The organism is Streptomyces sp. NPDC059477, assembly GCF_042749375.1.
Lineage (GTDB): Bacteria > Actinomycetota > Actinomycetes > Streptomycetales > Streptomycetaceae > Streptomyces.
This window is the reverse complement of sequence record NZ_JBHYUG010000047.1, coordinates 1-44,770: the sequence shown is the minus strand read 5'-3', so window position 1 is coordinate 44,770 and position 44,770 is coordinate 1. Positions and strand designations below refer to the sequence as shown.

The window sequence follows — 44,770 nt, the reverse complement described above, 5'->3', positions numbered from 1 at the left end:
ACCACCACAACAAACGCAAGAAACCCAACAAACACAACAACCGCACACCGGCTGGCGGGCCCGGAAAATCCCCGGGCCCGCCTGTCCGGGCTGGGGCGCCCTCGGCAGGATTCGAACCTGCGCTCACGGCTCCGGTAGATAAACTCTGGCCGCGAAGGAACTCGTGCCAAAGTAGCATTCTCCTGAATGAGGCACGGTGCGCCGGTAGGTGGCTCGGGGGAGTGGATGGCATTGGCACGACCATGGCAGGCCGAGTTTCCGTCTGGGACACGGTCGCCGCGGCTCGCGATTCTGCGGCCTGACGATGACTTGCTACGTCTGTTCGATGCCGACCCCGCCAAGGAACGGTCCTACTCCCAACCGTGTCGTGACTGGCCCGAGACCAAGTCCCACCTCGCGATTCTGGTTGCGCCCCCAGCCCAACAAAGTGACGGCGGCCGGGAGCAAGCGGAGCGGATCTGGGGGCTGGGCATCGTGCGTCCTGCTCACGAGACCGACCGGGACCGGAAGGTCATCGTCACCCGTGTACGAAGGATTCGAGAAGAAGTCCCGTTCTCGTTGCTCCGGCGCACCGGCGGTGGGCGAAACGGCCAACTCGCCGGAGCGCTGCCGGAAAGCGGTCCGGTCACAGTCGGCGCGGATAGCGTGCTCGCCAATCTCAGAGGCGTCTCCCCTGGGGTCGAGAGTGAAGTTCAGAAGCTATTGCCGTTGCTCGACGACGGCGAAGGCTGGACCGACCGTGAACTCCGCTGGCGCGATGAGCGTGACGCACTGCTGCTTTTCGCCAAGATGGCTGGATTGACCCCGAATGACTTCGCGCCGGTGCACGACTGGGACAGGACAATCGCCCGGACAAGTTTCCTGAGCGGGCTCACCGGGACTCCGGTTCAGCCGGGGTTCGGCGACATCCACGGGCAAGTGGCGGAGAGGTTCAACGGCGTCGGTGAGACCGTCCTCCGGATGTTCGCGAGTGACAGAGGCCGTCAAAGCTATGACGTCGAGGCCACGTCGATCATCGATCAGTGGGTGGTCGATGGCGGGGAGGGGTCCCTCGACGCCTACTACTACCACGTCCACACGCAGACGCTCGTCGCACTGCGCTACCTGAGTCCGGGCCCGAACGGGGTCTTGTCGTCCGACGCCCGACACGGCCTGGCCGAGTTCCTCGTCCGTGTTCGCTGTCTGCCGAACCCCACCCGAAGCGGCGCCGACGACTACGGCCTGCTGAACGACCCCCTCTTTCTCCGCATTCACGAGCCGGTGCCCTTCACTCCCGCTCTGCACCGGACGAGCTCCGGCGCGATCTACCCCTACGACCAGATCGCGGCAGCGGTCCCGGCCACCGGGGCGCACGGTCTTCGACGTCTTTCCACCGACATGCTCACCCGCCATCTCGTGCCGACCGACTTCGCCCGTCTGGTGCGCGACGGTTGGCTCGGCGCGCGCGATGTGTCCTTCGAGGTGGCCATGAACTGGGTGGAGGCCAGCGTCGAAACGGCCGGTGTCGCTCTGGTGGTCGTCGACTTCAGCACGAGGCCGCGTGGCAACGGTTCAGGGATCGGGACGCGGGATCAGGGCATCGCATGACACCACCAGTGGGAAGGCAATCATCCATGGTCACCTCGGGGGCAGACACGCCTCGCCAGGTAACGCAGGTCCGCGCGCAACTGCATGAGACGTTCGACGGGGTGATAGATGACAGCGACATCGCCCACTTCGGAGGGGGCAACTACGAGCAGCGCTTTCTCTCCCGCGCCCTCGCGGCGCTCGCGGTACGCATTATGGCCAAGTGCGGTGTGGCCGAGGCAGCGCGGTTCGTGACGGACGGCATCGCGGATCAGGGGCTGGACGCCATCGCCCCCCTGCCGGAGAGCGGCCAGGCCCTTCTTGTCCAGGCGAAGTGGAGCGACAGGGGCACGGCGACGTTCGACGTGGACGCCGCCAAGGCGATGGTGGACGGCCTGAACCGGATCGAGAACGAGCTGTACGACCAGTTCAACCAGCGAGCCTCCACCCTCGCCGAAGAGGCCAGGCCCTTCCTCGTCAATGGACGAGCCATTCTGGTCATTGCGCTGATGGGTACCGTAGAGCCCTCACCACCCGCGCTTGAGGTCCTCAACAACGCTCTCCGCGAGTTCAACAGCCATGGTGCCCGCCTGAGTATCAAGCTGCTGCGCGCCGCCGATTTCCATGGTCAGATCCATGCGGATCTCCGGCCGGAGCCGATCGACCTCGACGTACGCCTTGACGACTGGTACCAGCAGGCGGGACCGCTTGAGGCATACCAGGGCACGGTCTCCGCCGAGAGTGTCGCCGAGTGGTACGAGACGCACGGTACCGGCCTGTTCGAGCAGAATCTCCGGGCACCGCTGGGGCCTACCGTCACCAATGCGGAGATCGGTCAGACTCTGACGTCGGATCCCACCAGGTTCTGGCACCTGAACAACGGGATCACCATGATCTGCGACGCGCTCAAAGCTGAGCACGAGAGCGCCAGGGCCCCGAGGAGCAGGCCGACCACTCTCAAGGTGACCGGGGCGAGCATCGTGAACGGCGCTCAGACGGTACGGGCTGTGGCCAGGGCCATGCACGACGACGGTGAGACCGCGGCCCATGCCACCCTGAGCATCAAGGTCATCAACACACATGAGGACCGGAAGTTCGGAGTCCAGGTCTCGCAGGCGGCGAACCGGCAGAACGCCATCGAGCAGCGCGATCACATCGCGCTGGAACCCGTGCACCAGGCGATCAAGGCCAACCTCCGTGCCGAACTGCACAAGCAGTATGTGATCAAGCGCGGTGAGCCGGTCCCCGCACCGGAGACCGGCTGTTCACTGGACGAACTCGCGCTCGCTCTCGCCTGCCTCCACCCGGACGCGGAACAGACCGCCCGCGCCGCCAGTTCCATGGAGAACCTCTGGGAGCAGGGCTCCCAGGGCAGCCACACCCTGCTCTTCAAACGCGAGCCCTCCCCGCAGAAGGTGTGGCGTTCTGTGCTGACGCTGCGCGCGGCACGGAGCGCGGTCTACGAACTGGGCAGTGGGCAGAACAGCCGCGAGGCCGCGACCGCAGAGCACGGTGGGTTTCTCGTCACTCACCTGATCTTTCAGCACCTTGGCGCCACGAGTATCGATGATCCCGACTTCGACTGGGACAGCGAGGTTCTGGAGCAGATCCCCGCCCTCGTTCCGGAGCTGGTCCGTCGGCTGACTCATCAGATTGTGACGCGCTACGGACCGCGTTCCCAGATCAGGGCTGCCTTCCAGAGCGCGAAGAACTGCCGGGAGCTGGCGGAGCAGGTCCTCGGGGACCTGGCCGATGGCGTCGCGGTTCCCGCGCCTCAGGCGAAGGAGCGCAAGCAGCGTCGCCCGAACACCGCGCCGCTCCTGGTCGACCGCCGTGTCATCAAGGACGGAGCCCCCCTCCGGTACGTCGGTCAGAACGAGCCCGAACGGGACGCCCTCGAAGCGTGGCTTGCCGAAGACGAGAGGCGACGCCAGGCGACCTGGGTCAATCACCGGACCAAGCCGATCCTGTGGGCGTACGACCAGCAGCAGTACTCGCCGTCCGGACTGGTGTCGAAGATGTGGGCGGACGCCGGCTGGGACGATCGCCCCGTGGCCAACCAGGGAACGGTTCGCTGGTTCCAGCTAGATGGCCTGAGCCTGTGGGATCTGGCCAAGCGTATTTACAGCGAAGAGGACGAGGCTGAAGACGACGCCTGACGGCCTGCGTACCGCGCCAGCGGGCCGTCACTGTGGGCGCGGCCCCTCCGGATCGCGCAGTCGGGCGAGGAGATCGGCAATCTCGCGGGTCTCCTCGTGCTCCTCTCCGAGGAGAACGCACATGTCCTCGTGGAGGGCGTCGAGGACACCCTCGGCCTCGACGCGGCGTCCTTCGGAGAAGAGCAGGACACCGATACTGCGGCGCAGGTCGAGGGCGGTCTCGGAGGCGTCCCCATCCACGTCGGAAACGACCTCCAGGACCTCCTGGAACTCCCGCAGGGCGGCGGTGGCCTGGCCGAGGTTGGCCCGGCAGTGGGCGGCGTGCCGACGGCACTCCAGCGTGTTCTCGTCCGCCGGTCCCGCCGTACGGGCGTAAACGGCGGCCAAGGCGTCGAACTCCGGCAGGGCACGCCGGAAATCTTCGCCGGCCATGAGGACCGCCGCACGCTGCCGCCGCAGACCGAGTACACGGGGGTTGTGCGCGCCGAGGGCGGTGGCCGCCGTGGCGATCACCGCCTTGAGGACGTCCGCGGCCTGGGCGAACCGCCCGTTCTCGGCGAGATCCGCGGACCGGGCGTACGCGTCCCGGATCGCGTCCCGCAATACGGTGTCGGCACGCCCCGGGACCGGTGCCGGGACCGGCGGCTCCGGAGAGGACGCGGGAGCGGCGGTCCGTCGCAGGGGTGCGTTCGGCTGCCGGTAGACCAGCGTCGGGTCGGGCACCCCGGAGGCCGCGTCGCCGCCGACGAGCGCCAAGGGGTCGGCCGCCGAACCCGGTGGCGGCAGATGCGGTGACAGACGCTCGTACACCGCGTATGCGTCGGCCGGACGTTGCTCGGGCGCCTTGGACAGCAGGTCAAGGGTCAGCGCCTCCAGGTCCGACGGCACCTCGGGCCGCAGGGTGCGCAGGGGCGTCGGAGGCACATCCATGTGCTGGTACAGGAGCTGGTAGTCGTTGTCGCCGCTGAAGACCGGCTGCCCGGCGAGGAGTTCGTGCAGCACGCAGCCGAGTGCGTAGAGATCGCTGAGCGGCGTGATCTGTGCGTTCTCGATCTGCTCGGGTGGCATGTACCGGCTGGTGCCGATCCGGTCGCCGGCGGCGGTGAGCCGTGTGACGTCCGTTCCCAGCAGTTTCGCGATGCCGAAATCCAGCACTTTCACCGTGCCGTTCGTGGCGATCAGAATGTTGTCCGGCTTCAGGTCGCGGTGCACCACCGGGATTGCGTGGGCGTACGACAGGACCGTGCAGATCTGCGCGACGATCGACGCGGCCCAGCTCACGGGGAGTCCCACCGCCGCGCCGTCCTCCGTGGCCGTGAGCACCGTGCGCAGGGAGATCCCGCGCACGTACTCCATCACCAGGTACAGCCGGTCGTACGACGCTTCGTCCAGCACCGCGTCGAACACCTGCGGCACCCCGTGGTGGCCGATCCGCGCGGTGACACGGGCCTCGCGCTCGAAGCGGCGGGTGAACTCCTTCGCCTGCGCGGGAGTCGCGACGACGTCGGGCCGGATGAGCTTGACCGCGATCTCCCGGTCGAGGACGGCGTCGTAGCCGCGCCAGACCGTGCCCATCCCGCCGGACTCGATCTTCTCGATCAGCTCGTAGCGGCCCTGCTCGCCGATTCTCCTTGCCTGCGTCATGTGCCGCACGGTACCGACTGGCGGCGCCGGGTGTTGGCGTCCTAGAGCAGATGGTCTGCCTTACCGGCCTTGATGTCGGTGATGAGGGTGCGCAGGGCTTCGAGGGAGTCGGTGAGGTAGTGGTCTTCTTGGCCGGCGACGGTTATGTAGCCGTTGCCGTGGGCGTCGGTGCCGAGGCGGAAGCAGGAGCTGCCCTCGCCGCAGAGCGGGGCTTCCCAAATGATGTCGGCCATGTGACTTCTCCTCATAGCTGTTGGGCGATCTGGCGGATGAAATCCCGGGACGCCTCCCGGGACAGTGCCAAGTCTTCCAACAGGTCGAGTTGTGCCCGGTATTTCGCGAGCTGGCCGTCAGCGTGCAGGAAGAGAGGACCATGGGAGTTGTCCAACTGCACGGTATCGAGCTGCTGCACAGGGCCCTCGGTGTAGACGACCGTGTGCCCTGCTCCGGGGAAGGCGCCGTGACTGAAGGGGAGCACCAGCACGGTGACGTTGTCCCATTCGGAGACCTCCAGCAGGTACTCCAACTGTGCCTGGGCGACGTCCCGTCCGCCGAACTGCATGCGAAGCGCCGCCTCGTGAATCACGGCCACGTACGGGGTCGGGTTGTCGCCGATGATCACCTTCTGGCGCTCCGACCGGTGTGCCAGTCGGAGAGCGACCTCATGCTCGGGAAGCTGTGGGACGACGGAACGGAAAATGGCCATGGCGTGCGCTGATGTCTGGAGCAGCCCTGGAACATGCACGGTGTTCGCGCCTCGCAGACGCACGGCGCCAGCCTCTGTTTCGGAGATGTCCAGCATGCCTTGAGGCAAGCTCCCCCGGTAACGCTCCCACCATCCTGCTTCGTTCGGCTCCGCCATCTCGGCCAGGGCGTTGATGTACTTCTCGTCGGTGCAGTCACAGTTGCAGGCCAGGGTGCGCAGCCGCTCGGCGCTGATCCCGCGTAGTCCGGACTCCATGTTGGAGATCCTGCTCCGATCGACGCCGAGGAGCCCTGCGGCGTACTCCGCCGACCTGCCAGCCGTGGTGCGCATCCTGCGAAGCTCACTTCCCAGGCGTTTCTGGCGTTGAGTGAGGATCGTCCTTGGTGGCATGCCGTACCTTTCCGTGCCACGAACTCGATGGGCACTAGTTCACCGCATCGAGGCCATTATTGCGAATCAGATGGCAAATATGGCCCCTCGTGCTCTACTGTCGGTATCGCGCACGCTACACACCGCAACGCCGGAAGCGCACCGCGACCTCAAACCCCCCACTCAGTCAAGGAGTTCGCCATGCCCGAGATCCCCCTCGTCCCTGTCCACTGGCGCTTCCCCGCTCACCCCACCTCCGTACGGAGGGCCCGGCACGCCGTCGCCAAGTCACTGCCGGATCCCGTTCGATCCCATCTCGGCGACGACCTGGGCCTGTTGACCTCGGAGCTGGTCACCAACGCCATCCGGCACGGCGCGTGCTGGGAGGACGAGGACCTCATCGAACTCGTCCTCTGGCCCGCCGACGGACACTACTGGCTCGCCGTCTCCGATCCAGGTACCGGCAAACTCGAACTGGCTCGCCCGGATACGGACTCCGAGTGCGGTCGGGGTCTGTTCCTCGTCGACAGCCTCGCCACCGCCTGGACCGTCCGGCCCCGCCCCACGCGTGGGACATCCGTGGTCGCGGGCCTTTCACTTCCTCAAGGTGACTGACACTGCGCAGCGGTCGGCCGGGAGGGTCAAGCCGCCTCGTCGTCGATGTTCTCCTCCCTGCGGATCATCCGCCAAGCCGCCCGGCGCGCACTCTGGTTGAGTGACTGCTTGAAGCTGTCGTCGTGGCTGAAGTACTGCCGCCCCATGTCGGCGATGGTGTCGATGTGTTCGGCCATCTTGTCCTCGAAGACCTCGTCGAAGACAAGACCGAAATTCTCCTCGTCGTTGACGGCGGCGGCGCGGACCTTCGGGTCAGCTGTCGCCTCCGACCACGGCGTGATCACGTCCTGATCGGTGAAGGCGGTGCCGTACTTGTCGTTGAACTTGTCGATCAGCTCCGACAGCAACGACTTCTCCTGCTCCTTGGCGCCGCCCGCACCCTCGCCGAAGCCGCGCAGTTCCGCCGCACCCTCGGAGGCCAATGCCAGGTCGTGCTGGCCGGTCTTCTGGATGCGCAGGTGACTGAGGTCGAGGTCCCCTACGTCCACGCCGCCGTCTCCGCGCCGGGGCAGGCGGTTGAGCAGGTGGCGGCCGTAGAGGTAGAGGCATTCGAGGTCGGCGTCACGGTAGGGCACGATCTGGGAGAGGAAGCCGTACTTCCGTACGTAGTCGTTGAGATCCGCACGGAACTGCTCGGCGGCCTCGGCGGCGTCCTCGTCGGGGTCGCCCGCCTCGTCCTTGCGGTCCAGCAGCTCGGTGAACCGGTCGACGGCGGGGCCGAGGAGCCGGTACAGCTCGGCGTGCAGCTTCTCCCAGCGGGCCACCGAGCCGGCCGCCTTCTCCTCGGCCGCCATATAGGCATCGGCGAACTCCCGCATCTCCTCTTCTACGAGAAGGTCCGGTTGCATGACCTTGCTCTGCGCGGTGTAGAGGAGGTTGGGATCGGAGGGGAGAGTGTTCGCCTCCTCGAAGTACGGGCGGAAGGACTCCTTGATGTCCTCGGCGTCGTTGACGAAGTCCAGTACGGCGAGGTCCGCCTGAGACTTGCGGTCGGCGGTGCGGTTCAGCCGGGAGAGCGTCTGGACGGCGCTGATGCCCGCGAGCTTCTTGTTGACATACATGGTGGTGAGAAGCGGCTGGTCGAAGCCGGTCTGATACTTCTCGGCGACGACGAGGATGCGGTACTCGCGCTGCGTGGCCTTCCCGCCGGTGCGTACGGCCTTGTCGTCCTTGCGTGTGTACGCGAACGCCTTGGGCAGCGCCGACTCGGCCAGCCCGCCGTTCTCCTTCGGCTCGGTCGTCTCCACGCCGTCATACGTCAGGGTGCCGGAGAACGCGACGAGGACACCGGGGTCGGCGTACTCAAGGTCACCGATGTACTTCCTGATCGCACGGGCCATCTGCACAGCGCTGTACCGGGAGCCCGTCACGACCATGGCCTTGGCCCGCCCGCCGAGCCGACCGGTGGTGTGGGTGCGGAAGTGCTCGACGATCACCTGTGCCTGCTGGGCCACAGTCGAGTCGTGCGTGAGCGCGTACCGGGCGAGCAGCGGATTCGCCTTGGACGGGTCCACCTCGCGTTCGTCCGGGTTCTTGTTCACCAGCTTCCAGTACGTGTCGTAGGTGACGTACGTGCGAAGGGGATCGAGGATGAAGCCTTCCTCGATGGCCTGGCGCATTGAGTACGTGTGGAAGGGGACGTATGCCGCCTTGCCGTCGACGGTGTCCAGGGTGCCGAAGAGTTCGAGGGTCTTGGCCTTGGGCGTGGCCGTGAAGGCGAAGTAGGAGAGGTTGGACGCCTTGCTGCGTTGGGTGGCCTTGCGGATGAGCTTGGCGTCGGTGGCGGCTTCCGCCTCCAGCTCGATCGCCCCGGCGTCGTCGGAGTCCGAGTCCAGGCCCAGGTCACGCAGAGCCGCGCGGACGGCCGTGGCGGCGTCTCCGGACTGGGAGGAGTGGGCCTCGTCCACGATGATCGCGAAGTTGTGGCCCTGTATCTCGGTGGGGTTGCGGCGCAGGTAGTCGATGAGGGCGGGGAAGGTGTGCAGCGTGACCGTGATGATCTTCCCGGTCTCGCGGGACAGCGCCTTGGCGAGCTGGTCGGACTTCGCGCCGTGCTTCTCGTCGATCTTCACGACCAGACCGGCGGTCTTCTCGAAGCTGCCGACGGTTTCGCGGAGCTGGGCGTCGAGATTGCGGCGGTCGGTGATGATCACGACCTTGTCGAAGACGGGCGCACCGGGCTTGAGCCCGGCGGCCAGGGCGTCGGGGTCGATCTGGGCGGGGTCGGTGGGTGTGTGCAGGGACGACAGGCGGTGGGCCAGCCACCCGATGGTGTTCGACTTGCCGGAGCCGGCGGAGGCCATGCCGAGGTAGTTGTGACCGGCGCCGTGACGGGCCGCGTGGTTGGCAAGCTTCTTGACGATGTCCCACTGGTGGTAGCGGGGGAAGATCAGCTTCCTACGGGTCCGCCCGTCCGGGCCCTTCTCCTTGCTGAGGTGCACGAACCGCTCGATCAGGTCCAGCCAGGTGTCCCGCTCCCAGATCTGTTCCCAGAGGTAGGAGGTCGCGTAGGTCCCGGGGACGGTGGGCGCCGGATTCCCCGCGCCGCCGGGCTTCCCTGGGCCCTCTGACCCCATGTTGAACGGCAGGAACCGGGTTAGTTTGCCGCGCAGTTCGGGCGCGACGTAGACGACGTCGGTGTCGACGGCGAAGTTCGCGATGACGCGGCGGGCGAAGATCAGCTCGGTGGGATCGCGGTCCGTGCGGTACTGCTCCTTGGCGTGTTCAGCCCCCTGACGGGTCAGGCCGTTCTTCAACTCGACGGTGGCGAGCGGGATTCCGTTGAGGAACAGCGTGAGGTCCAGCTCGTTGCCCTTGTCCGCCTGCTTCGTCGCGTACTGCAACTCCTTGAGGAAGGTCAGGCGGTTCGCCCGGTAGTCGTCCAGGACCGCGTCCGACACGACGAGCGACGGCTTGAAGTAGGCGAGCCTGATCAGGACGCCGTGGTCTTTCACGCCCTTGCGGAGCACGTCCAGCACGCCGTCCGTTGCGATCGCCTGGTCAACGCGCTTGGCGAACCCGGCCTGGGCGGTATTGACGTCCCCGCCGTAGAGGGCGATCAGCTCGTCCCAGTCGTCGGCCTGGGTCTTGCCGATGAACTCGAAGAGCTGGGCGGTGTCGAGGCCGAGGTGGGGTTGGTAGTGCTGATTGCTTCCTTCATTCCAACCGCGCTCCAGCAGGGCGGCGACTATAGCGTTTCCGAAGGCTGCTTCGTCGTGGACGGACATGGGCGGCTATTCCTCGATTCCTCGTCCGCTGGCGGTGGATACGTCGATCTGGCCGGTGACGGCGGCGGTGATCAGGGCTTGGCGACGCTCAGCGAGAACTTCTTTTTGGCGTTCGAGTTTTTCGCTCAGACTCCTCGTCAAACTCTGGGTCCTGGCAATTTCTCGAACCAAGTTTTTCCGCTCCTGTGAATCAGACGGCCAAGTCAGGGAAAAATTGCCCAGGTCTTCCATGCCGAGCGTTGGCTGGGCCGTGTCTGTGCTCGTCGCGAGTCGAGCCTGCTCGTGAAAGGAACTCGTACCTAGCCAGGCTTTGACGAGTTGGACTTCTACATCTGGCATAAAACGCATCGAACACACGGCTCGCGCGATGTTCGCTCCAGTCAAACTGGAGGGGGCAATCGCTGCACGTCCGAGCGTTCCCACGACGCTCATCAGCAGATCACCGGGCTGGATGACGCTCCTGGCGTATTGCGCTGACAATTCGCTCGAAATGTTACGCAAACCCTCGGCCCGCCCCTCCAAGTCAAGGAGGTCGTTTACTCGGATGAACGGGACGCCTTCGTCCGTGAATACCGGAACTAGGACGCCGTAGCGGGGGCGCACAGAAAATAGATACTTGAGTCGCGTCGGAGCGCCGGACCGGGCCTCTCGGAATGTAAGGTCCAGCATTGCTCGATCGCGATCCGAGAGTAGCTTCAGCTGCACAGACCGGTATGCGTCCAGACTGTCGATGCGGGAGGCCTCGACGTCGAGGAAGTCGGCGATGCGGCGCTGCTCCTCCAGTGGCGGTGCTACAGGTAGTAGTACCTGGTAGGCGGACTCCCTGGATAGCCCAGGAACGCCAACGTCTTGCGATACTCCACGTAGATCCACTGCTTGGAGCGCGTAATAGAGCCAGCGGAGATCTGCGGATGTGCATGTCTCGTCGATATAATAAGCAGTGTCGATGGCAAATCCGCCTCCGGGAATCCAATGAATGGAGCCGTAGCTCCCCTTTCGGCCGATGACGATTCCCGGAGCCCGGAAATTACGGGAGCTGTGAGTTCCAGAAGCGCCCCCTGACCCCACGACCGCGTACTCGCCCTCGACTCGAATGTCCGCAGCGAGCGCGTCCCCATACGCCAGGCGAGTAATACGCTTCAATGGGAGACGGCCAGTCATTCCGTCACCTTACTCAGTAGTGCCTGAATCTCGGCCTCCAGTGCCTTCAACTCCCCGTCGATCTCCGCCAATGGCCTCGGCGGCTTATACACATAGAAATGCCGCGTAAACGGAATCTCGTACCCGATCTTCGTCTTCCCATGGTCGATCCACGCATCCGGCACATGCGGCAGCACCTCCCGCCCCAAGTACTCCTCAACGTCCTCCTCCAGCGGCACGTTCTCGTAATCCCGCAAATCCGGATCCGGCTCAGGTTCCCCCTTGACGCGCTGGACCTCACCCTCCGGGTCCCGGACGCCGACCACCTCCCGCAGTGCCTTGCCGAACGGCGCTCCCGTCGGCCACAACAGCCCGGCCGCCACGATCGCGTCCTTGAGGTCGATCCACGCGTCGGACTTTGTCGTCCAGGACTTGCCGACCAGCGGGCGCAGCGCCGCTGCGAACGCCTCGGCATCCGTGGCCCGTGTGATCGGCTTGGACGCGATCAGCGTCGCCAGCGTTTCCTCCGTCACCTCGAAGCGGAGCTTCAACGGTCGCTCCACGGTGATCCGGCGATACCCGAAGTCCTCGTTGCGGAAGACCTTGATCTTCCCGGCTCGGTCGGCCAGGTCGTGGCCGCCGCCCTTCTTCGCCGCCTCGGCGACCGCCAGTGCTTCCGTATAGAGCCGCGTGATCTCGGAGATGTGCTGCTCGCCCAGTTCCTTGCGCTTGTCGCCGAGGGACTTCCGCATCTTGCGCCAGTAGTCGCGCGCGTCCAGCAGGACGACCTTCCCGCGCCGGTCCCGGGCCTTGCGGTTGCTGAGTACCCAGAAGTACGTGGAGATGCCGGTGTTGTAGAAGAGCTGGTCGGGCAGGGCCACGATGCCCTCCAGCCAGTCGTTTTCCAGAATCCACTGCCTGATCCTGGACTCACCGGACTCAGCTGCACCCGAGAAGAGAGGGGAGCCGTTGAAGACGATCGCGATGCGGCTGCCGCCCGCCCCCGACGCGTCCACCGGCTTCATCTTGGAGATCATGTGCTGGAGGAAGAGCAACGAGCCGTCGTTGATACGCGGCAGACCGGCCCCGAATCGCCCACTCTCACCGAGGCGGTCGTGTTCTTCCTCGACCGCGTCCTTGACCTTCTTCCACTCCACGCCGAACGGCGGGTTGGCCAGCAGATAGTCGAAGGTGGCGCCGGTGTGGCCGTCGTCGCTGAACGAGTTGCCGAACTTGATGTTCTCCGGGTCCTGGCCCTTGATCATCATGTCCGACCGGCAGATGGCCCAGGACTCGGGGTTGAGTTCCTGGCCGAAGACCTTGACCGTGGCGTCCTCATTGTGAGCTGTGATGTGCTCCTCGGCCGCGCTCAGCATGCCGCCGGTCCCGCAGGCCGGGTCCATGACCGTACGCACCGTGCCCGGCAGGGCCAGCGCGTCGCTGTCCGGTGCGACAAGCAGGTTGACCATCAGCCGGATGACTTCCCGGGGCGTGAAGTGCTCACCGGCTGTCTCGTTGGACTGTTCGGCGAAGCGCCGGATCAGCTCCTCGAAGGTGTAGCCCATCTGGTGGTTGGAGACGATCTCGACCGGATTGCCGTCCTCGTCGAATACGACATCGCCGTCGGTGTCCCTCTCCACCGGCCGAAGGTCGAGATCAGCGAACCGTCCGACCACCTGGTACAGCAGATCCGCCGCGTCCAGCCGCTTGATCTGCTGGGCGAACTCGTACCGCTCCAGGACCTCCCTGGCGTTGGGGGAGAAGGCGCCGTAGTACTCGTTGAGGTACTTCGCCGCGTGCGACGCGTCTCCCGCGATGGCCTTCAGCGTGTAGCTGCTGGTGTTGTAGAAGCTGTGACCGGACGCCTTGCGCAAGAAGCGGTCGGGGTTGATGTCCTGGTTCTCGTAGCGGGCGGCGACCTCCAGGACCTTGTCCTTGGTCGGGGCGAGGACACACTCCAGGCGCCGCAGCACCGTGAACGGAAGGATCACCTTGCCGTAGTCGGACTGCTTGTAGTCACCTCGCAGGAGGTCGGCGACCGACCACGCGTGGTTCGCCAGTTCCGTGTGCTTACTGCTGTTCAACGGAGTCCTTCCGGTGTTCGCCGTCCCAGCGGGACGAAGACGTCAAGTCTGGCCGTTCGTGGTGCCGGGCCGCGCGTTTCACGCCGATCCGTGACCGTCGGGCAACAGCGCGCCGCCGGTCAGGCCGGTGCCGAGGAGACGGGTGACGTCCTCGGCGGCCTCGTCGGCGCGGCGGGCGGCGGTACGCAGCTCGTGCAGGCGGCTGAACGCGGCGCCGTAGCGCTGCTGCTCGGCGAGGGGGAGCAGGGGGACACGGAGTCGTCGTGGGTCCACCCGGACGATGGAGGTGCCGGTGGCCGCGGCGTTGACGTTCTGCTCCGCCGCGAGGAACCCGGCCAGGAACCAGGGGTCCAGTCGGCGCCGGTCCGGGCGGAAGAGCAGGAGATGGGGCCCGAGGAAGGTGCCCGCCTCGCTCGGCTCGGCGACCCGGGCCACGGGGGCCCGCCCCGTATGGAGGAGCTCGGTGAGAAGCACATCATCTGCCTGGATCAGCGGAAGGGCGATGCCCGTGGGGAGGTCCGCTTCCGTTCCGGAGGCGGGTCGGTTCTCCAGGACGTCGGTGGCCGTGAGCGTCGGTCGTCCGCCGGATTCGGGCTCGGGCTGGGGTAGCGGTGGGCCGCTGCGGGTCCGGCGGGCCGCGGGCGCGGTGCGCAGCACATTGAGCGCGCCGCCCCGTAGAAGGTCCGCGACCGTTGCCGTACGCCAGTCGCGGGGACGGTCGTCGGCCGGTGGCCAGTCGCCTTTGGCGCTGAGGCTGGTGAGATCTTTTGCGGACTGGTGGAGTTGGCCGTACAGCTCCGCTGCCTCCCGGGCCAGCAGGGCGGGGCGCAGAGCTTGCCGGGGAGCTGTTCGGATGTGGCGGGCCGGGGTCAGGTCCACGGCTTCGTTGAGGAGGTCGGTTACCGGCACGGCGCCGGCGATGCCCGGTGCTCCGGTGAAGCCATCCTGGTCGGCGAGGTACGGCCGCCACGCCGAGAGCACGGTGTCGTCGAGGGAGGGCCAGTCGAGATCCCGGGACTCGGAAGCGGCGGCATCGACGAGCAAGACCGTACCCGGCGCTTCAGCCTGCGGATCGGGCCGTTCGAGTATCCACAGATGCAGGCCGATGTGGAGCGGGGTGGCCGAGCCCTGGGGAAGCGAGACGACGGCGCGAAGCGCTCCGTCGCGTACGAGCTGCGCCCGGATACGGCGGCCGGCGGTGCGCTCCGCGACGGCGGGCGGCATGAGAAGAACGGCACGGCCCTTGGGCGGGAGGTGGGCCAGACAGTGCTGGACCCAGGCGAGTTCGGGCTCGCCCTTGGGCGGTACGCCGTAGGCCCAGCGCTGGTCGTACGCCAGATCCTCGTGCCCCCAGTCACGGACTCCGTACGGCGGGTTGCACAGGACGCCGTCCGCGGTGCGGCCCTTGAAGGCGTCGGCGCGCAAACTGTCTCCGGCCCGTACGGTGATCGCCGCTTCGGAGGTGCTCAGCCGGAGCCGCACGGCGGCCTGGGCGGCCTGGGCGACCAGGATGTCCTGGCCGAGCAGTTCGCTCGCCCCCGCGGAGGCCGCCGCGGCGAGCAGTGATCCGGTGCCGCACGCGGGGTCGAGAACGCTTGCGGGGAAGGCACCCGCGCCATCGGCGAGGAGCCGGGCCATGAGGTCGGCCAAGGGGCGCGGCGTGCGGTAGGTGCCGGTACTCCCGGTGTCCTCCAGCAGGCGTTCGGCCAGCACATCTGTTGCTGCCTCGGCGCCATCCATGACGACGTACCGCAGCAAGGTCCGTAGCGGCACGGTCGTGTCGGCGCTGTACGCGGCGGGGGCCTCCACTCCGGGGATGTCGTCGGCTCCGTCGTCCGCGGCCGAGCTGATCCATCGCAGCAGCGCGTCGTCACGCAGCTCGGGAAGGGCCTCGCGCTCGCTCCGGCCCAGCCGAACGGCCGCGAGCACCGCGGGGAGCAGGCGCAGGGCCAATGTGCCGTCGCCGGGGTGGCTGCGCAAGGCGGTGCGGAGTTCGTCCGCCGGGGTGTCCTCGGGAAGTTGGCCACGGGTGGCGAGCCAGGCGCGTACGGCGTTGAGGTCGTAGGTCGGGCTGGTGTCCGTGCCTCCCGACGGGGCGGGGAAGTCCGGATGCCGACGACGCCAGTTGCTCACCGTGGCGCGGGTGACCCCCGCCAGCCGGGAGATGTCGGCGGCGGTCACGAGGGCACTGGCCTGCTGCTTCATGGGCTCCTGCCGGTGGCGTAGGGCGGGCGGGCTGGGACGACCCCACTCTATACCGGCACCCCATCCCTGTGAAGTGTTTGACAGTGCTTTCAGTTGCCGCTGTACTGGAGATGCTTTCACTGGCTCCCGGCCTCCCCGGGACTCCCGGGCTCTTCCCTGCCCTCAACACCTCGGAATGGAGCGGCGCCATGGCACCCAGTACCTCCAAGCGCACCCTGTATCGGCTCACAGGTGTCGCTCCCACGGTCGATGCGATGTTCGACGTCCTCGACCCGGCTCGGCTCGAAGCCGTCGGTGCGGAACTGCACCTCCCGGAGGAGCGACTGGGGGTTCCGGCGCTGCTGGTCACCGGCAGCTTCGAGCAGCCGGTCGCCAGCTGGTGCGACGAGATCAACCGTACGACCGGGTGCGAGGTGTCGAGGCCGGTGAACCGGTCGGCCGGGCTGCTGATGCTCGCGGTCGACGGCGAGGTGTACGCCATCGGCTACGACCAGGGGTTCCGCCTGGTGCCCGACCGTGCCAAGGATCGGCGGTTCGGACTGAGTTTCGTGATCCGCAGGGTGGACCCCGCCCAGATCCGTGACCTGGTCTCGCATACGCCGGGTGGTGGACGGACCGACATCACCCTGGTGCCCGGCGGTGCCCCCGTCTGGAGCCTGGGTGTTCAGGAACACGCACAGATCGTGCGTCGGCTGGGCGGTCGGCTGGACGGGATGCAGCTCACCATCGGTCAGGACAGCCGCACGAAGGTCTCCAGCGTCGAGGGTGGCACCGGACTGCGGATGCGGCTCGGCGTCGATGCCGAGGACCTGGTCGCGGACATCCGGGCCATCGCCCACGTCCTCCGGGAACAGGTCCCGAGCCCGGAGCTGGAGTTCGTCGAGCACATTGTGCCCATCGCGGACGGCGACATCATCACTCGGCTGGAGGAGCGGCTCGACCACCTGCTGGGTGCGGAGCCCGACGGACGTATTGCGGTCGCCGTCCCCTCCGACCACTGGGACGAGTACGCCGCGGCCCAGACGTTCGCCACCAGGGTCAACCGCTCGGAGGCCACCTTCACCGACGACTTCAGCCTGGAGTACGTCCTCAACCGAGCACGCGTGCACAGGCCGGGCCGGCGTCTCGCCGCGCTCCGGGACGGCACTGTCACTCTCTACGCGCACACCCGGGCGGGCAGGGACGACGTCATCTGGACGTCGAACGTACTGCGGTGGATCGAAGCGGAGGTGGCGCTCGGCGCCCGCCGGTTCTTCCTGCTGGACGGGCAGTGGTACGAGATCGGCGAGGCATACCTGGAGGCGATCCGTTCGCAGGTGGGGCGGCTCATCACCCGCACGCCCTCGGTCGACCTTCCGGCCTGGGTGCTCGGTGACACGGAGCGGAGGTACAACGAGTCGGTGCCTGATGTACGGCCCGGGTACGTCTGCTTCGACCGCGACAATGTCCGGACCGCCTTGCACCGGGGAAACGGTGTGGAGATCTGTGACCTGTTGAGTCCGGAGAATGTTCTGGTCATGGTGAAGCGGGCCAAGGGATCCGACGCGCTGAGCCATCTGTTCGGTCAGGCCGTGGTCGCCGTTCAGACTCTGCTGCACTCGCCGGAGGCCATGGACGGGTTCGCCCGGAAGGTGGCCGCAGCAAGGCCCGGCCGGGCCTTGCCGGACGGCTTCCGGCCGTCGAAGGTCGTCTTCGCGATCATGCTGAAGAGCGGAACCGGCCTCACCGCCGACACTCTTTTCCCGTTCTCCCAGGTCACCCTCGTACAGACTGCAAAGATCCTTGAAGCCTGGGGCGTCGAAGTCGAGGTCGTCGGGATCCGGGCCACGATGGCGCCTCCGAGCCGGACGGGAATCCGCCACCTGGCCGCGTAGGGGTGGGGCTCGGGCCACGGGGGAGACAGAGCACGCAGAGGCCGTCAGGGTCCCGGCACTGCGTCTGCTGCCGACGGGCCGGGTGGAGTTGGTCGCGCGGGCCGGGACATTCGTTGCCCTTGCGGTCGGACGGTCGCCGTGTAGGCCGCCCGTCCCTGATCGGGGGCCCGGAGTTGCTCCAGCGATCGAGACCGGTGCGAAAGGAAAGCACTGGCCAGATGCAGCCGAAGGGTGACAGCATTCTCTTAACTGGCCCACAGCGGGCCCCAGTTGGGGGAAGATCTTGAGAAACGGGAAACAGAGGCGCGTTGCCTTACTGGCGCTGAGCGCGACGGCGCTGGCCATGTTGCCGTCCACCGCGATGGCGCAGACCAAGGGCAGCACCACGGACACACGCAGTGAGGGCGCGGCGGTCCGCACCGTTGACGCCGAGACCACCGAGGATTTCGCCGCCCTGGCGGATACCGTTCTGACCAGACGGACATCCGCTCTCGTCGAGGGCTCCCAGGCAACCCTCCTTGGCGCACAGGCGCTGCCACTGAAGGGTGAGGTGCACGTCGCCAGCGCCCTGGCGGGCGCGGAGAGTGAGGCGGCGGACATTCTGGGCGACCGCAAGGCACGGCTCGCCGACCTCGGGGAGGCGTACACGGCCGCCGACACGGAGGTCGAGGTCGACGAGGTCTCGGTGACCGGAGACCGTGCGACCGCGCAGGTCACCGAGACGACGATGCTCACGTACAAGCAGATCACCGGCGATGAGCCGCCGACCACAGGCTTCCAGGCGCGGCACGAACTGACGTTCGTCGCAGCCCTGGACGGCACGTGGGAGCTGACCGGCGTCACGCCCCTCGACGAAGGGGGACCGGCCGCGGTGAACTCCGCGGTGGACACCGCGGCGGACGGGGGCTCGCCCTCCACCGTCGCGCTGGAAGATCCGGTTGACGAGGGCGGCGAGCCCGAAGTCGACGGGCCCGCCCCCGAGGAAACGCCGGCCGGCCCGAATCAGCCCAGCATTCCCGCGGTGACCAAGGTCACCCCTCAGGCGGGCTACAACTACGGCGAGATGGCGAAGTACGCCGAGAAGTACTGGAAGAACTACAACCCCAGTTACCGCAAATTCAGTGATGTCGGCGGCGACTGCACCAACTTCATCAGCCAGGCCCTGCGCGCGGGCGGCTGGAAGAACGACAGCGGTTGGTACAAGAGCTACAAGAACTGGTGGTACAACTCCTCGAACCAGACGACATCCTGGGTCAACGTCAATTACTGGGCGTCCTTCGCCCTGCACAGCGACCGTGCCTACAACCTGGACAACGTCTACAAGCTGGGCATCGGGGACATCCTCCAGATGGACTTCACCGGTAACCGGTCCAAAGACCACTCCATGATCACCACGTACAAGAGTGGTGGGGTTCCATACCTCACTTACCATTCGACGAACACTTACCGGAAGTCGGTGAGGAGCATTGTGGCGCAGTATCCGAATGCGACGTATTACGCCTTCCGGACCTGATACGCGTTTTCGTCACCTGCGGCGGCGTCGTACAGGGTTGCTCATCGCGGTTCTCTGCACTGTGCTGGTCGGTGCGTGCAGTGGCGGGGGCGGCACCGAGGCGAAGTCTCCCGACCTGGCCGACCAGGACCGGTTCCTGCGCGAGTACGTGGACTTCCTCAACGAGTCCGACGAGAGCGGACTGGCGGGGCTGCTCGATGCCCACCCTGAGGGGGACGAGGACGCCCGCGCGCGGATCGCGGCCTACGGGGGACAGGAATGGGATGTCCACTGGAGCCGTGCCTCGGAGTTCGAGGGAGTGTGGACGGTTGACCTGACCGGCACCGCGCACACCGAGAACCGGCCCGTCCGCGTCACCGAGACGGTCGCCTGGGAGGACGGGAACTGGGTCATGGCCCCGATGCCCGGCGTCGCACCGACCCCGTCGAACGCCGCTGGGACCCAACCACCGGGGTGAGTTCACTGACGGCGGGCCGATGCCCGTCGGAAGACGGGAGGTCCACGCGGTCCTGAGAGGGGCCGTGTGGACCTTCGTCGTTCATGGCGCCCAGGACTTGGTGTCCGACGGCTGCCACGTCGCCCGGACCAGCGCCCGTTCCGTGCCCGCGAGGTAGACCGCCGCTGCCAGCCAGGCGCGTGCGTACGCGTCCGGGTCGGGTTCCTCGGTGCGGCCGAAGACGTCACGGCCGCGCCGGTCCGCCTCCGTGGTCAGCTCTGTCAGCAGGTCCGCTGCCGTGCGGAAGCCGACCTGGCGCAGGGCCGCGGCGGTCCCGGCGCGGTCGCCGTCGCGGGCCGGCTGGGCGACGGCTCGGCGGCCACCCGACACGGCGACCTCGATCAGTCGGCGCAGCCGCCACAGCGGGGCCTCCGCCACCGGGTCCGGGGGGAGGTGAGGGAGTCCGGCCGTTTCCGGCAGGGCTTCGGTGGGTGGCAGATGGGCGCCTTCGAGGCGGTCGTAGCCCAGGTCGGCATGGCCCAGCCACTCCTCCGGTAGGCGCAGGGTCGTTGAGCTGTCCTCGTCCGGCAGCGGGCCGACGGCCAAGGGGCGGAGCGTGGCGGCGCGGTCCGGATCCGGGCGGCCGACGACCCGCAGCCGTAGCCCGGGACGGGACGCCAGACGGCGAAGGTTCGCGGTGTGCGCCAGGTCGGGGTGGCCGTGGGCCGGGAGCAGCCGGATCAGCAGGCCGTCCCGGTCCGCCCTGCCGTCCCGGTCCACCCCGCCGTCCCGGTCCGCTCCGCCAGGCCGCAGCTCCCGTGCGAGTACGTGGTCGTTGAACCCTCCCACGATGACCAGATCGCAGCCGACCAGGTCACCGGTCTGCTGTCGCGCCTGGTCGGGGTCGCTCACCGGCGCGGTCCCGGGCCCGTCGCCCACGGCCTCGGACAGAGGTCGCGCGAACAGGGCTGCCAAGGCGCCCGAGGTCCAGGACCGGCCCGCGACCGGCGTCGCCCGGACTCCCTTGCCCGCTCCGAGACGGCCGTCCGACGACAGGGTCGCCCCCGAGATCAGCAGCCCACCGCGTGAGAGCCGGGCGTGATCGAGACTGCCCGAGCCGAGCGCGACCGTGGCCGTCGCGGCACCGCGCGCCCGAGCGGAACCGCCCGGTTTGACGTCCGAGACCGTGAACCAGCGTCCGTCGTCGGAGATGACATGCGTGACCACCCCGCCGTACCCGGTGGCCGAGATCACCGGCTCCCGGCACACCCCGTGGACCCGCAACGCGCCTTCCGGGCGGTAGGCGCGGCGGACCGACCCGATCCACGCCGGGTCCGGGTTCGGCTCCGTCGCGGTCAACCGGGCGGTGGTCAGGAGGAGTTCACGCAGGTTGTCGACCAGGTCGGCCAGCCGGTGGCCGTCATGGCGGGAGCGGACGCCCCGCAGTCCCCGCACCACACGCAGAGCCGCAGCCTCCGCGCGGTGCAGCCCGGCGAGTCGCGCCGAGTGCGAGGCCCGCAGCAACTCCGCCTGCGCGACCGCACCCGCCGCGGGCACCCCGGCGGCCAGCGCCGCCACCGCGGCGGCCCACAGGTCGCGTGCGGCGGCCAGTTGCGTTTTCGTCAGCTCCGTACGGGGTTCCGTACGGGGTTCCGTACGGGGTTCTGTCTGGGGTTCTGTCCGCGATGAAGTGGCGGTGGCACCCGGCCCCGGCACGGCGGCGACCAAGGCGTCTGTCGTCCCGGTCTCGGTCCCAGTCCCAGTCCCGGTCCCGGCCCTAGTCCCGGTCGCCGGGTCCGACGGGTCCGACACGGCCTCCCCGTCGGGCACCGTGTCCGCGCCGAGGTCGGCCACCGCATCCACGTCCGCCACCGGACACGCGCTCAGCACCGCCGCACGATGCAAGCACCTCGGCGCCAGCAAGCAACTGCACACCGCCTGCCCGGCGTCCGTGACCGCTCCGGAGGGGCCGGGGGTGAGGACCACCTCCGCGTCCGCACCGCACCGCACCCGCCGCTCGGCGCCCTCCACGACGACAGGGACGGCCGCGTACGTCTCCACGGTGGCGTCCAGCTTCTTGCGCAGCCGCGAGGTCAGGTCCGCCACCGCGGCAGCGGTCACCTCGGGTGCGGCCGGGGGCAGTTCGGGGCTCGACGGGGGGTTCATCACGTCGCTCGTCGGGTCACTCATCGGGACTCTCCGCGGAGGCGATCGCCCACCCAGCGGGCAAGGGCGAGAGGACTGAGGGCGGCGACGGGCATACCGGCCGCCACCAACTGCTGGGCGACGGGCACGGAGTAGCGTGGGCTGCCGCTGTCGTCCAGCGCGGCGCAGCCCATCAGGTGCACCCCCGAACCCGCGAGGGCCCGTACCTCGCCGAGCAGCCCGCCGAGCGGGTAGCCCTCCTCGAAGTCGCTCACCACCACCACGAGGGTCCGGCTCGGCACCGTCACCAGGGAGCGGGCATGCGCCAGACCGGCCGCGATATGGGTGCCGCCGCCCACGCGCACCTCCAGCAACAGGGACAACGGGTCGTCGACCCGGTCCGTCAGATCGATCACGTCCGTCGAGAACGCCAGGAAATGCGTGCTGAGCGTGGGCACGCCGCCCAGCACGGCCGCGGTCAGCGCCGACCAGATCACGGAAGCCTCCATGGACCCGGACACGTCCACCACCAGGATCAGCCGCCAGTCCGCCTCCTTGCGCGAACGCGTGCTGAACACCGGCCGTTCCGGAACCACCAGGGTGCTGCCGTCGGCCCTTCTGCGCGCGTGGGCGAGGTTGGCCCGCAGGGTGCGCGGGAGGTCGATCCGGCCTCCCGGGCGGCGGGTCGGGCGAGGGGTGGCGAGACCGGTCAGCGCCGGACGCATCCTGGTGGCCAGCTCCTTGGCCAGTTCGTCCACCAGCCGACGTACCAGCGGACGCAGCCGGGCAAGCTGCTGCTCCGGCATCCCGCCCGCCAGCGACAGCACGGACGTCAGCAGATCGACGGACGGACGTACCGCCGCGGGGTCGAGTTCGGCCAGTACGTCGCTGCGTCCCTGGTCGGCGGCGCGCGCCAGGACCTCCTCGCGCACCTCCGCGCCGAACAGCGCCTGGAGTTCCTCCGCCCACTCGCGCGCGGTCGGGAAGGAGGCGTCCTGTCCGCCGCCGCGACCGCCTTCCCTGCCCAGGTCCGAGGAGCCCTCCCCGCGACCCATGCCGTACAGCTCGTCGAGCGCGTGCGCGTAACGGCGAGCGTCCGTGGGGAGCCGGTCGTGTTCCCTGCCGAGGAGCAGCCGCCACCGGTCCGTCGCCGACAGACGTGGTACGTCGTCGGATGGCCCGTCCGCGACGGACCCGCGCGGCGATGCCGTGGAGGTGGCGTCGGCAGCCTCAGGGGTACGGGTCTCAGGGACCGATGTCTCGGGGACCGGTGTCTCAGGGACCGATGTCTCAGGGACCGGTCTGTCAGAGCCAGGTGCCTCTGGGGCAGTCGTCTCCGGGGCAGCTGCCCCTGGGGCACGTGTCCCGGTGAGCCGGTGCGGCCGTGACGTCGGCCGCAGAAACTCCGCCGCCGAACGGCCTGCCTCATCCGCCGCCGTCCACAGCGCCAGCAACTGCGGCGAGGCGCCCAGCGCGAGGTCCAGACGGTCGCCCAGTCGTTCCGTCACGGTGTGCAGCAGCCGGTCGCGGCCTGCCGGGGTGAGCGTGTCGAAGCCACCGCGCAGGGCCGGCAGCCGGTCCAGGAAACCCCGGTCGTCGAGCGAGTCGATCCGGTCGAGCAGCGGATCGAGGGCGGTCGGCGCCGACTGGAGCAGCGGCGCGGCCCCGGTCAGCAGCCCGGTGAGCCGGCGGGCCAGCGCGCGCCGCGCGTCGGGCCCGGTGGCCGTGTCGATCCAGCCGGCGGCCCTGGCGCCGAGCGTCTCGGCGTCCTCCAGGTCGAACAGGACCCGGCAGGCGAGAGCGGCGCCCTGGATCAGAGGGGACGCGGAGTCCGCGAGGTGGGCCAGGGCCTCGTCCATCCGCAGCCCCAGGCGCAGTTCACCGGCGCGCGCGGCCAGGGCGACCAGCGCCGCCGCCTCCTCCGGGTCGTCGCTGCCCGCCAGCCCCGGCAGGGACCGTACGGCCGACTCCAGAAGGTCGGCGGCGAGCGCACCCGCCGTCTGCCTGCCCTCGGGCGTCGTGCCGGGCAGATGTCCCCGGCGCAGCGCCTCCAGCAGATCCAGTCCGGTGAGGATCTCGGGGATCGTCGCGGACGCGGGCAGCACCTCGGCGGCCTCGGCCAGCCGCTGGGCGACCAGCGCGGGCAGATCGCAGCGCGCGGCGTCCCGCAGCCCCGCGAGGACGAGGGCGCAGGTGGGGCCGCCGTCCGCCGACTCCCGGCGGAAGGTCTCCCGCAGTGTGCCCTCCGCCGCCAGCGCGGCGGTCACACCGCGCACCCCGGCCAGGTCCAGCCGGACCGGCACAGCGGGGATCCACGACAGCCGCCACCGTGCGGAGAGCGCGGCGGCGTCGCCCGTACCGGCCACCGCCACCGGCTCGCCGTACCCCACCCCGCACACCTCCAGCCGTCGCAGGAGGATCTCGCGGCGGTGGTCGAGGGCCGAACGCAGCGGGTCCAGACGCAGCTGGCGCGGCGCCGGATCGTCGGGGCCGGGCAGCCGCAGGGCGGCGAGTTCGGCCTCGACGGACGGGCCGAGCCCGGAGCGCGGGGTGCCCGGCGCGACCCGGCCGCGGTCGGTGCCGACCAGGACCACCTCCAGGGCCCGCGCCAGCGCCCGGCCCCGGCCGAGCGGCTCGCCCTGACCCAGTACCGCCGTGAGGGCTTCGAGGACCTCACCGCGCCCGGGGGCGGGGAGCCCGCGCAACCGGGCCAGGTCGCAGGCCACGCGCAGCGTCTCACCCGCCTCGCCCGTCCCCGCCGTGTGCCCGGCCGCCCGCAGCTCCCGGCACACCTGCGTGATCGCCCCGGCCGCGGCGTCGTGCAGCAGACCGGGATCGCCCCCGGCGCCGAACACCGCCTGCTGCCAGCGCGGATCGCGGATCCCGGCGGGGTAACCGGACCGGGAGTCCAGCAGATCGAACGCGTACGGGACCAGGGACGTGACCACGGGAGAGGGGTCCCCCGGGAGGACCGGTCCGTTCGATGCCGTACGCCGGGCCGCCACGCTCCCGCCCGACGGCACCCCCCGCACGGTCGCGTCGTCGGCCGACGGCTGCTCCCGCCCGGCCGTCCCGTCGGCCAGCGCCGGGGCGTGGAAGGCGCCGATCACCGCCGCGACCCGGCGTCCACCCGCCGCCGCGAGGGCGATCGTGTCCCGCATGTGCGCCTCGCGCGCCAGGTCGACTGCGGACACCCCGCCGGACGACACGGCGTCCTGACGCAACGCCCAGCCGACACCCAGCGCGGCCCGGCGCAGCGCCTCGGGAGCACAGCCCGGGGCACGCACCTCCACGTTGCGGTCCCACAGGTCGTCCCCGTCACGGCCGGTCCCGGCGGCGGTGAGCGCCTGCGCGAAGGAGGTGGACACGGGCCGACCGACGGACGGCCCGGCGACCGTCCCGCGAGGGTCCCCGTCCGTCCCGCGAGGGTCCCCGGCGGCCCCCCGCGCGTCTCCGTCTGCCTCGCGAGGATTCCCGTCCGTCTGGCGGGGGCCCCTGTCGGTCCCGCGCAGGTCCCCGTCCGTCCCGCGCGGCTCTTCGTCCGCCCCGCGAGCATCCTCGGCCGCAGCCGGTTCCCCGCCGCCCCAGCGCGGGTCGGACATCGGCAGATCGCAGCAGACGACGTCCACACCCCGCTCCCGCGCCCAGCGGACCGCGGCGAGTTCGGGAGAGAAGTCGGCGAACGGGTAGAACCCGAGCCGCCCGCGCTCCCCGGCGCCCGCGAGCGCGACCGGCGCGAGGGTGCCGGGCGCGCCGAGGTGAGCGAGCCACGGCTGGAAGTCGGTCGGCAACTCCACGCACACCACGTCGGCCCCGGCCGCGTCCAGCAGCGCGGGCACGGCCGCGGCGAGCGCGGGGCTGTGATGCCGTACGCCCAACAGGTACGGCACCACGGACCCGGCGAGGGCATCGAGCGCCGGCCTCGGGTCCTGTGCGGGCGTCACCTTCGAGTCCGGTACGGGCATCACCTGCGGGTTCTGGGCGGGCGCCGCCTGCCGGTCCTGTGCGGGTGTCGCCTGCGCGTTTTGGACGGGCGCCACCCGCTGGTTCTGGATGGGTGTCACGCACGGGTCCTGTCGGGGCATCACCTGCGGGTTCTGGGCGGGTGCCACCGTCGAGTCCGGTACGGGCGTCACCCGCAGGTTCCGTACGGGCGTCACCTGCGGGTCTTGGGCGGGCGCCGCCTTCGAGTCCCGTACGGGCGTCACCCGCGGGTACTGGTCGGCCACCCCGCGCCGATCCTGGCCGGCCACCACCCCCCGATCCCGGCCAGGCATCCCCTTCGCGTTCTCAGCCAGCGTCACCGAAGGTTCTCCCGCAGATCCCACAGGCGGCGCCAGGTCGCCGAACCGTCCTCCGCGCGGCGGCGCACCGGCCCGTCCCAGTAACCCAGCAGGCGCGCGTGGTCGCTGGGATCGTCCTTCCGCACGACTCCCAGGAGATGACCGGGGACCAGGTCGAGAGAGTCCCCGGCGGGCAGATACGCGGCGGACACGCCGAGGGAGACGGCGACCTGCACCGCCTCCGCCGTGGACATCACCGTGCCGGGACGCTCCACGTCCCAGCCCTCGGCCGAGCGCCCGGCCCGCAGGTCCCGGAAGACGGTCACCAGGACGTCGAGCACCGCGTCGTCGACGTCGAAGGCCGCGCCCGCCCGCTCGACGGCCGCGACGGCCTGCCGCTTGACGAGCGCGGTCTCGGCCTCGACGTCCGCGATCGGGTGCACCGTCTCGAAGTTGAACCGGCGCTTGAGCGCGGCGGACATCTCCGACACACCGCGGTCACGCAGGTTGGCCGTGGCGATGACCGTGAACCCGGGAGCGGCGGCCACCTGAGCCTCGTCCGTGCCGGACAGTTCGGGCACGCTCATCCGGCGGTCGGAGAGGATCGATACGAGCGCGTCCTGCACCTCGGGCAGACAGCGGGTGATCTCCTCGACGCGCGCCACCCGTCCGGAGCGCATCGCGCTGAGGACCGGCGAGTCCACCAGGGCCTGGGGAGTGGGTCCCTGGGCCAGGAGCAGGGCGTAGTTCCAGCCGTAGCGCAGGGCGTCCTCGGTGGTGCCCGCGGTGCCCTGCACGGTCAGTGCGCTGGTGCCGCAGACGGCCGCCGACAGCAGCTCCGAGAGCATCGACTTGGCCGTACCCGGCTCACCCACCAGCAGCAGGCCGCGTTCTCCGGCGAGCGTGACCACACACCGTTCCACCAGCGCGCGTTCGCCGACGAACTTCGGGGCTATGACGAGCCGGCCGGGCAGCGTCTCGTGAGGCTTGGACAGCTTGAGGGGATCGCCTGCGCTGCCGCAGACGAAGGTGATGACGGCTCGGGGCGTCAGCAGCCAGCCGGGTGGACGGGGGCCTTCGTCGTGGGCGGCGAGGAAGGCGAGTTCGGTGGCGTACCGCTCTTCGGCGGGCAGTGTCTGCCGGGGCGGAAGGGCCGTCGCCGTATCGATCGGGGGCATGGATGTCCTTGCTGGGTAGGTCTGGTAGGGGTCGAAGATCCGGTGACCGTCGACGAGCGGGGGAATCGGGAGGCGGCAGGGGACAGGGGACAGGGGGGCCGGTGGCAGGGGCCGGGAGAGGCCGGAGGCACCCCAGGGGAGTCCGGTGAGGGAGCCGGGGGGGGACAGGAGTACCGGTGGTATCCGGCCCCCGGCCACTCCCTCCCCCCGGGGCCACTCCCTCCCCCCCCCGCGTCATTCGCTGACGCGGCGCCCCACCTCGGTCAGCGCCGCCGCCCCCGCCGCACCTTCAGCTCCTCGAACCGGGGCGCGCCGCCGTCGAGGACCCGCTGCCAGGCTCTGCGATACAGGTCGGCGACCGGTTCCGTCGGCACGATCACGTCGAACGAGGCGTGTTCGCCGTGGACCACGTCGAACAGCGGCAGCTTCCAGCGCTCCAGCGGGACCCGGGGCGCCGACTGCTCGACCCAGCCGCCGGGCAGGAAGAGGGAACGGCCCGCCCTGGTCCGGGTGGCCTCGACCACGAGATCGGTGGCGGCCAGTTCGGCCCGGGCCGCCTTGAGCCGGGCCGGCTTCCAGCCCGTCCACCGGGCGGTGAACCGGTCGGTCGGGTCGGGCAGGGCGAGCAGCATCAGATACAGCGTGGCCGCGTCCTCGCCGAGGCCGTACTCCTTGGCCGCCTCGGTGACCAGGTCGGGCACGGAGCGGCCCGGGTCCTGCGGCCACCAGGTGCCCGTCTTGTCGCGGTCGCCCACGACCGGCTCCCCGGGGTCGGCGAGAAGGGCCGCGAAACGGGGGTCGCGCACCATCCGCAGGGCGACCTCGGCCGGGTAGGGGTGGTCGTCGACGCGCGTGGCGGGCAGGTGGGGGTCCTGGCCGGCCTCGTCGAGGAGATCGACGCGGATTCCCGGGGCGGGCTGGTCGTCATGGGTGGCGAGGACGACGGCGCCGTAGCGCTCGAATCCCGGGCCGGTCTCGGTGGGCGCACCCGCCGCTTTGCGGAACGCGGGGAGGCTGATGTAGCGGCCGAGGTCGAGCATGAGGCCGGGGGCCGCCAGCCGAGCGCGTACGGCGCTGAGCGCGGGCGGCAGCGCGGCGCGGATCGGGTCGCCCGCAGGCAGCCGGTGGGCGAGCCAGGCCATGAGTGCCACCGTGCCGACCAGGGTCTCCACGGTGAACCCGGCCCCTTCGTCGCCCACCGGCCGCACCCGGTCGCCGTTGACCTCCCAGCGCAGATCCCGGCTGAGCTGCGGGGCACCCGCCGGGTCCAGCAGCGCGGGCAGGGCTTCCCGTACGGTCCACGCCGAGTGCTTGAGGGTGCGGACGGCGTCGCCGAGCAGCTCCTCGGGCAGGGCGGGACGCCTGCCGAGCCGGGCGTTCCAGACGGCGGCAGCGGCGGCCACGTCCGGGCCCTCGGTCCACAGCCGGGCCGGATCGGCGGGCAGCAGGGCGGCCACCACCTCGGCGCGCACGGCGCTGTCGATGCCGCGCAGTTCGTCCTTGGCGACCGCCGCGGGAGCGGCCTTCACGCCGATGGCGTTACGGGCCTCGGTGGTGAGGAAGGTCCGCTCGTAGGCGTCGACTCCCGGCAGCCCGGCGACGACGAGCCGGGCCATCGTCTCGGTGATGCCGGTCAGGCGGGCGAACTCCTCGGCGGCCCCGGGGAACCACGGCGCGGGACCACGCTCGGCGAGCGCGCCCAGGAACTCCCCGAGCCAGACCCGGTCTCCGACCCGGTGTCCGACCAGGCGTCCGCCCTCGCCGATCGGACCGCCCTCGCCGCCCTGACTGCCCTCGTCGCCCTGGCCGATCGGCTCGCAGGACAGCACCTTGTAGGGCTCCGGCACGGCGAACCGGCCGGCCGGGTCGTGGAAGAGCCCGGCGAAGTCGCAGCCGTCGTCGCTCAGGGACCCGTGTCCGGTCACCGCGATGAAGGCGCCGTCCGCCAGCGGCAGCAGACCTTCCCAGGAGCCCTCCCGACCCTCGCCCGAGGCGATACGCAGCAGGTGCGCGTCCAGGTGCAGGGTCACCCGGCGCCACCGGCCGGACTCCGCCGACCCGTCGCCCATCCCCAACCGGTCGAATCCGGCCAGGAGCTGCCGCAGCACCTCGCGGTGCTCGTCGGTGGTGGTGCCGGCGGCGGCCCGGTAGGCGAGAGCCGGCGTCCGGTCGATCAGGGTGGGCAGCTCCGGCTGTCCGGTGGGCAGTTCGGGTCCGTCGAGGTGGAGCCGCCCGGCGAGCGGGTCCGCCTCGGCACCGTCGGCCTCGGCGGCACGGGTCAGCACGCGCAGCGCGCGGAAGACGGTGTCGGCCTGGTCGTCGCCGCCCCACCAGTGGCCGCGCCACGCACCGAGACCGCTCATCGCGTCCCGCAGCACACGGTCCGCCGGACCGGCCGGGCCCTCGTCCACCGGGCCGCCCTCCAGGGCCCGGGTCAGCCGGGTCGCCGCCGCGTCCAGGACGCCCTGCTGGGCCGCCGCGTAACGCACGACCCCGGCGATGCCCTTGAGCAGGGCGGGGTGGGTCACGGCCAGCAGGGTGCGGATCGCGCCGGGCAGCGCCTCGGCGTCCTGGTCGGCGGCGGCCACCAGCAGGGCGGCGGCGGTGTCGCGGTCGATGCGCCGCAGCCCCGCCGAGCCCGCCGGGTCGCGCGGGGTCAGGCACTCCCAGTACTGCACCGGCGGCAGCAGGAGCGTGCCCTCGCCGAAGGAGCCCGCCGTGCGGTCGGTCTTCGCCCAGGCGGTGACGACACCCTCCGCGTCCACGAGGTCGAGCTGCCAGCTGTTGCGCACCACCGCAGTGGGCCGCTCGGCGCCGGGGAACATCACCAGCGTGTACGGCCGCCCGGCCTGGGCCGGGAGCGTGAGCGTGTGCCCGGCGAGATCCTCGACACGCGTGGAACCGTCCGGGAGCGTCACCCTGCGCAGGCCGACGAGCCCCTGCACGGGCGCGGAGGCGGGGGCGGCACCGGTCGTGGGGGAGGGACGCAGCCGCCCGCCCGCGAAGCTGCTGCCCTCGGGGGCGTCCCGCAGCGCGTCGGCGAGGAAGGCGGGCCGGCTCATCCGGCCACGGACGCCGGTGGCCGGGTCGTACTCGTACCAGCCGTGCGCCTCGCGGTCCGTGGAGTCCGCGTGCCACACCCAGTACGAGGAGCCGTCGAAGAGCAGCCGGTGCTCCTCGGGCACGGTGGTGTCGCCCGCGTGCAGGACACCCCCGCCGGTGGTCCGGCCGCCGCCGGGCAGCGGCAGGGTGATCGGGAAGTCTCCCCGGTACCAGTCCATCTCGGTGCCGCGGGTGGTGTGCGGCCCCTCCAGCGTCTCGACGCGGTCGGCCCGGCTGTGCCAGTACCCGCGCATGCCGCCGTTGCCGCTGTTCCAGTAGACGAGGAGTTCGCCGTCCACGTGGTGGAAGCCCGGGTCGCCGTGGCGGTTGCCGGCGGGGATGCGCAGGTCATGGGTGAGCACGGTGCCCTCGGCGCCGATCACCCGGGCCTGGGCCGCGCCGGCGACCACGAGGTGGGGCCAGGCGTCGGCGACGATCAGATCCTCCACCTGGGTCTTCGGTACGAGGCCGGCCACCGCCTCCTCCCAGGCGGGCCAGCCGAGTTCGTCGAAGAGACCGGCCCGCAGGGTGCGTACGAGCACGGGGGCGAGGTCGGTGGCGACGGCCTCGCGCACCTCGTCCTCGGCGAGCGCCAGCGCCTCGGAGGGCAGCCACTTCAGCCGGTCCAGCGCGTCGGGCAGCTGGGGCAGACCGACCGCCGTGAACCGCTTGACGACCCCCGCGATCCACCGGGCCAGCAGCGGACGGCAGCCGGGAGACGCGGCCAGCAGACGGATGGCCGACAGCGCGTCGTCGTGTTGGCCGAACCGGTCGGCGCCCTTCAGGAAGGCGGAGTGGAAGCGGGCGTCGGCGCCCAGGAACACCAACTCCCGCTGTCCCTCTCCCTGTGCCCACTGCGTCAGCGGCAGGGCGTCGTCGCGCTCCGGGGCGGCCACCGGGACGTCCAGGGACAGCAGCAGGTCGATCAGATCGATGTCGTGCGTGACCCGCAACGCGCCGCCGGACGCGCGCAGTTCGGCCCGCAGCCGGTCCACGGTCCGCTCCACCAGCGGATACAGCTCGGGCATCCGGGTCGAGCCGCGCCAGGAGCGCGCCCGCTCGCGGAAGGTCAGGAAGCGCCCCAGCCAGCCCGCCGTGCCGTCCCGGGGCCGCTCCTCCTCAGGCAGCGAGGCGTCCCACAGCCCCGCCGTGGCGCCGGAGTCCTCCAGCACCTTGAGCCACAGCGCGGGCATCTCGTCGTCATGGCCCGCCGGGACCATGTCCAGCAGGACGCCCCGCACCCGCCGCTCCCGGGCGGCCAGCGCCACCAGCGCGGCCCGGTGGCCCTTCCACCAGCCGGCCGCGGCCCGCAGGGTGGCCGGCAGACCGAGCAGCTCGGACAGATACTCCTGCTCGGCGAGGTCGGCGTCCTGCCCCGCCGCGCGGGCCAGCTTGCGCAGATCGCCCGCCATCTGCGCGGACGGCGGCAGACCGCCCGCCGTGCGGCGCAGACACAGCCGGGTGAAGCGCCGCAGCGCCTCCTCGGCCGGTACCCGCGCGGCCAGCTCCCGGCCGTACGCGGACAGCACCTTCACCGGCAGCGCGCCCGCCAGGGCGAATTCGAGGAACACCGCGTCGAGCCGGTCCTCCTCGATGTCCAGCCCGTGCTCCGCCTCGGCCTTGCGGGCCCGGGTGAACAACTGGGCCGCGTACGTGGCGTTCTCCTCGGCGAGGAAGACCCGCCCGGCCTGCTCGTAGAACGTGGGCAGGAAGTGCGGGACGGAGGCCGCCAGCCGCGCGCCCAGCTCCCCATAGGCGTCCATGGCGGCCTTGGGCCGGGACTTCGCCTGCCGGGCCGCCCGCTCCAGATCCGGTACGACGCCCAGCGCGTGGTGCCCGTCCGCGGGGTGGTGCACCAGCACCCACTCCGGGAAGCCCAGCGACTGGCGCAGCCCCAGACCCACCACGGCCGGTTCGCCGTCCTGCTCCAGGCCGAGGAAACCGGCGGCGAGATCCTCCGCCGCGCCCAGCTCACCGGCCACCAGCCGCACCACCACCCGGTCGTCGAGCCCCGGGTGGCGGTACCTGCGCGCCGTCAGCGGAACCGCCCGCTCACCCGCGTCCCGCGTGCCCGGCGGCAGCACCGCGCCCGCCGCGAGCATGTCCTCGTACGACACCTGCGTCCCCTGCGTCCCCACCTGCGTCCCCCCGCTCATGCGTTCTTGCCCTCCTCGATGTCACGCCCGGCGTACAGCGCCGCCGCCATCCGCATCCCCTCCGACCAGGCCACCGCGCCCACCTCGCGCAGTGCCAGAGCCCGCCCGTCCTGGCCCTGCCAGGTGAGTCCACCGGTCTCCACGGAGTCCCCCCAGTACGGCTCCCCGATCCACACGGAGGCCTCGACGGTGCGTCCGCCGTCCCGCACCCGGGCCGTGGCGTAGCCGCCCGAGACGCGGTAGCCCAGGGAGCTGGCGCGCGCGGCGAGGGCGAAGCGCGAGCGGAAGGAGCCGCCGGCGAACTCACGTATCTCGGTGGCCTTGGGGTCGAGATCGCCGGGCCGCTGCCAGGTCGCCCGGTGGATCTGCTCGACACGCTGGACGATGCCCAGCTCCGCCGCGAACTCCCGGATGTCGTCGAGGTCGGGCAGCAGCACCGGGTGCGCCAGGGTCACCGTGCGCGGGGACAGCCGTACCGTCTCGCCGTCGAGGTTCACCACCCGCAGCTCGCCGTCCTCGGTGGTGCCCCGGAGGAAGCCGACCTCGTCGGGGTCGTCGCCGACCACGGCCAGATCACGCAGGGCCGACTGCCAGGCCTCGTCCGGCCACACCCGGGCCAGCAGGCCGGTGGGCACGGGCAGCGACGACACCATCCAGGCGTCCACCTGCGCGACGCATCCCGCGGCATGCCGATCCAGCCATTCCGCGAACCGCCGCAGCCGGTCCACCTCGGGGTGGTCCTTGAGCGCACGCGGCAGGGATTTCAACCGCCGCCCCGCCGCCCGCCCCGAGGTGGCCCGCGCCGCCACCCGCCCCTCCACCAGGGCGACTTCGTACCCGTCACCCGCCGACAGCCAACCCACGATCCCCGCCTCACGCATCAAGCCAGCAAGAAGAAAGCACAGTTCAGCCGGGAGTCCCCGACACCGGTGCGACAACAATCACAACGTTAGCGGCGCCCACTGACAACGAGCGGCGAAGCGGCGCACGGACCAGGGGAAGCGACGGGCGTGAGCGATGCCAAGGAGCCCTCTGGCACGCTCGTTCACCCCCACAGGCCGAGGCCGACGGCCCTGCGCGCCGGGGTATCGATTCCGGCCACTCGCCCGGTGCGCGGCCCTCGCACGCGAAGAGGCCTGCCTGTCCGGCGGCGCGTACCAGGCACTGCTGGATCCGCCACCGGGCAAGGGGCCTCGGCATGACGACTGAGTGGGGGACTCTCAGGCGGGGAAGGTCAGTCGGACCGCCCCCGCCCGACAGCCGCGACGAATCCGGCCCAGGTGCTGGGTGCGAACGCGAGCCGGGGGCCGTCGTACGCCTTCGAGTCCCGTATGTGGACGGTGGTGCGGTCGGTGGCGAACTCGACGCACGCACCGCCCTCGCCGCTGCTGTAACTGCTCTTCAACCAGTTCAGCTGCATGGGCTGCTCGCTGCTCATCGTTCCCCCAGCATCTTCTCGATCAGTGCCCTGCTCTCGCCGGGCGTGAGGGCTTGGGCTCTGATGCTGCCGTGGCGTGCCGCCAGGATACGTACCTCATCGGGGTCAGTGATGAGGCGGCTGATGTGCTGGACCTCCAGGTACGCCACCCGGTGCTTTCCCTTGGGGGCCAGCGAGATGAACGGCCCACCCTCCGAGAGGGCGTCGCAGGACGGACTCCCGATGGTGAAGGTGAGGGTCGGCGCGGGCCATCGCCCGAACAGGCGCTGCCGGTCCAGCCGGTCTGCCATGCGCTGTTCGATGGTCTCCTCATCCAGCAGCGGCTGCCGCGGGGTGAAGACGACCCGCGCGTGCGCCTGCGTCTGGAGCAGACCGGGGATGGCCAGCGAACTGTAGTCGTGCGGCTCGACGGCCTTCTGCTCCAGGTCGGCGTGATCCCGGAACCACTCCGGATGCCGTACCCGTCGTCGCTCCTTCGCCTGCTCCACGGCGCGGAACAGCTCCGCGACCTCCTCCGAGCCCGCCGGGTCCTCGGCGTCCGCCCCGCCGCGTGCCACCATCGCGTGCCACCCACCCGTTCCCGTACCACCCACCCGTTCCCGAAGCCGCCCGTCGCCTGCCGGCGGCCAGCACGACCGGTCACGCTCCGTATCGCGTCGACCACTGCTCACCTACGGCGCTCGGTCACCCTCTGTGAGACGAACCAGGAACGGCCTCAGTCACGAAGCGCACCCGCCGTGCCGGTGGAGTCGCGTGGGGGAATGGGACGGCGCATCTCCTCGTATCCGCTCACGTACTCCGTGTGCTGCACGCCGATGAAGTGGTCGAACACGATGCTGGTGGTGGTTGCGGCCACAGGGCCCGTGCTGAGCCTCGTGGCGACAAAGTCGCGCAGTTGGGCGCTCGATGTGCACGCGACATGGATCAGGAAATCGTCCGGACCGCCCATGAAGAACACATTGAGCACCTGTGGGAATCGAATGACCCGGCCCGCGTAAGCCTTCACCTGATCCCGGGCCTGGGCCTGGAGTCGCACGAACACGATGGCCTGGATAGGAAATCCGAGCGCCTCGTAGTTCACGAAGGTATTGATCGACTTGATGACACCCAGTTTCTCAAGTCGTTTGATCCGGGCGTGGCACGTGGACGGGGCGATGCCTGCCTTGCGTGACAGGTCGTTGTTGGATATCCGGCCGTCCGTGGTCAGTTCCCAGAGCAGAATCTCGTCGATCTCGTCAATCTTTATCTCCCTGGACCGCTCGTTCACGTAGCCCCGCATGGGTGACCTCCTTGTGCAGAGCCTGGGCCGATGAGTCGCGGCCTGTCCGCGAGACGGCAGAACTTTCGGAGGTGCCCAGGCGATTTCGACCCTGAGCGAAGAATCTGCCTGAGTCAAGCGTGTATCCGCAGAATGTTCAGACCCAGCGGCGTTCCGGCGAAGGTTCTCCCAGCATGGGTGTCAGGTCAAACCCGGGACGGTTCGGCGCGGCGTATGCCACGCACCTTTCGCCGTACACGCGATGCGGCGCGGGGCTCGCCGCTACCCGCCCCGGCGCCGTCACGACCCTGCAAGGGAGCAGCAATCCAGTGATTCCAGCAAAGGACATGCCCGAACGGAAGGCGCGGCTCGACCAGTTGGCCGACCGCGCGAAGTTCATCCGGCTCGAAACGGTGCGGCTCTCCAAGATCGCCGGAGCGGGCCACTACACCTCCTCGTTCTCGGCCGCGGAGCTGTTCGCCGCCCTGTATTACTCGGTGCTGAACTACGAACCGGCGGATCCGAGGTGGGCGGACCGGGACCGGTTCGTGCTCAGCAAGGGACACGCCGCGATCGGTCTGTACCCGGTGCTGGCCGACGTGGGCTTCTTCGCCCCGTCCGAACTCGACACCTACACGCGTCTCGGCAGCCCGTTCGGCGACCACCCCGACATGAAGAAGATCCCCGGCATCGACTTCAGCTCGGGTTCGCTCGGCCACGGGCTGTCGATCGCCGTCGGCATGGCGCTGGGCGGGCGGATCGGCGACCGGCCGTATCGGACCTTCTGCATGCTCGGCGACGGTGAGCTGCACGAGGGCCAGGTCTGGGAGGCGGCCAACGCCGCCGGCCATTACCGGCTGGGCCGGCTCGTCGCGATCGTCGACCGCAACAAACTGTGCATCGACGGATTCACGGACGACGTGATGAGCGTCGAGCCGATCGAGGACCGTTTCCGCGCGTTCGGCTGGCAGACCCACCGGGTCGATGGCCACGACCTCGACGCTCTCCTCGATGTGTTCGACGCACTGCCCGACGCGCAGGACGGCCCACCGCAACTCATCGTGGCGGACACGGTGAAGGGCCGCGGTGTGCGGCTCATGGAATACAACCCCGACTGGCACGTCGGCAATCTCGTCGGCGCCGACTACGACAACGTGATCGCGGAATTGCAGGCGGGCCTGCGACCGCTGGAGGCAGCAAAGTGACCGCGACTCAGGACCAGGCAGAGATCTTCGGCGGCGGCGCGACCGAGCTGCGCGACAAGCGCTCCTTCGACGGCAGCGACGTCAGCTCCATACCGGCGTTCGTATTCGGCGAGGAACTCGCCGAACTCGCCGACGGCGACCCCCGTATCGTCGTGCTCACCGCCGACCTCGCCAGCGCGAACCGCGCCACCGACTTCGCCGCGCGGCACCCTGGACGCTTCTTCAATATGGGCATCGCCGAGAAGGGAATGATCACCACCGCGGCGGGCATCGCATCGTGCGGCTATGTGCCGTTCGCCGCGACATTCGCCTCGTTCTCGGCGTTGTTGTGCGCGGAGCAGATCCGCACCGACTGCGCCTATCCGCGGATGCCCGTGCGTATCGTCGGCCACCATTCCGGCATGTCGATGGGGTTCTACGGGACCAGCCACCACGCCCTGGAAGACCTCGGTGTCCTGCGCACGTTCGCCGATCTGATGGTGGTGTGCGCGACCGACGAGAACCATCTGCGCGCGGTGTTGCGGGCGTCGGTGGACCATCCGGGCGCCATGTACATCCGGCTCGGCCGCGGTCGCGATCCCGAGGTCTACGCCGACGTCCCCGATATCACGCTGGGCAAGGCGATTCGGCTGCGCGAGGGCACGGACCTGACGATCGTGGCCACGGGCAGCGAGGTCAGACCCGCTCTGGACGCCGCTCGATCCCTCGCCGCGCAAGGCGTCAGCACGCGCGTCGTCGACATGCACACCGTGGCCCCGCTGGACGTCGACGAGGTGCTGGCCGCGGCGCGCGACACCGGCGCCATCCTGACCGTCGAGGAGCACAACGTCACCAACGGGCTCGGCACGGCCGTCGCCGAGGCACTGTTCGAGGGCGGGGCACGCGCGATTCCGTTCCGCAAACACGGCGTGCCCGACGAGTACATCCCCGTCGGTCCGCCCGCCGCGCTGTACGCGAAGTACCGTCTCGACGCCCCCGGCATCGCCGAGGTCGCCAAGGAGCTGCTCCGATGATCAACAAAAATGACACCGGCTGGGCCAAGCGGTCACAGATGGTGATCCCCGGCGGGATCTACGGGCACATGGCCGTGCGGGGGTTCTCCGACACGTTGCCGCAGTACATGGCCTACGGCGACGGCTGCCGCGTCACCGACACCGACGGCAACACCTATGTCGACTTCATGTGCGGGTGGGGCCCGGTCGTGCTCGGACACCGCCACCCCACGGTGCAGCGGGCGGTGGACGAGCAGCTCCGGCGGGGCGACTGCCTGAACGGCGCGCCGCCGGTGATGGTGGAACTCGCCGAGCTGCTGGTCGACACCGTCGCGCACGCCGACTGGGCACTGCTGGCGAAGAACGGCACCGACGCCACCACCACGTCGGTGACGATCGCGAGGGCGGCGACCGGACGGCGCAGAGTGCTGATGGCCAAGGGCGCCTATCACGGCGCGGCGCCCTGGTGCACGCCCGTCACCGCGGGCGTCACCCCGGAGGACCGCGCGCACCTCGACTACTTCGAGTTCAACGACCTGGAGTCGGTGCGCGCCGCCGCGGCGCGGGCCGGCGACGATCTGGCCGCCGTCATCGTCTGCCCGCACCGGCAGGACGTGCATCGCGACCAGGAGCTGACGGACCGCCGGTTCGCCCGCGGGCTGCGGGAGCTGTGCGACCGGACGGGTGCCGCGTTGATCCTGGACGACGTCCGGTGCGGCTTCCGGCTCGACATCGCGGGGAGCTGGGAATCGATGGGCGTGCGGCCCGACCTGTCGGCCTGGTCGAAGGCCATCGCCAACGGGTACGCACTGGCGGCGGTGACCGGCACCGATGCTCTGCGGGACGCGGCGAGCCGGATCTATGCGACGGGCTCGTTCTGGTTCTCCGCGGCGTCGATGGCGGCGGCTGTCGCCACCCTCACCGAGCTGCGCGAGACCGACGCGCTGGACCGCATCGCGCGGGCGGGTCAGCGGCTGCGCGACGGGCTCGCCGCGCAGGCGTCGGCGCATGGATTCGAGGTGATCCAGTCGGGTCCCGTGCAGATGCCGCTGCTGCGGTTCGCCGGTGACGACGACTTCACCCTGACCCGGCGCTGGACCGACGAGGCCGGCGCGCGGGGGGTCTATGTGCACCCGTACCACAACTGGTTCCTCGGGGCCTCGCACACCGATGCCGATATCGACGATGCCCTCGAACGCACCGACGGCGCGTTCGCGGCGCTCACCCGCTGATGAAGATCACCGGAGCGGTGCTGGAAGAGTCCGGGCGGGCCAGACCCTTCGCGACGTCACGCCCCATCACGGTCGGCGACGTCGAGCTGGGTGAGCCAGGTCCGACCGAGCTGCTCGTCAAGGTCGAGGCGGCCGGTGTGTGCCATTCGGATCTGAGCGTGGTCGACGGAAATCGCCTGCGGCCCACCCCGATGCTGCTCGGCCATGAAGCCGCCGGCACGGTCGTGGCCACGGGTGCGGCGGTGACCGACATCGCACAGGGCCAGCGGGTGGTGATGTCGTTCGTGCCCCGCTGCGAGCGGTGCGAGGCGTGCGCCGAGGACGGCCGCCTGCCGTGTGCGGCGGGCACGGCCGCCAACAGCGCGGGCACCCTGCTGCACCGATCCCGGCACCTGCGCCGGGGCGCCGAGACCGTCCACCACCACCTCGGTGTGTCCGCGTTCGCCACGTATGCCGTGGTCGACCGTGCGTCGGCCGTCGCTGTCGGGGCCGATATCCCACCCGAGGTCGCCGCGGTGCTCGGCTGCGCGGTCCTCACCGGCGGCGGCGCCGTGCTCAATGTCGCGAAGCCGGCGCCGTCGGACCCGGTGATGGTCGTCGGACTCGGAGGCGTCGGGATGGCCGCGATCATCACGGCGAAAGCACAAGGCGTCGACCGGGTCATCGCCGTCGACCCCGTCGACGCGAAACGCGACCGAGCGACCGATCTCGGCGCGACCGAGACCTACACACCCGCGCAGGTCGAGCGGCTGGGCATCAAGGCCCGCTACGTCATCGAATGCGCTGGACATGCCGGCGCGTTCGAGACCGCCTTCACCGCCACACGATCGGGCGGTACGACGATCACCGTCGGACTGCCTTCCCCGGCCGCGCGTGCGTCGCTGTCCCCGCTGACCTTCACCGCCGAAGCCAGAACGGTGGTCGGCAGCTATCTCGGCTCCGCCGTGCCGTCCCGCGACATCCCCCGCTACGCACAGCTGTGGCGGGACGGGAGACTCCCCGTGGAGAAACTCATCTCCTCGCGGATCGAGTTGGACCAGATCAACGAGGCGATGGACCTCCTCGCGGACGGCCTGGCCATCCGACAGGTGATCGTGTTCGACACGGCCTGATGCCTCCACGGCTGGGCCGCTTCCCGGCATCCGTGGCCGACGGGCGATTCTCCGCGCACCGAGCCGCCGCCGAAGAACTTTCGGAGCGGAGCGGCTGCGTATCGGCGGCGGGCTGAAGATCGCCGAAGATTCCCGCCCGGAATCGGTACGATCTTCGGATTTCGCTCGCTGGACAAAAGTGATCTGCATCATAGTCGGGACACATGCCGCGAGAGATCACGAAAGCATCCCCAGCGCCGACTTCGCCGCACTCCGGCGCAGCCCCGTCATCCCATCCCGAACCATTCAGCAGTGCGCCGCGCTCATGAGAGGAGCTCACAGATGAGCACCGAGACAGAAACCACCGAGACAGAAACCACCGAGACAGAGACCACCGAGACAGAAACCACAGAAACCCTTGTCCGGTATCGGATGTCGATCGCCGGACAGGACCGCGACAGCGCGTCCGGCGAGATCATCGAAGTCCGCAACAAGTTCGACGGTGTCATCATCGGCACCGTCCCCGCCGGCACCGCGGACGACGCGCAAGCCGCTCTCGACGCGGCGCGGGACGGCGCCGACCTCTGGTCCGCCACCCCGGCGTTCCGGCGGGCGGCGATCCTCAAGGCGGCGGCGGCCCGGATCCGCGCACGCCGCGACGAACTCAGCTCCGTACTGGCGGCCGAGAACGGCAAGACCCTCGCGAACGCCTCCATGGAGATCGACACGACCGTCCGGATCTTCGAGGGCTTCGCCGAGGAATCGCTGCGGCTGTTCGGGCAGACCGTGCCCCTCGGCATCCAGGAAGGCCTCCAGGCCGACCTGATGATCACCGTGCGGGAACCGCTCGGCGTCATGGTGGGCATCCTGCCGTTCAACTTCCCCGCCGAGCTGTTCGCCCACAAGGTCGGCGCCGCCCTGGCCGCGGGCAACGCGATCGTGGTGAAGCCGCCGGAGGACGACCCCATCGCGACGATCCTGCTGACCGAGATCCTGCATCAGGCGGGCGTGCCCGGCGCCGCGCTCCAACTGGTGACGGGGTACGGCCATGTGGTCGGCGACCACCTTTCGAAGAGCCCCGACATCGCCGCGGTCACCTTCACGGGCAGCACCGAGGTCGGCGCGGTCATCGCGGCCCATGCCGGCCGCAATGTGGTGCGGGTGTTCCTGGAACTCAGCGGAAACGACGCGTTCATCGTCTGCGACGACGCCGATATCGACGCTGCGGTCGACCATGCCGTCGCGGGGCGGATCTACGCCAATGGGCAGGTATGCGTCGCCACCAAGCGCATCATGGTCGCGCGCTCCCGCTACGACGACTTCCTCACCAGCCTGCGCGCCCGGGTGGAGGCCCTGCGCGTGGGCGACCAGACCGATGCCGACACCGACGTCGGGCCGCTGATCAGCGTCGACGCCGCCCGTGTGGTGGAACGCCAGATCCAGGAGGCGGTGGATCAGGGGGCGCGCCTGCTGGTCGGCGGCACCCGCGACGGAGCGTTCATCACCCCCGCCCTGCTGGAGATCGACACGAGTGTCGGCATCGCGACCGACGAGGAGATCTTCGGCCCGGTGTTCTCCGTGCTGGCCGTCGACAGTCTCGACGAGGCGATCGAGATCGCCAATGCCTCGCAGTTCGGGCTCAATGCCGCGGTGTTCACCGCCGATCTCAAGCAGGCCATCAGGGCCGGGCACCGAATCAAGGCCGGCATCGTCTCGGTCAACGGGGGCAATGCCTACCGGCCGGACGTGGCCGCGTTCGGCGGGTACAAGAAGAGCGGTATGGGCAGGGAGGGCATTGCCTACACTCTCGACGAATTCACTCAGGTCAAGAGCATCGTGCTGCGCGGAGTCATCACCGAAGACTGAGTCGTCCGGCAGGCGCACAGAATTCTCCTCGACCGCCCTATTGAATCGGCCTCGGTGTCCTCTTCACCCTAAGAATTTCGTCAGGAAGTCACGCACATGACCAGCTCACCGAAATCTCCATCCACGGCCACCGCCGTGGAGACACCGCCCGGTGGCGCGGCCAAGCTGCACCGTGGGCTCGGCGTCGGTTCCATCGTGTTCATGGTCGTCGCCGCGGCTGCACCGCTGGCTGTGGTGACCGCCAGTGTGCCGATCATCATCTCGGTCAGCGGCAGCACCGCGGCGCCGCAGTTCTTTCTCCTTGCGACGATCATCCTGGCGCTGTTCTCCGTCGGCTTCACGGCGATGAGCAGATATGTGCCGAACGCCGGTGCTTTCTACTCCTACATCCAGAGCGGACTGGGCCGACACGTCGGCGTCGGTGCGGCTGCGCTGGCACTCGGGTCGTACGGGGTGATGCTCGTGGGCCTCTACGCGTATCTCGGCGTGGCCACGACCAAGCTGCTGTCCGACATGCACATGGGCGTGCCGTGGTGGACCAGCGCCATCGGGTGGGTGCTGATCGTCGGCTTCCTGGGCTATCGCGATATCGAGTTGAGCTCGAAGGTGCTGGGGCTGCTGCTGGTCGCGGAGACGCTCGCCGTGGTGGTCGTCAACATCGGGATCATCAGTCACGGCGGGCAGGGCGGGTTCAGCTCCGCGCCGTTGTCGCCGTCCGAGTTCGCGACGGGCGCGCCGAGTCTCGGCCTGATGTTCGCGTTCTTCTGCTTCATCGGCTTCGAAGCCACCGCGGTGTTCCGCAATGAGGCACGCGACCCGGACCGGACCATTCCGCGCGCGACGTACATCGCCGTGCTGTTCATCGGCGTCTTCTACGCGATCGCGGCCTGGACGGTGGTCCAGGGGCTCGGCATCGGCGACGCCGTCGAGAAGGCCTCCGGGGAACCGGAGAGCGTCGTGCAGAATTTGGCGGTCACCTATGTCTCGCCGATCCTGACCGATGTGATCCAGGTGCTGCTGGTGACCAGTTTCTTCGCCTGTGTGCTGTCATTCCACAACGTCATCACCCGCTATCAATTCACGCTGGCGGTAAAGGGTCTGCTGCCGCGGGCCATGGCTGAGGTCGACGAGAAGCACCGTACGCCTTCGCGGTCGTCGCTCGCCTTCACCGCTGTTTCGCTGACCGCGATGGTGGCCGTCGCGGTGCTGGGCTGGGATCCGATTGCGCAGATCTACCTGTGGTTCTCCGGCGCGTCGACGCTCGGCTTGATAGCGCTGATGGCGATGACCAGCCTGGCCGTGATCGTGTTCTTCCTGACGAAGGCCCGCAGGCCCAGCCTGTGGCATGCGGTGATCGCGCCGGGGCTGGCCTTCATCGGGCTCGTCGTGATCATGGTGCTGGTCATCAAGAACTTCGGGCTGCTGGTCGGAAGCACCACCAACGCAATCGTTCTGGGTGGCGTCATCACCTTGACGTTCGCCTCGGGGATCGCCGTCGCCGAACGACTGAGACGCACGCGTCCCGATCGCTACGAGGCGCTGGACCGGAACGTCTGACCACAGGGCGCTGTGACGTGGTCGAGGGTCAGGTGGGCGGGTCCATGGGCTGCTCCCTCCACCCGGTACCGCACCGACGTCAGGGTGTGACGATGGCGAAGTCGGGGTCGGGATCTCCGAGGTGGCCGAGGAGTTCGGTGAGCTTGCGCGGGTCGCCCGCGATCTCGGCCCTGCCCTGGTCGGCGAGGTCGGAGAGATCGGCGGTGCCGAGGAGGATGGCCCGCAGGTCGGCCTCGCTCAGGGTGATGTCGGTGTCGGGTTCGCTCACTTCGGGTGTCGTACCGGTGGTGTGGACGAGGACGCCGTTGCGCAGGCGCAGGGTGACCGGGTCCGCGCCGTGCGGATGGAAGCGGATACTGAGGTCCGCGTGCCAGCTGCGGGGGCCGTCGACCCGGACGGCCAGGGAGTCGACGAGCTGGTCGAGAGTCAGGGCCGCCAGCAGGTCGGGCGAGTTGGTGGCGGTCGGGGTGCCCACGGAGCCGGTGCGCAGTTCGAGAGCCCCGGTCAGGTAGAAGTTGCGCCAGGTGCCGTTCTCGCTGCCGTAGCCGAGCTGTTCCAGGGCGTCGGCCTGAAGGGCGCGCGCCTCGGCGTTGCCGGGATCGGCGAACACGACATGGTTGACGACCTGCGCGACCCAGCGGAAATCGCCGGCGGCGAAGGACTCGCGGGCACGGCGCAGTACGTGTTCGGCTCCGCCCATGAAATCCACGTACCGCCTGGCGGCCTCGACCGGCGGATGCTCCCACAGATGGGCGGGGTTGCCGTCGAACCAGCCGATGTAGTGCTGGTAGACCGCCTTGACGTTGTGGCTGACCGAGCCGTAGTAGCCATGGGTGTGCCAGGCCCGTGCCAGCGTCGGCGGCATCTCGATCGTCTCGGCGATCTCCAGCGGCGTCAGCCCCTGGTTGAGCAGGCGCAGTGTCTGGTCGTGCAGGTAGGCGTACAGGTCGCGCTGCCCGGACAGGAACGCGAGGACCCGCTCGCGGCCCCAGACCGGCCAGTGATGGGAGGCGAACGCCACGTCGACGCGGTCCGCGAACAGCGCGATGGCCTCGGTGAGGTAGTGCGCCCACACATGCGGGTTGCGGACCTGCGCGCCGCGCAGCGTGAGCAGATTGTGCAGGTTGTGCGTGGCGTTCTCCGCCATGCACACCGCCGCCCGGTCGGGGAAGTGGATGTTGAGTTCGGCCGGGGCCTCGGTACCGGGAGTGAGGTGGAAGACCATCCGGATGCCGTCGACGGTCTCGCTCTGCCCGGTACGGGTGATGTCCACGGTGGGCGGGATCAGTCCGGCGGCACCGGTGGACGTCGTCTGGCCGAGGCCGGCACCGATCTGACCGCGCTCGCCCTTGGGCAGCGCCGCGCCGTACATGTAGGCGGCCCGGCGGCCCATGGCCGTCCCGGCGTAGACGTTCTCGCTGACCGCGTGCTCCAGGAAGCCCTCGGGGGCGATGACCGGCACCCCGCCGTCGATGTCCTCCTGGCTCAGGACGCCCCGGGCACCGCCGAAGTGGTCGATGTGGCTGTGCGTGTAGAGGAGGGCGGTCACCGGCCGGTCGCCCCGGTGGCGCCGGTACAGGGCGAGCGCGGCTGCGGCCGTCTCGGCACTGATGAGCGGATCGATCACGAGGACGCCGCGGTCGCCCTCCACCACGGTCATGTTCGACAGGTCGAAACCGCGCACCTGGTAGATGCCCTCGGTCACCTCGTACAGCCCATGCCGGGCGAC

27 protein-coding genes and 1 pseudogene are annotated in these 44,770 nt (G+C 69.7%); 12 read left to right on the top strand and 16 right to left on the bottom strand.

From position 1 onward, the window contains the following. The first annotated feature begins 225 nt into the window (after positions 1-225). Together ACFXAZ_RS23165 and ACFXAZ_RS23160 are read left to right on the top strand one after the other, a co-directional pair. A complete protein-coding gene (locus ACFXAZ_RS23165; protein WP_384594360.1) occupies positions 226-1,587 on the top strand; it encodes a hypothetical protein in 1,362 nt (453 codons plus the stop codon). Positions 1,588-1,613: 26 nt separating this feature from the next. Further along, the gene (locus ACFXAZ_RS23160) at positions 1,614-3,725 is read left to right on the top strand and encodes an AIPR family protein (protein WP_384594357.1); all 2,112 of its coding nucleotides are present in this window, start codon (positions 1,614-1,616) and stop codon (positions 3,723-3,725) included. A gap of 27 nt (positions 3,726-3,752) precedes the next feature. Here the strand turns inward: ACFXAZ_RS23160 and ACFXAZ_RS23155 are convergent, their stop codons facing one another. Genes ACFXAZ_RS23155 through ACFXAZ_RS23145 form a run of 3 tightly spaced genes read right to left on the bottom strand, consistent with a single transcriptional unit; the run spans position 3,753 to position 6,465 of the window. Next, the gene (locus ACFXAZ_RS23155; protein ID WP_384594354.1) at positions 3,753-5,369 is read right to left on the bottom strand and encodes a protein kinase; all 1,617 of its coding nucleotides are present in this window, start codon (positions 5,367-5,369) and stop codon (positions 3,753-3,755) included. A 41-nt stretch (positions 5,370-5,410) separates the two neighbouring features. Then, the gene (locus ACFXAZ_RS23150; protein ID WP_384594351.1) at positions 5,411-5,602 is read right to left on the bottom strand and encodes a hypothetical protein; all 192 of its coding nucleotides are present in this window, start codon (positions 5,600-5,602) and stop codon (positions 5,411-5,413) included. 11 nt (positions 5,603-5,613) lie between these two features. Then, positions 5,614-6,465, bottom strand: a complete 852-nt coding sequence (locus ACFXAZ_RS23145) for a helix-turn-helix domain-containing protein (protein WP_384594348.1) — start codon at positions 6,463-6,465, stop codon at positions 5,614-5,616. Between the two features lie 180 nt (positions 6,466-6,645). Here ACFXAZ_RS23145 and ACFXAZ_RS23140 point away from each other — a divergent pair, with 180 nt between their 5' ends. Beyond that, entirely contained in the window at positions 6,646-7,059 is a 414-nt protein-coding gene (locus tag ACFXAZ_RS23140) for an ATP-binding protein (protein ID WP_384594345.1), read from the top strand. A 26-nt stretch (positions 7,060-7,085) separates the two neighbouring features. On the opposite strand, the gene ACFXAZ_RS23135 is transcribed toward ACFXAZ_RS23140, so the two are convergent. From ACFXAZ_RS23135 to ACFXAZ_RS23120, 4 genes are all read right to left on the bottom strand, one after another. Then, positions 7,086-10,286: a type I restriction endonuclease subunit R gene (locus ACFXAZ_RS23135; protein ID WP_384594341.1), complete on the bottom strand. Its 3,201-nt coding sequence runs from the start codon at positions 10,284-10,286 to the stop codon at positions 7,086-7,088. 6 nt (positions 10,287-10,292) lie between these two features. Further along, entirely contained in the window at positions 10,293-11,447 is a 1,155-nt protein-coding gene (locus ACFXAZ_RS23130; protein ID WP_384594338.1) for a restriction endonuclease subunit S, read from the bottom strand. Continuing rightward, on the bottom strand, positions 11,444-13,510 hold the full coding sequence (locus ACFXAZ_RS23125; protein ID WP_384594335.1) for an N-6 DNA methylase: 2,067 nt from the start codon (positions 13,508-13,510) through the stop codon (positions 11,444-11,446). Before ACFXAZ_RS23125 ends, ACFXAZ_RS23130 begins: the two co-directional genes overlap by 4 nt. 78 nt (positions 13,511-13,588) lie before the next feature. Then, positions 13,589-15,715: an N-6 DNA methylase gene (locus ACFXAZ_RS23120; RefSeq protein WP_384594332.1), complete on the bottom strand. Its 2,127-nt coding sequence runs from the start codon at positions 15,713-15,715 to the stop codon at positions 13,589-13,591. A gap of 188 nt (positions 15,716-15,903) precedes the next feature. Here ACFXAZ_RS23120 and ACFXAZ_RS23115 point away from each other — a divergent pair, with 188 nt between their 5' ends. The 3 genes from ACFXAZ_RS23115 (at position 15,904) to ACFXAZ_RS23105 (ending at position 19,559) form a co-directional block, all read left to right on the top strand. After that, complete coding sequence (locus tag ACFXAZ_RS23115; protein ID WP_384594329.1) at positions 15,904-17,589, top strand: TIGR04141 family sporadically distributed protein; 1,686 nt, start codon at positions 15,904-15,906, stop codon at positions 17,587-17,589. 361 nt (positions 17,590-17,950) lie between these two features. Next, positions 17,951-19,102: an amidase domain-containing protein gene (locus tag ACFXAZ_RS23110; RefSeq protein WP_384594326.1), complete on the top strand. Its 1,152-nt coding sequence runs from the start codon at positions 17,951-17,953 to the stop codon at positions 19,100-19,102. A 37-nt stretch (positions 19,103-19,139) separates the two neighbouring features. Continuing rightward, positions 19,140-19,559 carry a hypothetical protein gene (locus ACFXAZ_RS23105; protein WP_384594323.1) on the top strand — a complete coding sequence of 140 codons (420 nt, stop codon included), beginning with the start codon at positions 19,140-19,142 and terminating at the stop codon, positions 19,557-19,559. Positions 19,560-19,640: 81 nt separating this feature from the next. Here ACFXAZ_RS23105 and ACFXAZ_RS23100 read toward each other — a convergent pair whose 3' ends face one another. From ACFXAZ_RS23100 to ACFXAZ_RS23065, 8 genes and pseudogenes are all read right to left on the bottom strand, one after another. Further along, positions 19,641-21,728, bottom strand: coding sequence for a hypothetical protein (locus tag ACFXAZ_RS23100; RefSeq protein ID WP_384594320.1), 2,088 nt, complete (start codon positions 21,726-21,728; stop codon positions 19,641-19,643). Beyond that, the gene (locus ACFXAZ_RS23095; protein WP_384594394.1) at positions 21,725-25,648 is read right to left on the bottom strand and encodes a DUF5682 family protein; all 3,924 of its coding nucleotides are present in this window, start codon (positions 25,646-25,648) and stop codon (positions 21,725-21,727) included. The genes ACFXAZ_RS23100 and ACFXAZ_RS23095 overlap by 4 nt, the downstream gene beginning before the upstream one ends. Positions 25,649-25,983: 335 nt before the next feature. Then, entirely contained in the window at positions 25,984-27,144 is a 1,161-nt protein-coding gene (locus ACFXAZ_RS23090; RefSeq protein WP_384594317.1) for an AAA family ATPase, read from the bottom strand. 263 nt (positions 27,145-27,407) lie between these two features. Beyond that, complete coding sequence (locus tag ACFXAZ_RS23085) at positions 27,408-32,402, bottom strand: DNA-binding protein (protein WP_384594314.1); 4,995 nt, start codon at positions 32,400-32,402, stop codon at positions 27,408-27,410. After that, complete coding sequence (locus ACFXAZ_RS23080; protein ID WP_384594311.1) at positions 32,399-33,265, bottom strand: DUF4132 domain-containing protein; 867 nt, start codon at positions 33,263-33,265, stop codon at positions 32,399-32,401. The genes ACFXAZ_RS23085 and ACFXAZ_RS23080 overlap by 4 nt, the downstream gene beginning before the upstream one ends. Before the next feature lie 371 nt (positions 33,266-33,636). Continuing rightward, a complete protein-coding gene (locus ACFXAZ_RS23075; RefSeq protein ID WP_384594308.1) occupies positions 33,637-33,840 on the bottom strand; it encodes a DUF397 domain-containing protein in 204 nt (67 codons plus the stop codon). Beyond that, positions 33,837-34,304: pseudogene (locus tag ACFXAZ_RS23070) on the bottom strand (Scr1 family TA system antitoxin-like transcriptional regulator); the annotation flags it as partial. The pseudogene ACFXAZ_RS23070 and the gene ACFXAZ_RS23075, both read right to left, overlap by 4 nt. Positions 34,305-34,555: 251 nt before the next feature. Continuing rightward, positions 34,556-35,119 carry an Lrp/AsnC family transcriptional regulator gene (locus ACFXAZ_RS23065; RefSeq protein WP_384594305.1) on the bottom strand — a complete coding sequence of 188 codons (564 nt, stop codon included), beginning with the start codon at positions 35,117-35,119 and terminating at the stop codon, positions 34,556-34,558. Positions 35,120-35,445: 326 nt separating this feature from the next. Here ACFXAZ_RS23065 and ACFXAZ_RS23060 point away from each other — a divergent pair, with 326 nt between their 5' ends. The 6 genes from ACFXAZ_RS23060 to ACFXAZ_RS23035 all read left to right on the top strand — a co-directional run bounded on the left by ACFXAZ_RS23060 (position 35,446) and on the right by ACFXAZ_RS23035 (position 43,041). Continuing rightward, positions 35,446-36,303 (top strand): transketolase, encoded by an 858-nt coding sequence (locus tag ACFXAZ_RS23060; protein ID WP_384594302.1) that lies wholly within the window; start codon positions 35,446-35,448, stop codon positions 36,301-36,303. After that, positions 36,300-37,316 carry a transketolase family protein gene (locus ACFXAZ_RS23055; protein ID WP_384594299.1) on the top strand — a complete coding sequence of 339 codons (1,017 nt, stop codon included), beginning with the start codon at positions 36,300-36,302 and terminating at the stop codon, positions 37,314-37,316. The genes ACFXAZ_RS23060 and ACFXAZ_RS23055 overlap by 4 nt, the downstream gene beginning before the upstream one ends. Then, positions 37,313-38,527 carry an aminotransferase class III-fold pyridoxal phosphate-dependent enzyme gene (locus ACFXAZ_RS23050; RefSeq protein ID WP_384594296.1) on the top strand — a complete coding sequence of 405 codons (1,215 nt, stop codon included), beginning with the start codon at positions 37,313-37,315 and terminating at the stop codon, positions 38,525-38,527. Before ACFXAZ_RS23055 ends, ACFXAZ_RS23050 begins: the two co-directional genes overlap by 4 nt. Beyond that, entirely contained in the window at positions 38,527-39,639 is a 1,113-nt protein-coding gene (locus tag ACFXAZ_RS23045) for an alcohol dehydrogenase catalytic domain-containing protein (RefSeq protein WP_384594293.1), read from the top strand. Before ACFXAZ_RS23050 ends, ACFXAZ_RS23045 begins: the two co-directional genes overlap by 1 nt. 321 nt (positions 39,640-39,960) lie before the next feature. Continuing rightward, positions 39,961-41,484, top strand: a complete 1,524-nt coding sequence (locus ACFXAZ_RS23040) for an aldehyde dehydrogenase family protein (RefSeq protein WP_384594290.1) — start codon at positions 39,961-39,963, stop codon at positions 41,482-41,484. 96 nt (positions 41,485-41,580) lie between these two features. Then, positions 41,581-43,041, top strand: a complete 1,461-nt coding sequence (locus ACFXAZ_RS23035; protein WP_384594287.1) for an APC family permease — start codon at positions 41,581-41,583, stop codon at positions 43,039-43,041. A 79-nt stretch (positions 43,042-43,120) separates the two neighbouring features. On the opposite strand, the gene ACFXAZ_RS23030 is transcribed toward ACFXAZ_RS23035, so the two are convergent. After that, positions 43,121-44,770: alkyl/aryl-sulfatase (locus tag ACFXAZ_RS23030; protein ID WP_384594284.1), on the bottom strand; the 1,650-nt coding region annotated here is incomplete at its 5' end.

What these genes read in the sequence shown, in the direction of transcription:
- ACFXAZ_RS23165 (WP_384594360.1), top strand. Translation starts at nt 226, where the DNA reads ATGGCATTGGCACGACCATGGCAGGCCGAGTTTCCGTCTGGGACACGG.
- ACFXAZ_RS23160 (WP_384594357.1), top strand. Translation starts at nt 1,614, where the DNA reads ATGGTCACCTCGGGGGCAGACACGCCTCGCCAGGTAACGCAGGTCCGC.
- ACFXAZ_RS23155 (WP_384594354.1), bottom strand. Translation starts at nt 5,369, where the DNA reads ATGACGCAGGCAAGGAGAATCGGCGAGCAGGGCCGCTACGAGCTGATC.
- ACFXAZ_RS23150 (WP_384594351.1), bottom strand. Translation starts at nt 5,602, where the DNA reads ATGGCCGACATCATTTGGGAAGCCCCGCTCTGCGGCGAGGGCAGCTCC.
- ACFXAZ_RS23145 (WP_384594348.1), bottom strand. Translation starts at nt 6,465, where the DNA reads ATGCCACCAAGGACGATCCTCACTCAACGCCAGAAACGCCTGGGAAGT.
- ACFXAZ_RS23140 (WP_384594345.1), top strand. Translation starts at nt 6,646, where the DNA reads ATGCCCGAGATCCCCCTCGTCCCTGTCCACTGGCGCTTCCCCGCTCAC.
- ACFXAZ_RS23135 (WP_384594341.1), bottom strand. Translation starts at nt 10,286, where the DNA reads ATGTCCGTCCACGACGAAGCAGCCTTCGGAAACGCTATAGTCGCCGCC.
- ACFXAZ_RS23130 (WP_384594338.1), bottom strand. Translation starts at nt 11,447, where the DNA reads ATGACTGGCCGTCTCCCATTGAAGCGTATTACTCGCCTGGCGTATGGG.
- ACFXAZ_RS23120 (WP_384594332.1), bottom strand. Translation starts at nt 15,715, where the DNA reads ATGAAGCAGCAGGCCAGTGCCCTCGTGACCGCCGCCGACATCTCCCGG.
- ACFXAZ_RS23115 (WP_384594329.1), top strand. Translation starts at nt 15,904, where the DNA reads ATGGCACCCAGTACCTCCAAGCGCACCCTGTATCGGCTCACAGGTGTC.
- ACFXAZ_RS23110 (WP_384594326.1), top strand. Translation starts at nt 17,951, where the DNA reads ATGGCGCAGACCAAGGGCAGCACCACGGACACACGCAGTGAGGGCGCG.
- ACFXAZ_RS23100 (WP_384594320.1), bottom strand. Translation starts at nt 21,728, where the DNA reads ATGAGTGACCCGACGAGCGACGTGATGAACCCCCCGTCGAGCCCCGAA.
- ACFXAZ_RS23095 (WP_384594394.1), bottom strand. Translation starts at nt 25,648, where the DNA reads ATGCCCGTACCGGACTCGAAGGTGACGCCCGCACAGGACCCGAGGCCG.
- ACFXAZ_RS23090 (WP_384594317.1), bottom strand. Translation starts at nt 27,144, where the DNA reads ATGCCCCCGATCGATACGGCGACGGCCCTTCCGCCCCGGCAGACACTG.
- ACFXAZ_RS23085 (WP_384594314.1), bottom strand. Translation starts at nt 32,402, where the DNA reads ATGAGCGGGGGGACGCAGGTGGGGACGCAGGGGACGCAGGTGTCGTAC.
- ACFXAZ_RS23075 (WP_384594308.1), bottom strand. Translation starts at nt 33,840, where the DNA reads ATGAGCAGCGAGCAGCCCATGCAGCTGAACTGGTTGAAGAGCAGTTAC.
- ACFXAZ_RS23065 (WP_384594305.1), bottom strand. Translation starts at nt 35,119, where the DNA reads ATGCGGGGCTACGTGAACGAGCGGTCCAGGGAGATAAAGATTGACGAG.
- ACFXAZ_RS23060 (WP_384594302.1), top strand. Translation starts at nt 35,446, where the DNA reads ATGCCCGAACGGAAGGCGCGGCTCGACCAGTTGGCCGACCGCGCGAAG.
- ACFXAZ_RS23050 (WP_384594296.1), top strand. Translation starts at nt 37,313, where the DNA reads ATGATCAACAAAAATGACACCGGCTGGGCCAAGCGGTCACAGATGGTG.
- ACFXAZ_RS23045 (WP_384594293.1), top strand. Translation starts at nt 38,527, where the DNA reads ATGAAGATCACCGGAGCGGTGCTGGAAGAGTCCGGGCGGGCCAGACCC.
- ACFXAZ_RS23040 (WP_384594290.1), top strand. Translation starts at nt 39,961, where the DNA reads ATGAGCACCGAGACAGAAACCACCGAGACAGAAACCACCGAGACAGAG.
- ACFXAZ_RS23035 (WP_384594287.1), top strand. Translation starts at nt 41,581, where the DNA reads ATGACCAGCTCACCGAAATCTCCATCCACGGCCACCGCCGTGGAGACA.